Origin of the sequence: Streptomyces reniochalinae, assembly GCF_003323735.1 — a bacterium.
Lineage (GTDB): Bacteria > Actinomycetota > Actinomycetes > Streptomycetales > Streptomycetaceae > Streptomyces > Streptomyces reniochalinae.
In genome coordinates this window covers 111,481-167,863 of sequence record NZ_QOIM01000036.1, presented here as the reverse complement: position 1 = coordinate 167,863, position 56,383 = coordinate 111,481, and the positions used below count along the sequence as shown (strand labels likewise).

The window sequence follows — 56,383 nt, the reverse complement described above, 5'->3', positions numbered from 1 at the left end:
GCGTGCGCAGGAACGTGCCGGAGGCGCCGACGCCGGACGCGCCGAGCGCCAGTGCACGGGCGACGTCGAGAGGATGGCGCACACCCCCGGAGGCGAGCACGGGCAGCGGAGCGTCCTGCGCGTCCAGCAGGCAGGCGGCTGTGGACTGTCCCCAGCCGGTGAGGTAGGCGTAGTCGCCGAGCCGGCGCCGGCCGTTCTCGATCCGCGCGAAGTCGGTGCCGCCCCGGCCTCCGAGGTCGGCGATCCGCACGCCGAGGCCCTCCAGCAGGCGGACGGTCTCGCGGCTCAGCCCGAAGCCGACCTCCTTGACGATCACGGGGACGTCGACGCCGGCCGCGATCCTGCCGATCTGCGGAGCCCAGGACGAGAACGACCTGTCGCCTTCCGGCATCACCGTTTCCTGCACGGTGTTGATGTGGATCTGCAGGGCGTCCGCCTGGATGAGGTCGACGGCCCTGCGCGCCTTGTCGACGGAGGCCGTCGCGTTGACGTTGGCGATGACGAAGCCGTCCGGGTTCTCCTTGCGCAGCACGCTGAAGGTCTCGGCGCAGTCCGGGTCCTTGAAGTAGGCGCTCATGGACCCCGAAGCGAGGGCCACGCCGGTCTCGCGGGCGGCGATGGCCAGGTCCCGGTTGATGCGGCCGGTGCGCTCGCTGCCGCCGGTCATCGCGTTGATGTACAGCGGCGCCTGCCACGAGATGCCGGCGAAGGCGGTCGCCAGGCTGACGTCGGGCCGGTCGAGGCCGGCCAGCGCGTGGTGCACGAACGCGACTTCGTCGAACTGGTTGCGTCCGCTGTGCTGCTGCTGTTGCTCGACAGCCAGCCGGACGTGGTCGTCCTTGCGTTGAGCGATCATCCCTCGTTCCCTTCCGCGGCGGGACGGACCGGCAAGGGCACCACCCCGGCCGAAGCCCACCTCTCGCGCAATCGAGCCAACTGTCGCGGGGCACCGGCGTCCAGCAGGGCGATGCCGCAGTCCCCGCCGCCCGCCCCTGAGGGCTTTGCCGCGCCTCCGACGGCTTCGGCGGCCTCGCACAGCGCCGTCAGCCGGGGTGTGAAGACGCCCAGGGCGACCTCGTCGTCCAGTCGGGCCAGCTCCCTCCGGGCCCGCCTGACCTGTTCCAGCAACTCCTGGCTTGCGCCGGCCTCCAGTGCCGCGATCGCCGCGCGCACGCAGTCGGTGGTGGCGCTGATGAATCTTCTGTGCGCTGCGGTGCCGCGCCAGGCTCGCCGGTGCAGATCGGAGACCAGGGAGGTGGTGGAGGCCGGGTCGCCGGTCCAGCCAACCGCCAGCGCGAGACCCGCCGGAGCGGGCAGGCGACGCGCCGCGAACCCGGGCCAGGGTGTGCTCAGCGCCTCCGCGAGGCCGCGGCTGCGGGCGAGCTCCAGCGCGGCGGCCCGGTCCGGCGCCCGGTAGGCGAGCCAGCCGCCCCAGGTGCTGGCGGCGATATCGCCGCCTGAGCCCTTGGGGTCGATCTCGGCGGTGGCGAGCAGAGCCAGCCGGAACCGTTCCTCGTCGGTCGGTGTGAGACCGCGGTACGCGGCGACGGCTGCCACGGTCGCCACGGTCACGGCACCGCTCGACCCCAGTCCGTACTTGGTGCCGTCCTCGTGCAGGCCGCTGTCGACCGACACGCTGAGGGCCGGGGCAAGCGATCCGCGTCCGGCCGGCAGCGCGGCGACCGTCTCGATCGCGGAGATCACGTGCGCGAGGCCCGCGCGCGCACCCTGCGCGTCGCCGGTGCCGCGCGGGCTGAGGCGGCCGTCCCGCCACTGCCATCGCGTACCGCGCGGCCCCAGGTCGGAGGAGATCTCGACGCCCGCCTCGTCGCGGCCGGTCACGGTGACGGTGACGTAGCGGTCGACCGCGACGAGAATCGCCGGGTTGCCCGGCTCGACCACCGCGTACTCCCCCGCGACGAACAGCTTGCCGGGTGCGCGTCTCACGACGGTTCGCCGGCGGGTCATCAACCGCTCCCGGGCAGCAGGCGGGCGCCGGGGCCCGCCTTGGCGACCAGCACCGATCCTGAGGGCGCAGCGTCCCGCACGGCCTCGGCGACCCGTTCGGCGTCCGCACGGCGGCACAGCACCTTGACGTTGGGGCCGGCGTCCATGGTGGCGTAGGCCGGAACGCCGTCCTCCCGCAGCCGGAGCACGCGGTCGAGGACGGTGAGCGTGGCCGGCGACAGGTAGCGCACGGCCGGCCGCGCCGCGAGCATGGTCGCGTGCATGCCGAGCGCGTTGCGCTCGGTGATCTCCCCGACCGTCTCGAAGTCGCCCGCGAGCAGCGCGGCGCGCATCAGGCGCAGGTCGTCCCCGCTGGAGACGGCCCACGGTTCGTACAGCGGAGAGGTCTCGACGGTGCGTCGCATGGCCGCTCGGCTTGGGATGGTCTTCGGGCCCGCGTCGACCACGGCGATGACCAGGGCGGGGTCGATGTCGCTCACGGGAACGGGCTCGGCGTAGGAGCTGAGATCGGCCTGTAGAGCGGTGCCGGAGTCCGTGCCGGCGTGCCACACCGCGAACCCGCCGAAGAGGGAGCGTGCCGCCGACCCCGAGCCGCGCCGGGCCAGCCGTGACAGGGCGGTGGCGTCCAGGCCGAGCCCGTACGCGGCAGCGGCGGCGACGGCGAGGGCGGCGAATCCGCTCGCCGACGAGGCGAGGCCCGCCCCGGTGGGGACGGTGTTCTCACTGGCCACGACGGCCTTGGACGCGAGCCCTGCCCGCTTTCGCACCAGGTTCAAGAAGGCGACGACGCGGCGCAGCGCCTCGCCTTCGGCGGGCCGGCCGTTCAGTGTCACCTCGTCGTGACCGGCCTCGGGGTCGAGGTGCACGCGGGTGGTCGTCGGAAAGAGGTCCAGCGTCATCGACAGGCTGTCGGCACGAGGCAGGATCAGGTGCTCGTCCCGCTTGCCCCAGTACTTGATCAGCGCGATGTTCGGATGCGCGACGGCGGTGGCCCGCCCGCCACTGCCCCGCTCCGTCGCGTGGCCGAGGGTTGCCGGATAGTCAGCGCTCATTCTCGAAAGGACCCTCTCAGCGGCACGGCCCAGGTCCGCACGGCGCCCGCCGCTCGGAGCCGTTGTTCGACCTCGTCGGCCTGCTCGGGTGTGGTCAGTGCGATGACGCAGCCGCCCAGGCCGCCGCCGGTGATCTTGGCTCCGAGGCTGCCCGCGGTGAGCGCGGCGCCGACGAGGCCGTCGATGCCTTCGGTACTCAGCCCGGCCGCCCGGAGCACCTCGTGGTAGTCCGTCAGCCGCGTACCGAGCTGCTCCGCCCTGCCCTCCGCCAAGGCGTGCCTGGCCTCTTCGGTCAGCAGCGCGGCACGGCGGAGGAACTCCTCTTTCGCTCCGGGGTGCCGCTGGAACCCCTCACGCAGCTGCTCGACTGCGGCCTTGGTGCGGCCCACGACGCCGCTGTCCGCGACGACGAAGACGCCCCGGCAGCCGACGCTCAGCTCCCGGACCTCGCCCTCGCGGAACAGCAGCGGGGCCCACGCGCCGACGGCCCGCGCGTCCACGCCGCTGGAGCGACCGTGCGCCACGTTCTCGGCCGTCTGCACCAGGTCGAACGTCTCGTCCTCCGTGACCTGGCGGCCCTGAAGGTCCGCGAGCGCGAGGACGAGAGCGCGTGCGCAGGCCGCGCTGGAGCCGAGCCCCCGCCCGTGCGGGATGGCGCAGTCGAGGGTCACGTCGAGGTGCGCGCCGTCCTCCGTCCGCGGGGTCGGCGAGAACTGACGGACCAGCCGGCGGAGGCCGTCGGATGCCTGCGCCGCCACCGGCCGCGACAGTGGCCCCGTCACCGTGAAGGACACGTCACCGGGCCCTTCCGTCCTCCGGCTGGACCAGCGGGCACTCGCCGTGACCGTCAGCTGCGGAAGGGGCACCGCGAGCGCCTCGGCCCCGTACACGACGGCGTGCTCCCCGAGCAGAACGGCTTTGGCGTGGGCCCGGCCGACGCCGACGGAACGAGACCGGCGGCCCTGCGACACCCCGTCGGGCGAGATCGGCAGAGTCAAGGACACTCAGCTCCCTGTTCGTGTCTGCGGTGACACCGCGTCGTCCAGCGGTCCGGCGGCGCGGCTGCCGCGCGCGGTCGAGTGCGTGCGACTGCGGCAGCGCGCGAGGGGCCGCCGCTCACCGCGGCTGGGGGATCAGGAGAAGGCGCCGGGGATGCAGTGTGGTCTCCGGCGCGGTGCGCACCTGACGGCCGGGTTCGGTGCCCAGCTTCCACTCCTGCGTCACCACGTCGAGGATGATCTCGAGCTCCTGCCAGGCGAACAACTCCCCGATGCATCCCTTCGATCCGATACCGAAGGGGATGAAGGAGGCTTCGACGTTGCTGGGGTGGATCGAGAGCCACCGGTCGGGGTCGAACCGGTGCGGGTCCGGATAGCTCACGGGGTCCCGGTGCATCAGATAGGAGCTGAACACCACGTTCGTGCCCGCGGGCAGGTCGTGGTCGCCGAGCGTCACGTCGGACAGGGCCTTCCGGCACGAGATCCATACCGGTGGGTAGAGCCGCAGGACCTCCATCAGGAACCTCAGGGTGTAGGACGGCGCGCCATGGCCGCCGTCCGTACCGCCGCTGCGCCGCTGCACCAGGTCCTTGAGGAGTCTTTCCTCGGCCAACGGGTCCCTGGAGAGCACGTGCAGGGCCCACGACATGACGGATGCAGTGGTGACCGTGGCGGAGGTCAGCATCATGACCGCCTCGTCACACACCTCCTCCGCCGTGAGAAGGCGGTTGCCCTGCTCGTCGGAGTCCGCCAGGAGCGCCGAGAGGTAGCCGCCGGCGGGGTCGGGAGAGTCGGGGAGGCCGGCGACGCAGGCCGCGAGCAGCTCCCGGAACTCCTGGCGGGCGCGGGACAGCTGCCGGTTCGCACCCGGCCGCGCGGCCCGGGCCGCTGCCGCTTTCCCGTACAGCGGCTTCCTGATCATCTCCCAGGCCAGCCGGGTGAGACGCTCGCTCAGCGCCTTCGTCGTCTCGGGCGCCATTCCCGGGATGAGTGTGCCCACAGCGATCGCGCAGGCGACCCGGCACATCTCCGACTGGATGTCCACGGCGTCGCCGGCGCGCCAACAGGACGCGGCCTCACGCACGACGTCACGCATGTAAGGCAGATATCCGTCGACCGCACTCGACCGCAGGTAGGGGTTGGCCAGGCGCCGGTAGTGCCGGTGCATGGCCTCGTCCTGAGAGAGCATCCCCACTCTGCTGAGGTTTCTGGCCTTCCGGAAGAGTTCGCCCTTCCCGAATTTCTTGCTCTCGCTCACCAGTATTCGACGGACCAGGACCGGGTCCCTGACGAACACGGCGTCGACGCCGTCCACGGTCAGGCGGCGGAGCCGCCGTCCCCGCAGAAGGCTCTCCATGCGGCTGAACTGGAAATCGGGGCTGTCGTGTGCGCCCCGTCCTTCCCGGCTGTCGATCGTGCCCCGGTCTTCCGGGCGTAAGGTTGCCGTATGCGTCCGACTCGTCATTGCACACCTCTCGTACACAATTGCGCGCGCGTTCCGGAAAACTGGGCTTGAACCGGCTTGGGACCTGTTGCGCCGCTGCGGCAGAGGCCGCGCGCGGGCACGGCGCGGCCGCGGGACGACTCGGACTCCGAGCGCCTTGCGCTCGCCGCGTGGGCAGCACACGACAGGGGCCCCGCGGCGGGCGGGGCCCCTGTCAGCCGCGTGAAACCGCGGGTTGTGTTACGCGGATTCCTTGTCGCGAGCGGCGATGTACGCGGCGTTCAGCCGGCTGACGGAGCGCCAGCGGTAGTACGACTGGAGTTTGTAGTACTCCTCGCCCGTGGACGTGACGGCGGCATAGACCATCTTGGGGTCGTCGACACCGTAGGGGACGCTCTTCACGAAGTGCTCGATCTTGGTTCCCAGCCGGGCGAAGAACGCCATGGGGTCCTCCGTCTTCGCGCCGTAGGACATCCGCTGGATCTCCGAGGAGTCCCAGTTGTGGGTGGTGTACAGGCCGAACGACCTCTCGCAGAAGTTGAACATCTGCTCACTCGGGCTCGGCAGTCCCAGCTCCCGGTGCATCTCCAGCACGGTGTCCGCCTCGAAACACCGGGCGGGCGCCGCGAGGTAGGCGTTCATCGTCCGGCCGCGGTAGTCGATCCCGATCACGTCCACCTTCTCGGCCAGGCCGTAACGGGTGAAGAAATCGATGTTGTCTGCCAGGCTCCGCGGCATCGACGCGAGCGAGGTGAGCCGGGCCAACGTCTCCTGCTCGCCTTCGGGGAAGTACACCCAGATCTTCTTGAACCCGGTGGTGACCCCGAAGTCGATGCCGAAGCTGTCGATGGGGCAGAGCCGCTGGATGTCGGAGAGCAGCTCACCGATCGGGTGGTCCGTCTCCTCCAGCAGGCCCTTCGAGAGGGCCACAGCGTACGGATCGACCTCCTTGGGAAGGGTGAAGCGAGCGTCGAAATCCCCTTCGTGCTGCGCGTTGGTGGCCACCCTGAAGGCGATCACGGCATCGGCGAGTTCGTCCTCGAACGCGGTCAGAATGGGCCACACGACGTCGCGTGAAGCGGTCACGTCGATCAGCCCCGCTGACTCCTCGATGGCGGAGTAGACACTCGCCACATCGGCATCGGCTGTACCCGGCATCATGACTCCAAAGGTGCGTCGCTGTTCCTGTTTGCGTTGCTCACGTGGCCGCGCAGCTCACGCCTGGTCCATGGGCCTGTTCTTGAGCCGGTCGGCCAGCGAGCGACGCCGTACCTTGAGGGTGCCGGTGCGCGGCAGCTCGGCCTCGGGGATCTGCACCGGGTCGGCCAGCTGGGGGAAGTCGGCGACGGCCGCGCGCCAGCGGTCCAGGTCGAGCGGCTCGTCGCCGTGGGTGCACAGCACCGGGACGGCTTCGGAGTCCGGGCCGTGGACCACGACCAGTTCGCTCAGCTCCGTCAGCTTGTCGAGCACCACGTCCTCGACCTCCAGGGAGCTGGCGACCCCGGGGACCATGTCGACCTCGCGGTCGAGCATGTGCAGGCAGCCGAACCTGGTGAAGTAGCCGACGTCTCCGGTGGCCCACCAGTCGCCGTCGCGGTTGCTGTCGTAGCGCTCCTGCTCGCCGAAGTACGTCTTGGCCAGGGCGGGCCAGGAGACCTGGATGTGGCCGGGGCTCTCCTTCGTGGGCCGCTTTCCCCCGCGGTTGACGACGCGCACCTTCGCGGAGCCCACCGGCATCTGCCAGCCGACGCAGCGGCCGTTGGCCTTGTGCGCGGAGTGGCGGAAGTAGGCACGCCCCACAGCGGGTCCGACCTCGCTCTGCCCGTAGATCTGGAAGAAGAGGGCGCCACGGCGCTCGGACGAGGTGAGCAGCCGGCCCATCGTCCTGGGGTGGATCGCGTCGAAGGTGCTGCTGAAGTACTTCACCGACGCGAAGGGCTTGCGGGGGTCCTCGGTCAGCTCCTCCCACGCCATCAGCGAATTGGGCAGCGCCTCGACGAGCCCGGGCCGGTTCTCGAGGAACAGCTCGGCGACCGTGCCGGGGTCCGACTCGTTCATCAGCAGCACCGGCATCTCCTTCAGGAGGGCCAGCGCCATCGCCGCGACGTTCCGTGAGTGCACGAAGGGGATGTGGATCGCGACGTTCTCCCGTTTGCGCATGAGGGAGAGCAGCCGCCACTGCGGTTTGAGCCGGAGCCCCTGGGTGCGGGGCGTGTGCACGACCAGCTTGGGCACCCCGGTGGTGCCGGAGGTGTGGGTGATCACCGCGGCCTCATCGAGGGGGCGCACCACCGGCTTGACCCGCGGGGACCCGGCGAGCGTGGCCAGCGAGACGGTCTGCGGCCGTTCACCGGCCACGACGATCACCTGCCGGGTCAGCTGAGCCAGCGGCAGTTCCGCGAGCGCGTCCAGCTTGTGCCCGTCGGTGAGCAGGTCGGGCTTCTCGATTCTCTCGAGCAGAGCGCCCACGGTCGCCGCGTCCAGGTTGGGCGAGAGCAGCACGGGCACCGCGCCGATCCGGGACGCGGCGCAGGCCAGCATCCACACGTCGGCGTTGGCCTTCTTGTGGAGCACGAGGTGCGCGTCGGGCCGCACACCGGCGGCCCACAGGCGGGCCGCCAGGTCATCGACCAGCTCGGCGAGCCTGGAGGCCGTCAGACGCCTGCCCGCCTCGGGAAGAACGTCCAGGTCGTGGTCGAGGGTGAGCGGTGTCGTCCCGTTGACAGCCGCGGCCATGGCCGGCAGCAGGCCGATGTGAAGACCGCGCTTCTGTATCGATTGATAGGCCACAGAGCCGTTCATCGGACTGTCTCCCTTGCAGTGACGATGGACATGGGGGGCTGTCACCGGATCGCGGTGCGGTACCGGGCCGCCTGCGGTGCGCGTCATGGGCTGTGGTGCGCGTCACGGGCGGTTGTGGTGCGTCATGGCGCGGTCGCGGTGGGTGCCATGGCGCGGTCGCTGGTGGGCTCCCCGCTTACCGTGCGATGACGAGGGTGGCGGGCGGCGCCGCGTGGAACGAGACGTCCCTGAAGCCGGCCTTGAGGAGCCAGTCGCGGTAGTCGGACCGCCGCCAGGTGCCGCCACGGTTGCTCTTGACCAGCATTTCCGCGGCGAACATCAGCGGGAAAGCGGGACCGCTGCGGTCGTCGTCGACGACGTAGTCGCAGACCACCAGGGCGCCGCCGGGCTTGAGCGCGCCCCGAAGGCGCGCGAAGACCTCGACGTTGTCTTCCGGGCCCTCCTGGTGGGCGATGTGGGAGTACAGCGCGATGTCGTACTCACCGGTGCCGAAGTCGGTCGTGTGGAAGTCACCGGCGACAGTGGTGAACCGGTCGGCCACCCCGCGCTCCGCCAGCAGCCGGCGCGCGATCCCGTTGATCCGCTCCCAGTCGATCTGGGTGGAGCGGGCAGCCGGGTTGGCTTCCAGCAGGACGGACGAGTACACGCCCGACCCACCGCCCACGTCGAGGACGGAGAGCGGGCCGGCCGAGGCCACCTCCAGCACCTCGGCGGCCATCGTCGCGGTGGGGACCGACTGCGCGGCCAGAGCCGTGACGAGCTCCTCCCAGTGCGGGTTGTCGGCCACCTCGGTCACCGCGTCGTGCACCGGCCCCCCGGCACGGACCACCTCAGGCAGTGCGGTCAGGCCGCTCATGTGCTTCAGCTTCAGCTTGGCGAAGCCGCTCAGAGAGGTGGGTGTGCCGTCGACCAGATAGGCGGACGCCTCGGGCGTGTTCCGGTACCGGCCCCCGTGCACCTCGACCAGACCCACGCTGACGAGGCCGTCGAGGAGGGTCTGCGCGCCGCGCTCGGCGATCCCGGCACGGTCGGCCAGTTCCGTGGCCGTGCCCGCGCCGTTCTCCAGGTGGGTGAAGAGCGAGTGGCCGGCCGCGGCGCCGATCACGCCGGTGGCCCAGTAACCGTTGATCAGCCGCAGTACGCCGTCCGGTGCCGGCTGGTTGTCCGTCATGCTGTCCTCCCCGGAGTCCTGGTGGGCACCGCATGGGTGCGGACCGCGCCGCGCAGCGCCTCCACGACCCGTTCGACCTGGCTCGCGCCGAGTTCCGCGTGCATCGGTATGGCGAGGTGGCGCTCGAAGAGTTCCGCCGAGACCGGACACTTGTGCTTCGACTCGAAGACGGGCTGCACGTGGGTGGCGAAGGTGCCGTGCCCGCAGCCGATGCCCTTGGCGCGCAGCTCGGTCGCCACGGCCGCGCGGTCCACGGTGGGATCCAGCGTCACCATGTACGTCTGCCAGGCGTGGGTGCGGTCCTCCGGCACGTAGGGCACCGTCAGCAGCTCCTCGCCGGCCAGCAGTTCGGCGTACTGCGCGGCCACCGCGTCCCGGCGCGCGCGCAGTTCACCGACCCGGTCGAGCTGCACCTGGAGGATGGCCGCGGCGATGTCGGACAGCTTGTAGTTGTGGCCGATGCGGGTGAACTCCGGGATGGGCAGGCCGACGACCTCACCCATGTCGAAGATGCTGCCGATACCGAAGGACGCGCGCAGCCGCGCATCAGCCCCGATCTTCGGGTCGGCGGCCAGGAGCGCGCCGCCCTCGCCGCTGCTGGCGCCCTTGCGCCCGTGGAAGGACAGGACGCCCACTTCGGCGAGTGCGCCCGCCTCGCGTCCCTGATACGTCGCGCCGACGGCGCAGGCCGCGTCCTCGATGAGGAACAGGCCGTGGCGGTCGGCTATCGCCTGTAGTTCCACGTAGTCGGCGGGGATACCGACGGTGTCCACCGCGATCACGCCGACGGTCCGCGGGGTGATCAGGTCGGCCACCGCCCGCGGATCGATGGTCCCGGTGTCGGCGCGCACGTCGGCGCAGACGGGAACGGCGTCGAGGTAGCGGACGGCGTGGGCCGGTGCGGGAAAACCGTAGTCGGCGACGATCACCTCGTCACCCGGTTCGACCCCGAGGGCGAGCAGGGACACGTGCAGCGCGGCGCCGGCGTTGCACAGCGCGACGGCGTCACCGACCGCGTACCTGTCCACCAGCTGGGCCTCCAGGGCCTTGCCCCGCGGCCCCTGCCCGGCCGGCCAGCCGGAGGCGAAGACCTCGGCGACGGCCGCGAGTTCCCTCTCCCCCAGGCTCGCGTGGACCAGCTGAATCGGTTGCATCACGGTCACCTCCCGCTCCGCTCCGCGTCACTTCCGTCGCCGGTGTCACCGGCGGCCGAGGGAGGCTCGTAGCGCAGCGGCGTGATCTGCCTGACGTCGTACCGCTGACGCATCGCCTCCACCTCAGCGGGGTCCACCGCCGTACCGCGCGACCAGATCTCGGCGATCTCCTCGAAGTAGGTCTCGTGCTCCGGCGAGGGGAAGCTCTGGAAGAGCATCTTGGTCGGCTTGTCGGTGGCGTTGCGGAACGCGTGCGGGGTGCCGGAAGGCACGAACATGCAACTGCCCTCGCCGGCGCGGACGACGCGGTCGCCCTTCGGGGACTCCCAGTGGTGCCAGGTGTCCGCCGTGCGCTCGGTCGGCTCGAAGCACAGCAGGTCCAGTTCGCCCTCCAGGACGTAGAAGAACTCCTGCGCGTTCTCGTGGACGTGCGCCCCGACGTCGAAGCCGGGCGGGACGATCACCTCGAAGATCGACACGGAGGATCCCATCTCTCCGGTGGCCTTGAAGGTCACCTCCTGCGCCGGGGTGATGAGCTTGCGCCCGGCTCCGGCCGGGATGATGAGGTCGGTCATGTGCTCCGCTTCCTTGTATGCGCGCGTGCGGTCAGGCGAAGGTCTGCGGGACGCCGTCGGCCGCCCAGGTGCCGAGCGCCATCTCAGCGGTGATGCCGGGGCCGAAGCCCGCGATCAGTCCGGTCGCGCCGGCCGCCTGAGCGTCCTCCTCGAACAGCCTGCGGCCGGCCTCCAGTACGACGGCGCTGGCGATGTTGCCGTACTCGTTCAGGGTCGACCAGCTGTGCCGGAAGACCTCGCGGTCGACTTCGAGGAACTTCGCGAGGTCGTCGAGGATGCGCGGCCCACCGGCGTGGATGAGGTAGAAGTCGAGCTTGCCGACGTCCCAGCTGTGGTCCTTGGCCATCTCGCGCAGGACCGGGGCGAGCGGTTCCATCGTGCCGGGCACACGGCGGTCCAGCTGGAAGTGGAAGCCGGTGTCCTTGACCGCGTAGGAGATCCAGTCCTCGGTGCCCGGGATGAGGTAGGAGGCGTTGCGTTCCAGGTCGATACCGACGCCCCCCTCCCCCCGTACGACGGCGGCCGCGACGGCGTCGCCGAACAGGCCGTCCGAGAGCAGCGATCCGATGTCGTCCGCGTCCGGCTGGTAGCACAGCGAGCACAGTTCGCAGGAGACGACCAGGACGTTGCTGCCCGGGTGGGCGGCGCAGAAGTCGTGCGCGCGGTTGATCGCCGCGCCACCGGCCGCGCACCCCAGTTGGGCGATGGGTATCTGGCGGGTGTCGGACCGGAAGCCCAGGGTGTTGATCAGCCATGCGGTGAGCGACGGCATCATGAAGCCCGTGCACGACACATAGATGATCGCGTCGACGTCCCGGGCCCTCAGCTCGGCGTTGGCCAGGGCCTGTTCGATGACCCGGGGTGTGCGCTTCTTGGACTCGACCTCGTAGACGCGGTTGCGTTCCTCGAAGCCCGGGTGGCGGAGCGTCTTCTCGATGGGCTGGACGATGTGCCGTTTCCTGACTCCGGTGTTCCGGATCAGACGGAGCGCCAGTGCAAGCTGTGGCTTGCCCGCATGGGCTCTCTCGGCGAAGTCCAGCGTCTCTTCCACTGTGATCACGTGTTCAGGCGCGTTCATCGCCGGCTTGCATAACCTCGGCATATCCGGGATCCACTTCCTCAGGGTCTCTGGTGAAGGGCAGGGAGGCATTGCGCTGGTCGCAGAGCGTTTCGCCCGCCGTCTTGGGCACGTGGTGCTGAGGGACGGCCGCGTCGGAGGTCCTGACATGCCCGCCGTGTGGAGGCGGGCAGGCCGACAGCCTCCACGCAGGCAGACCTCCAGGTAGGCCCACCAGACCGACGGGCCGGCTTGGTGGGCCCTGGTCGGCCCGACAGCGGGAGGAAGCGTTCGTGGCAACGCCCGGCCCGACAGAGAACGTCGGCGGGGACTTGCGCCTGCCCTTCGGGGGAAGGGACTTCAACTGCTCGTACGGTGCAGCCGACTGCTGGGGATCACAGGCACTCGCTTCGCCGGCAAAGACCGGCGGCCGAGGGGCGATCCACTGCCTCGCGGCTGTTTTCGGGCAGGGAAGGCGTGCGGAAATCGTGACACGCCGGATGCGCCGACGACAAGAGCACCCTTGAGTGACTCAGGTCACATGACGGTTCGCCCCATGAAGCCGTGGGCGCGGGGTAGAGGCGCACCGCGCACGGCTGGACCTGCGCGGGCGGACATGACCTGGACATGAAACCGTTTCGTCGTTCAGCCCGTTTGCATGTCCGGTGTGGTGTCTCGGCCGAAGAGGCTTCGGGGGCGCACCGCCGCATACGAAGCACATGACGCACAGGAAAAGGATTGCCGAGATGAAGGCAGACAGTTACCGGAAGAGGCCCGTCGGTTGGATAGCCGGCGCCGCGCTGGCGGCGATGGTCCTGGGCGTCACCGGGTGTTCGAGCGACTCGGACTCCGGTGAGAAGAAGCCTGCTGCGGACAGTTCGTCAGCCGACCGGCCCACGGAGGGGAAGAAGGACGATTCGTCGACGCCGCCTCCCTCGAACACCCGTCAGTCCTCGGCGGAGGGGGCCGTCGCCGCGTGGGTCACAGCGATCGTCAAGGGGCAGCCGAAGAAGGCTTGCCTGGTGATGGCGGAGCCGGCCTCCGGCTCCTCACCCGCTCAGGTCGGCTCCCCGTCGAGGTGCGACAGCGACGACCCCAAGGTGCGCAAGATGCGGGAGAACCTCGGAAGGTTCCGCGCGTCGTTCTCGCCCAAGCCGCCGCCGAGCGACCCCCAGGTGGAGGTCGCCAAGACCCCGGCCACCGGTGGCAAGGCGGTGGTCCCCGCTGACAAGGTCACCATCGACGGAAAGCCTCTCGACAAGGTGATCCTGTCCAACTCGTCCGGCGTGAAAGCAGGGCAGCTGGACGTCAAGATGACGTCCTCCAAGATCGACGATGCCTGGTATGTGACCGACTTCGCTCTCGACCTGGGCTAACACCTCGATCTCGGCCGGCGCTGTGGCAGGCAACCGTGCCGATGGCCTCGGCCCCCGGCGCGCCTCCGCCCCCCCGGGGGTGTCGGGGCCTCGGCAAGGTCTGGCCGTCGGGAGCGGTGCCGTTGGCCCTCTTCGGGTGAACGGCTGGGCGCGCGGAACTCACGTGCTGTGCACGATCTGGACCAGGTTGCCGACGGTGTCGTCCAGGACCGCCGTGGTGACCCCGCCCCTCTCCAGCGGCTCCTGGGTGAAGCGCACGCCGAGCCCGCGCAGCCGCTCGCACTCCGCTCGTACGTCGTCCACGGCGAAGGACGCGGCGGGGATGCCGTCTTGGACCAGCGCCGACTTGTACGGCTGGACCGCGGGGTGGCCGGACGGTTCGAGCAGCAGCTCGGTCCCGTCGGGGTCCTCCGGCGAGACCACCGTCAGCTACCGGTCGGAACCCATCGGAACGTCGTGCTTCGTCACGAAACCCAGCACCTCGGTGTAGAAGCGCAGGGCCTGCTCCTGGCCATCGACGAAGACGCTGGTGAGGTGAATCTTCATGGGTGCTCTCCGGGTGCATCGGGCCTGAGCCATCGGGTGACGATGCACTCAAGGGGTTCGGTGTTCAGGTCGTGGAACTTGTAGCGGCCCTGCCGCCGCGGGTGGACCAGGCCCGCGGATTCCAGTACGGCCAGATGCTGGCTGATCGCCTGGCGGGACAGCCCGAGACCGTGTTTGGTCACCAACCGTGCGCAGATCTCGAACAGGGTCTGGCCGTCCCGCTCCGTCAGCTCGTCAAGGATGTGCCGACGGGTGGGGTCGGCCAGCGCCTTGAAGACATCATCCGCCATGCCCCACACGATAGGCAAGTTACGACTTGCCTATCAATCGACGGCGGAAGCGGCGGCCGGAGCGCTCGCCATGCGGACCACCGGGTGCGTGTGGGCGTCACCGGCTAAGGGGGTGACGCCCACGGTGCGCGGGCCCCGCGAGCCGCACGGAAGGTGGTTCTGGGTCCACCCCTGTGGGGGTGCTGGACCGCTGGTGGGCCGAACGGGCCGTCCATAGCGTTGTGTTCATGAGGGATGACACGAACGCGGAACAAGAAGGTGCCACCCGGCGGACGGCGCTGCGGGGGCTGGGACTCGCGGTGGGGGGCGCGGCGCTGGCCACCGGGCTCGGAACCTCGCCGGCCGCGGCGCACCCGCGTCGCGGGCCCGGAACTTACGTGCTGGTGCACGGTACCCACAGCGCCGGCGCGTTCTGGATGCCGATCGCGCGGGAGCTGGTGCTGCGCGGCCACCGCGTCGTCATGGTGGACCAGCCGCGGCACGGCGCGGAGGCTTTCGTGGCGGAGTCGTACCAGCGGCAGGACCTCACAGCGATGGCGGTCGAGCCTTCCCCGCTGAAGGGCCTCGGGCTGGACGACTACGAGGCGCGCGTCACGGGCATCGTGCGGCAGGCCGCACGGAACGGCCCGGTGGTGCTGGTCGGGCACAGCCTGGGTGGCGTGTCGGTCAGCCGTGTCGGCGACGCCGTCCCGCACCTGCTTCACCACATCTGCTACATGGCGGCCTTCTGTCCCAGCCGCGTCCTGCCCACGGCGGACGCCTGCACGGCGGCACCCGAGAACGCGGACGCCGTCAGCCCGGTGGAGCTGACGGTGGGTGATCCGGACCGGCTCGGGGTATTGCGGCTGAACTTCCGTACGGGCGTCAGCGGTGAGTTGGCCCTCCTGAAGGAGATGATCTGCGCGGACTACCCCGACGCCGGCTTCCGCCGGATACTGGCCGGCATGCAGACCGACGAGCCCGTCGCCGCCTATGCGGGCCGAGCGGTCGGCCGGGCGAGCCGCTGGGGACGTATTCCCCGCACGTACCTGCGCTTCGGCAGGGACCGTACGATCGCCACCGCGCTCCAGGACAGAATGATCGCGGAAGCCGACGCGTCCACCCCCGGCAACAGCTTCCACGTGCACGATTTCCCCGGCGCGTCACACGTCGGCCCTCTGGACCCCACCCCGGTTGCGGACGTCCTGAACACACTCGCAGGGTAGAGGGGCTACGTTCCGTCCGGCGGATTATGACCGGGGTTCCCTGGCGTGATCTGCCGGAACGCGTGCGTGCCTGCGGCGGAACCATGAGGTCAGGCCGGCGTCCACCTCGCGGGCCGACGGCAGCTGTGGTGCGGGCTCGATACCGGGTTCCTCGGCGAGCGGATGGGCCAGCCCGGGGGATCGGCAGGAGCTCGGCCCGCTCCCCTGTCGCCTCGGCAAGACGCAAGGCAGAGTACCGGGACCGCGGCGTCGGCGAGGACCCGCAGTGCGACGGCCCCGCCCAACGAGCCGCCGCGGTGTCCTGCTCGACGCGCACACCGGACAATCAGGTCCCTACCGGCCGCGGGGCGGCGGCCTTCAGGTGGAAGGCGCTGACTCTGCCGTACACGCCGGCGGGAACCGGAAGGGGACGTGAGGTCGGCGGCGACCGGAAACGTGCCCGGCGCGTCGGCTATCTCCGTGTCAGCGCTGTGGCCAGTTCTTCCAGTCCGTTGAAGTGTCGGTCGAAGGCGTCGGAAGGCTTCGGTGGGTCGCCGGAAGGCCGGTGAACGTAGGCGGTTCGCATTCCGCTCTTCTGGGCGGCTCGCAGATCCCACGCGTGCGCCGCCACCATGAGGACGCGCTCCGGTGGGCAGCCGGCGGTGTCGACGGCGAGTTGGTAGACCTGGGGTGACGGCTTGTAGGCCGGGACGGCTTCGGCGGACAGGGCCTGGTGCCAGCGCAGCCCGGCGTGTGCGTTGAGGCGTAGCAGAGCGGTGTGGCCGGCGTTGGAGAGTCCGAGGACGGGGAGCCGCTGCGCGAGCCGCGCGAGTCCGGCGACGGAGTCGTCCCAGGGAGGCAGGCGCTGGCCAGCCGTGGCCAGCCGGGCGATCGCCGCCGGGTCGGTGATTCCGGCTCGGTCGGCCACCTGTTGAGCGGCTTCCGCGTCGATGACGCCGGTGTTGGCGTACGCGCGGTCGCCTTGGCCGATGCGCTGCTCCTCGCGTTCGCGATGCCGCTGCCACAAGATGAGCAGCTCGTCGGCCGACGCGTCGTCGGCCGCGGGCACCGCCTCGCGAAGGGCCGCTCGGAGCCCGCCGGGTTCGTCGACGAGTGTTCCGAGGACGTCGAAGACGACGACCTCGATGCCGGACAACTCGGCCACTGCTTCCCCCCGCGTGTAACGGCGTCACCGGTTCAACCGGTGACGAGCTTGCCGTCAGGTTCGTCACCGGTCAAGATGGTGACGTGTATTTCGCGTTCGTGAGCGGCAACCCGGCCCTGGACCTCGCCGGCACCGTGGTGTCTCGTCGCAGCGATCCCATCGACGCGCTGGCCACGCCCGCGGACCTCGAACGGTGGGTGGCCCGGTGCGACGAGCTACCCGACCTTGTCGCCGTCGACTCCGCGGCCTTCGAGTCCGCGCTGGCACTGCGAGAGGCCCTCTACCGCCTGGCGCTCGACCGGGTACGGGGGCGGCCCTTCGGCCGGGGAGACCTCGAGATCGTCAACGCCGCGGCCGCCGGGCCGCTTCCCACGGTCGAGCTCAGCGACGCGGGGCTGCGCATCTCGGGAGACCTCGTCGCGGCGCTCTCGCACATAGCCAGAAGCGGTATCGCCCTGCTCGCCGATCCCCACGCCCGCGTCAAGGAGTGTGGTCGCGCGGACTGCACCCGTATCTATCTCGACCGCTCCCGGGGTGCCCGGCGCACGTGGTGCGGGATGGACGAGTGCGGCAACCGCGTCAAGGCCGCGGCGTACCGGACTCGCAGACGGACCGCCGCCGTCGAAGAGCTGCGGTGATGAGGCGGCTCCGGCTGAGGTGTCAGCGCTCCTGGTAGACGAGCCAGACCTGCCCGGGGTCGAAGGGCATGCGCTTGCCGTTCGAGAGCGTGTAGGTGGTGTCTCCCGTCGCGCTCTTGCGCTGCCACTTGGTCTCGAACGCCTTGCCGTCGCGCAGGACGGTCGCCTCACCACTTCCCACGGTCTCAATGTACGGCGTCTCGCCGCTGGAGTCCGGGGGCATGTCCGTCTTCTGGATGATCACGGTCTTGCCGCCGAGCAGCTTCCCTGACGTGCCCTTGGCCGGTTCACCGTCGAAGGAGGCCAGCCAGCGGTCCTCCTCGGACGACCAGTCGAAGGAGACGCTGGACGAGCCGTAGTCGACCGTCCGCCCATCGGTGGGCGTACCGCCGCCGGGTTCCGCACCGAAGCGGAAGCCGATGTCGTCGGCCTCGCTCGCTCCCTGCGCCTTGGCGAGGAGCTTGTCGGGGTGACCGTAGAGGTTGTGTGGAGGCTCGTGGTCCCCGCCGCGCTCGTAGGCGTCGGGGTGGTCGTCGTGCGAGACGCCGTACAGAGGCGACTCCTTGATCTTGTCCACGACCCCTGCACGCGCGCCCGAGTAGGCGAGCGCGGGCCGCTGGAACATGCGCATCTGCTCGACGTTGTACTCACGCGCGCTGCGCACCGGGCCCAGGGACTCGGGGTAGTGGCTGGAGTAGATGGCGAACAGCCGTCCCAGCCCGCCCTCGACCTTCTCCACGCCGACGATGTCGGCGTCCTCCAGCGCCGTCTGCGGACGCGCGTCCTTGTGATTGTCGATCTTCACCGCGAGCACGGGGTTCTTCTCGGCGGGAAGCCCCGTGAAGGGCGAGGTGAAGGCGGCTTCCTGCCGCTTCGGAGAGGTAGGGGCGCCGTCGTCGGCGGCGAACGAGGCGGACGAGGTGACCGTCCCTGTCAGCCCTCCGACAACGGTGAGCGCGGCGACCACGCGGAGCCGTCGGCCGCGGGCTCGCGACGCCCTCTTCGTGATCCGGGACCTTTCCGGGCCGGGCGCGGGGTCCTGTGCGGTGAAGCTGTCGGCCATGAACCGACCTCCTGTGGGGGCACGTTGTGGGGAGGCCCAACCTCATCCAGAGCGTGTCGCGCCGTCAATACCTCGTGGGTGGGACCCGGGTGCCTGGAGGTCGCCCCCCAGGTGTACGGCTCACGGCCGGCCGCGCGGGCGACCCGGCCCGAATTCCTTGAACGGTTGATCATCGGTTACTGTGACAACTGGTTGATCAGCGAATCGAGAAGATCCTCGACGCTCACCAACGTCGGCGTAGCCGAACAGTCTCAGTGCTGCCCCACGTGCGGGAGGGGTCACGGGGCCGGGTTTTCCCGTCTCTCACTCGGCACGCTCACGAGGTCGACACGATGGCATGGGAGACCCCCGATGCCCACAGAGTCCGGCCCGCGCAGGTCCTACGGGGCTCGCCGAACCCGACCCTGGGCACGCAAAAAATTTACCGCGTCACCGTGAACTTTTCCGTGGGACCGGTCATCAACGCGGATGTCCGACACGAGCATCACGGGGGCACCTGTGCCCCACGGGTCGGGCGTCGCGAGCCCGGACCCGAGACACAGGGTGCCCGGGCTCGCGTCCAATTGACCACAGTTCCACCACACGTCCGACGGAGTATTTCTCCATGGCAAGACTCCTGACCAAACGCAAGACGGTCGCCGCAGTCGCCGGCGGCGCAGTTCTCGCGGCCACCCCGCTCGTCGCCTGGGGCACCATATCGAGCGCCTCCGACACGCCACCGCCCAAGCTCACGGCCAAGGGCGCGTCCCTGATCGACGACAAGGGCGAGTCGCTCTACGGCAAGAACGTGAACGACGACCGCGCCATGGCCAGCACGGTGAAGATCATGGTCGCAACCATGATCCTCGACAACAAGAACATCGATCTGGACCGCAAGGTTCCCGTTGCGCAGGCCTACCGCGACTACGTCGCCGAGCAGCACGCCAGCACGGCGGATCTCCAGACCGGTGACAAGCTCACCGTCCGTCAGCTCCTGTACGCAGCCCTGCTGCCGTCGGGCGCCGACGCCGCCTACGCCCTCGCTGACACCTTCGGGCAGGGCGCCACCAGGGCGCAGCGCGTGCAGTCGTTCGTCGTCGACATGAACGCGAAGGGCCACAAGCTCAACCTCGGCAAGACGAAGTTCGACACCTTCGACGGCACGGGCGGCGACTCCAGCACTCCGAAGGATCTGGCGAAGCTCGCCCAGCACGCCATGCAGAACGACACGTTCCGCGAGATCGTCAAGACCAAGGAGTACAAGGGCGAGGCGCCGGCAGCCAACGGGCGCACCCGCTACTACACCTGGACCAACACCAACCAACTCCTCGGCTCGTACAAGGGCGTTGTCGGCATCAAGACCGGCACGACCAGCGCGGCGGGCGAGTGCCTGGTCTTCGCGGGCAAGCGGGACGGCAAGACTCTCGTCGGCACCGTGCTGAACAGCAAGGACCGGTACGAGGACGCCGCCAAGCTGCTGGACTACGGCTTCGGCACCGAGGACGCGAAGGACATGAAGATCCGCAAGCTGCCGTCGGACGCCCAGAGCGACTGACACGCGGTCAGCCGCAGTACGACGGGCCCGGTCGCCGAGCGACCGGGCCCGTTGCCGTGCCGGATAACCGGCCCGGCCGGCCGCGCCCCTCCCGACATACAGACGCAGAGCCCCCTCGTCGCCTCCCGCCCCACCACCTCTTGACTTGGTACAGACCAATGCGGTTGAGTTCCGTGCGCCCCCTACAAGCGAGGAGTGCGCCCGTGTCGAAGCGACGCATCATGGCGCTGCTGACCGCTCTGGCGGTCGGATGCGCCCTATGGTTTGTCATGCCCACAACTTCCCAGGCAGCCCCGGCGCAGTCACGAAAGGCCACCGCCGCGGAGTTCGTGGTGAGTGAGGCCCAGTTCGACCAGATGTTCCCGGGCCGGAACTCGTTCTACACCTACAGCGGCCTCACGGCAGCGCTGGACGCCTACCCGGCGTTCGCCAACACCGGCAGCGACACCGTCAAGAAGCAGGAAGCCGCCGCGTTCCTGGCCAACGTCGGCCACGAGACAGGCGGCCTGGTCCACGTCGTGGAGCAGGACCAGAGCAATTACCCGCACTACTGCGACGCCGACCAGCCGTACGGCTGCCCCGCAGGACAGGACGCCTACTACGGCCGCGGCCCCATCCAGCTCAGCTGGAACTTCAACTACAAGGCCGCCGGTGACGCCCTCGGCATCGACCTGCTCAACGACCCGTACCTGGTAGAGCGGGACGCCGCGGTCTCCTGGAAGACCGCCCTGTGGTACTGGAACACCCAGACCGGCCCCGGCACCATGACCGCGCACGACGCCATGGTCAACGGGGCGGGCTTCGGCGAGACGATCCGCTCGATCAACGGCACCATCGAGTGCGACGGCGGGAACCCCGGCCAGGTCCAGAGCCGGATCGACAAGTACAAGGAGTTCACCCAGGTACTGGGAGTGGCCCCGGGTGACAACCTGAGCTGCTGAACACCCACCCCCGCGGCGAGCTCCGCGGGGGTTTCGGACCTGACGTCCGCACGTGACCCAGGCCGGGACCGCCCGGCCTGGGTCCCACGTGTCCCCGAGCCCGGCGTCAACACGTCGCACCGTGGCACCGATGATGCCGTGGGTTCGCGCGGCCTGGAATGTCGTGGACGGATCCCGGCAGCGCGGGCGAGGCCCACAGTAACCGTCCCGCCGGGTCGGCGATCACCTGCACGTTCATGCGGTCTTCTTGTGTTCCCCGGAGGAGAAGGGTCGGTCGGCGGCGATCCGGTCGATCGACAGCAGCGTGCCGTCCAGGATCACGAACGCCTTGCCGGAGGCTGTCCTCACCGCTTCGGTGAGGGGGGTTGGAGCCAGAGCGGCCAGGACCGTCGACGGCCTCGGCGATGTACCGGTAGGCGGTGGTAGTGCCCACGCCGAATCCGGCGGCGAGTTGGGCGTGGGTATGGCCGCATCGTAGATGAGCCAGCACGAGCGGCGCCTGCCGTCCTGCGGCCGGCCGGCGCCAGCGTGTCCCTTGCGCAAGACGACGTGCGGTCAGCTCACGGGCGAGGAATCGCAAGGACGCGGCGGCGACGGCCCTGCTGGGCGACGGGTCCAGCATGGCGATGGCGGGCGCGTACGCCCTCGCAGAAGAGCTCGCCGCCCATCCCGGTGATCACGCCCGCGCGTTCGCCGCCTACGAGTCGCGGCTCCGCCGCGAGGTGGGCCGGCCCGCGGCAGCGACGCGTCGGTCTGCTCTCCAGGCTCATGGTGCCCCGCACTCGGCCGGGCCTCGCGGTGCGCAACGCGGTGGGCCGCGCGGTCGGTCGCACGAACCGGATCGCCTCTCGCGAAGCCGCGAACCGGTAGACCGGGTCCGCCCCGACCGGTCACCGGTCGGTGCGCCTCGTCGTTCACCTCAGGCCAACCGGGCTGCACCTCAGGCCAACCGCACTTCACCTCGAATCCACCGGATCGCCGATCGCGGGTTCGGGGGGTGCCGTCCGGCCCCAACTCGCCCATGTCACCCACGCGTTGAGCCCTCGCACCCCGCCGCGTTCCGGCACATCACCAACACCTCTGACCACGACAATCGGCCCTCTCCCGAAACAGCACCCACAGCACACAGGTCACACCAACCGCGTCGAGAAAGGCACACGGGCACCCCCGCCTCGGACTTGTTCCAGAATTCAATTTCTGGACCGAACCAAGATATGCAGTGTGACGAGGATCACACTCACCCTCTTCTCTTGTCATGCCGCGGAGGGGCCGGCACTTGCCGGGCGACGCCGACCAGGGAATGTGCGCGTCCGTGCATACTCTTCCGCCCGGACGTATGGCGCGATGCTCGGGGCGTGCCCGGGGGCGCACTTGTCAGGGGGTGCCACGGCTCTTATGGTCAATTCATGGTCGAGCTCTGACCGTGCTCGAACGCGCAATTGACCTCCCCGCATCAGTTGTTGAGTGGCCGCCCCGTGAAACCGGCCACTGGCCGTCAGCTGTCTGTTGGCGCAGTGCCTCCGTGCAATGCTCCGTGCATTGCCGAAATCGGCCTGCCCAGCTCCGCCATGCGGGAGAACACGGGCCGCGAACGCGGGTCCGCAATTCCCGAAATCCTGCCCGGGGCATTCCTGTGCCCTGGCAGGCCCTGGAACAGGAGGTACAGAAATAGTGATCACCGTTGTCGAAACCTGGTTCCTGAAAGCGGGACTGGAGACTCAGGCGCTGAAGATCATGCAGGAAATGGACGAGATCGTCGGTCCTGGCGGACACAGTGATCCCGGCTGGATAGCGCATGGCCGGTTCTTGCAGAGCGAGGAGGACCCCGCCCGAGTGGTCATGATGTACCCGTGGGAAAGCAGGGAGTCCCACGAGCGCATCACCGAAGCCGAAGAACCCCTTCTCCGTCAGTTCTGCGTCGACTACTGCGCTCAGCCCCGTGTGATCGAATACTTCACGGAACTCCCGGTCGAGGTCGAGCACGACCACTGAGAAACCCGACGGCAAGTGCGAAACCCGCACGGAAACGGACGGAAGGATCCCGTCGTCTCCGCTCGGGCACCTACCGCGGACCCGAGTTTGTTTCTCACCTGGAGGAAACCCGTGTCTGATCCCGTGGGTTCGTACGGGGACTGGGACCCCCACGACCTCGAAGAAAACGGTCGGGCGCTGCTGGCTCGCATAAGGAACCACCTGGAGAACATCCGGGACATCCCCGTCGCGCCCGACATCGACGCGCGACAGTTACAGGACCTCATCGACGAACCGCTTCCGGACTCCCCCACCGGGTTCGACGACATCCTGGAGGACACCTGGCAGCGTGTCGTCCCGTACCTGACCCTGTGGCACCACCCCTCCTTCCACGCCTACTTCTCCACCAGTACGAGCGGCCCGGCGATCCTGGCCGACGCCCTCATCTCGACCTTCAACGTCAACGCCCACGTCTGGAAGTCGGCGCCGGCCGCGGCGGCCGTGGAGCGCACCGTGCTCTGCTGGATGGCGCAGATGGTGGGCTACCCCCAGGACGCCGACGCAGTGCTGGTCAACGGCGCCTCACTGGCCACCCTGTACGCCCTGACCGCCGCCCGGGACAGCAGCCTCGGCGATCTCCGGATCCGGGAGCGCGGCCTGGCCGGGCAGGACGCGCCCACGCTGCGGATCTACGCCTCGGACCAGGCGCACAACTCCGTCGACAAAGCGGCTATCGCGCTCGGTGTCGGTACGGACAACGTGGTGCGGCTCCCCTCGGACGAACACCAAAGGCTTCAGCCCTCCGTACTGGACGCCGCGATACACGACGACCTGCGGCACGGTCGTCGTCCTGTAGCCGTCGTCGCCACCGTGGGGACGACGTCCACCGGAGCGGTCGACCCGGTGGAGGAGATCGCCGAGGTGTGCCGGGGGCACGGACTGTGGCTGCACGTCGATGCCGCCTACGGAGGATTCTGGCGACTCGTCGAGGATATCCGGCCGCATATCGCGTCGCTGGAGTCGGCCGACTCCGTCGTGGTGAACCCGCACAAGGTGCTGTTCTCCTCCTTGGAAGTCACGGCTCTGTACTGCAAACGGAAGGACGCGCTCGCCAACACGTTCCGGCTCGTTCCGGAATACCTGCGGACCGACCCGGAGGAGTCGGCCGTGGATTACATGAACCACAGCCTCCAGCTCGGTCGGCAGTTCCGTGCGCTCAAACTCTGGTGGATCATTCGCTCGTTCGGCCGGAGTGGCCTGGCGGCGCGGCTGACCCGCTCCGTTCGCATGGCGGAGACTCTGCGAGCCCGGGCGAGAGAACATCCGGACTGGACAGTTGCCGCCTCTTCGGTGCTCCCCCTGGTGTGTCTGCGGTACGAGCCGGCGTCCGGATTTCCGCAAGGCGAAGGGACGGACAGTCGGCGGCAGTTCCACGACCGGCTCAACGCGTCGATCCGGGACGCCGTCTCCCGCTCCGGAGAGACCTACCTCTCCCACGCGGTCATTCCGGCCGGCTATGTGCTGCGCATCTCCATCGGAAACATCCAGACCCGCCCCGAGGACGTCGAGAGACTCTGGGAGCTCTTGAAGAAGACCGCGGAGGCGTGTCACAGAAATCTCCTGGAGTCGGAACGCCTCCTGCCATAGGCAGCGTTTCTGTCCCTGTGACGTCTCCGGGCCGGCACGCGGCATCGCCGTTCCGTGCGTGCTTCTCACGGAATTCCGGTTCTTGAACGGAGCGGCAACTCCGCCATACCGCAGATCCGCCCCGCCCCCAGTTTCACCCTGCGCTCACCGAGTGCGTCACTCCGAACCCCCAGCGAAAGGAGTCGAGTCATGCCGGAGGAAGTATCCGGGCAGTCCGGCGCGCGCAACACAACGTCCGAGCAGCCGGCCGGGCAGGAATTCTACGCACAGCTGGCGAAGCTCAGCGCCGAGGCCCGGTGGACAGTGGAACCCGGGCCCTGGTCGCCGAAGCCCGCCTCCGTCCCGATGCACTGGAAGTACGCCGAACTGAGGCCGTTCGCCCTGGAGTCGGCCTCGTTCGTGAAGAGCGACGACGCGGCGTTGCGTGTCGTCTCGCTGATCAATCCCGGGCATCCCGAACGCGGCGCCGCCGTGGGGCACCTCTACACGGGGTTGCAGATGCTCAACGGGGGCGAGGCCATGACCGCGCACCGGCACGCCGCGTCGGCGATGCGTTTCGTCATCGAGGGTGACGGCGCCTGGACCACCATCGCGGGTGACCGGCTGGAGGTCGGCGCGCGTGATCTCGTCGTCACACCGAGCCGCCTGTGGCACGAGCACGGCAGCGGCACGGAGCCGGACGCCGACCCCGTGATCTGGCAGGACGCCACCAACGACCCGCTCGTCGACACGCTGGGAGCCAACTTCTTCGAGCTGCTTCCGGAGCGCCGCCAGGCGGCCCGGCCGGTCACCAACTCCACCCTCTACGAGCACGGTCACGGCATGTTGAAACCCGACGGCCGTCGCGCGAGCCGGTACTCGCCGCTGCTGATGTTCCCCTGGGAGAAGACCTACGAGGCGTTGCACGCTCTGGCGAAGGTCAGCGACGGGTCACCGTACGACGGCATCTTCATGGAGTACGTCAACCCGTCCACCGGCGGCCCCGTCCTGCCCACCATGAGCGCCCACATGCAGCTGCTGCGCCCTGGTGAGGCCACCCTGGCGCACCGGCACACGGGCTCTGTCGTGTACCAGGTGGCCAAGGGGCGCGGCCATTCCGTGGTGGCCGGCCGCCGTTTCGACTGGCAGCAGAACGACATCTTCTGCGTACCCTCCTGGGCGTGGCATGAGCACGCGAACGATGACGGCTCGGACGACGCCTGTCTCTTCTCCTTCGACGACTTCCCGACGCTGAACAGCCTGGGCCTGTACGTCGAGGAACCGCTGACGGAGAACGGAGGCCGCCAGTGAGCACCACTTCGGTCCTGTTCGTGGTCACCGCGGCAGAGCACTGGACCCTCGCCGACGGCACCCTGCACCGCTGCGGATACTGGCCCGAGGAACTCGCCGTCCCTCACCGCACGTTCCGCGAGGCGGGTTTCCGTACCGCTGTCGCGACTCCGGGAGGCGTGCCGCCCACTCCGGACCCGGCCGGTCTCGTCGAGCCGTGGTCCGGCTACCTGGACGGGCTCGCCGCCGAGCTGGCCTCCCCGCTGGTACTTGAGGAGATCGCGCCGGACGCGTTCGACTGCGCGTTCGTCCCCGGGGGCCACGGCCCGATGGAGGACCTGGCGCACTCGGCCGCGTTCGGCGTGCTGGCCCGCGGTATGTTCGAGGCGGGGAGGCCTCTCGCGGCCGTCTGCCACGGCCCGGCCGCGCTCCTGCCCGCCCGGGCCGACGACGGGCGCTGGCTGTTCGAGGGGTTCGCCGTCACGGCTTTCAGCAACGTCGAGGAAGCCGAGTTCGGTCTGGCCGGGAGCGCGCCCTGGCTGACCGAGGACCGGCTCAAGGAGAACGGGGCGTCCTTCTCGGTGGCCGACAAGCCCTGGGACGAGCACATCGTCGTCGACCGTGCCGTCTACACCGGCCAGAACCCGGCCTCCGCCGGCCCGCTCGCCCGGCGGATGGTCGAGGACCTGACGGCTCACGGTCACTGATCCGCCCACGGCAGCCGGCGCCGGTCGCCGCATGCCTTCCCCCACTCGCCTCCCCCTTCCGGAAGTGCTGATGAAACTGCATGACCCCGATGCCGTTCCGATCACCCTCCCGACCGCCGGCTCCTGGGAGTTCGGCGACCACGTCTACGGTCTCGAGCCGCTGGCTCTGCCCTCAGACCCGCCCCCGGCCTCCGAGATGAAGGCCACGGCCCACCATGAGGACACCTCCGCTCAGGTGCGGGCGTGGGTCCAACGATGGCGTGCCGACCCGGGGACCGCGGCGGCGATGGTGCCGACCGACGAGCCGGAGATCGACCGGGTGTTCTGGTTCCGGTGGATCACCGGCCACCAGACCACGTTCTGCCTGTGGCAGTTGCTGGCCGCCGTGCTGGAGGAAGCCTCGGCGCCGGCCGACTCGGCGGAGGCCGACAGGCTCGCCCGCCAGGCCCGGTGCATGGTCCGCTGCTTCTCACTGATCCTGCTGTACACCAGCGCGCCGCCCCGGGACATCTACGAGCGCGTCATCCGGCTGCCCATGGGGCGCCAGCACGCCAACCTCAGCGGTGCCTGGGCGAAGGACTACGGCCCGGTGCGGCCTTTGATCCGCGGGCGGATCCGGGTCGGCGAGGGCGCCGCCGCGGCCGCGCTGGCGGACGAGTGCGTACTCAACGACCGGGTCCACGAAGGTATCGCCGCCAAGGTCATGGAGACCGGGGTCTCCCTGCTGCTGACCACGCACGACCGCCCGTCCGTCACGCCCCTGGCCCGCGACACCCGCCGTTGGCTGTACGACGGGATCTTCCTGACCACCCGGTCGCCCGTCTCCTACGAGCTGATCGTGCGCCAGCTGCTGCGCAGAGTGCACGCGATCCTCCTCGACATCACCGCGAACGGCCTCTACCCGTCCTACGCGCCCAGCGCGCACGACGAGCCCGCCGAGCTGCGGACACCGGAGATCACCGAGCTGAAGGAATCCTTCGCCGACACCTTCCGCCACCTGGTGACCCTCGTCGGAGCCCCTGGAGCCGCAGCGGCGGAACTCGGCGGCCCGGCGCCGGACAGCAGCGCGTCCTGACGCCGGCCGGCACCTCCTCGCACCTCCCGGCACACTCTCCTCCGCGAACACGAAGGGCTTTGATGATCATGGCCACAACCGAACTGGACGAGGCACGGTACTGCGCCGACACCTTCAACGGCGCCATCGCCTCGGCCGCGATCAGCGCGGCCTGGGAGCTCGGTCTCCTGGACGAGCTGGAGCAGCAAGGCGTGGTGGACATCGCGGACTACGCCCGGCGCCACGACATGCACCCGGAGGCGCTGCTCACCATCGTCGTGGCGCTCTCCAGCCGGCACGTCGTCGATCTCGACGCCGACCGGACCACGGCGAAGCCCGGCGCCGGCTTCCGCAGCGCCTACCTCACCAAGGGCTTCTTCCACTGGCTCACCCGGGGCTGCGGCGAGCTGTTCACCACCCTGCCGACCAAGATCAAGAACGCGGACCGGGTGGGCAGCTACGTGCGCAGGGACGCGCGCGCGATCAGCGTGGCGTGCCGCAACATCGCCAGGACGTTCTTCGACCCGCCGTTCCGGGAGCTCATCGACGATCTCGACATCGCGACCGTGGCCGACCTGGGCTGCGGCTCGGCTGACCGGCTCGTGTGGCTGGCCGGGCTCCGCCCCCGGATCGACGCGATCGGCATCGACGTGGCCGAAGGCGCCATCGCCGTGTCGCAGGAGGCCGTCGCCCAGGCGGGTCTCGAAAAGCGGGTCTCCCTCGTGCAGGACGACGTACTCAACCTCGCTCCCCGCGAGGAGTACGCCGACGTGGACCTGGTGACCTGCTTCCTGATGGGGCACGACTTCTGGCCGCGGGAGAACTGCGTGCGCACGCTGCGCCGGCTGCGCTCGGTCTTCCCCAACGTCAAGAACCTGATACTGGGTGACACCTGCCGCTCCACCGGTCTCGCCGGGCCCGACTACCCCATGTTCTCCCTGGGGTTCGAGACCGTGCACGGAGTGATGGACCAGTTCCTGCCCAGCCTGGACGAGTGGACCTCGGTGCTGGAGGAGAGCGGGTGGCGGTGCGCGGACCGCCGGATGATCGACCTCCCGGCCTTCAGCTTCGTCTACCGGCTCACGCCCGCCTGACCGGCGGTGTGCCTTCGCCCACGGACTACCTGTCCTCAGCTCCCCCGACCAGGGAAGTGAATATGAGCACCGAATCGAGCACGTCAACCCTCTCGGACAGCCCGCTCGTCCTCCAGGACCTGCCCGTCTTCCAGCAGGTGCCCGGCCACTACGCGCAAACGCCCTTCCTCCTCACCCGCGGGCTGCTCGACGGTCTGGAGTTCGAGATCGCCGGCGGTGAGATCAGCGACAAGGTCGACAAACCGGTGGCGGCCCCGCACACCCACGAGGTTCCGGAGATCTACCTGCTACTGGCGCCCGAGCCCGGTGCGGCCGTGATCGACGTCGTGACGGACGGCACGACGCACCAACTCAGCGCGCCCGCCGCGATGCTCATTCCGGCCGGTACCGTGCACCACTTCGTGACCAGGAAGGCCGTCCCGGGCAGCTTCTGCCTGGGGATCCTGCTGACCGGGCCGCGCGGCGACGACGAGGCGGCCCGGTGAGCGCTCCGGTGGTCTTCGCGAAGCAGACGGCGCCCGACCGTCTGCCCTCGCATCGGCGTGCCGCGCTGCTGCGCGACCCGGCCTTCGGCACCGTCTTCACCGAGCACATGTCCACCGTCCGCTACCGGGAAGGCAAGGGGTGGCACGACGCACGCGTCGAACCGTTCGGCCCACTGCCGCTGTCGCCGGCCAGTTCGGTTCTGCACTACGGACAGGAGGTCTTCGAAGGGCTGAAGGTCTACCGCACCGACGGCGGCCGGGCGCAGCTGTTCCGTCCTGACGCCAACGCCCGCCGGCTCCGCCGGTCCGCCCGGAGGCTGTCGATGCCCGAGGTGCCGGACGGGGTGTTCCTCGGTGCCGTGGAGGCGCTGTTCGCCGCCGACCGCGACTGGCTGCCGCAGGAGCCCGGATCCACGCTCTATCTGCGGCCGTTCCTCATCGCCACCGAGGTCTGCATCGGTGCCAGGCCCGCCGAGGAGTACCTGTTCTGTGTCATCGCCACCCCGCCCGGGACACACTTCGCCGCCGGGACGCCCGCGATGACGGTGTGGATCTGCGACGGGTACACTCGGGCCGCGCCCGGCGGTACGGGGGCGGCCAAGTGCGGCGGGAACTACGCCGCGGCGATGGCAGGCCAGGCGGAGGCAGCCGAGGCGGGCTGCGACCAGGTCGTCTTCCTCGACGCCGCGGAACGGGCCTGGGTCGAGGAGCTTGGCGGGATGAACATCTTCTTCGTCTTCGACGACGGGACCCTGCTCACTCCGCCCCTGACCGGTTCCGTCCTGCCGGGCATCACCCGTGACTCGGTCCTCTCTCTCGCGAGAGCACGCGGCTACCGGGTGGCCGAGGAACCGTACAGACGTGACCAGTGGCGGGCGGACGCCGCGGCGGGCCGCGTCCGCGAGGTGTTCGCCTGCGGAACGGCCGCGGTGGTCACCGGGATCGGCACGGTTCGCTCCCCTGCCGGGGAGTTCACCGTCCCGGGGCCGGCCCCGGGGCCGGTCACCGTGGAGTTGCGCACCGCCGTGGAGGACATCCAGTTCGGCCGCGTCGAGCCGCCGGAGAACTGGACGCACCCTCTGCGGTGAGAACCGGGCGGCCGCGCCCTGACGCCCCGCGACCGGGGCACCGGGGGCGGCCGCTCACGCTCTCACGCGGCAGCCGACGCCTTGGCCGGGCGGCTGTTGTACCAGACGGCCGCGACCACCAAGGCGCAGCCTCCGGCCTGCGTGAGGGTGGGACGTTCGCCGATCAGCAGACCGAGGCCGAAGGCCATGACGGGCTGGAGCAGCAGCAGCGCGGCGGCGACGTTGGGCGCCAGCTTCGGCAGCGCGGCGGTGATGAACAGCCACGCCACCACCTGTCCGATGAACGCGAGCATGATCAGCCAGCCCCAGGCGGGCCAGCCGGGGTTGAGGTCGATGCCCGTCCACAGACCTCCCATGATGCCGGCGGCCGCCGCGGCGGCGGCCGTGGAGACACACACAGGAGAGACGGAGTGCTGCCTTCCGCCGCCGAGCCGCATGAGGAACAGGTACCCGGCGTAGGCCAGTCCGGCCGCTGTCCCGTAGGCGACACCGGCCACGGGGTTGCTGCCCGACTCGGCGTGCCCGATCGCGCCGCTGGCGAGGGCGACGCCGAGCAGCATCACCGGCGCGAGCAGCAGGAACCGGGGCGACAGCGGCGCCTTGGAGATGACCCGCGCGAGCAGCGGGTAGAACACCACCTGGATGTTGAGCAGCACCGTGGAGACGGAGGCGCCGACGTTCAGCACGCTCGCCGCCCAGAAGACCATGTCGACGCCTAGAAGGACACCGGCGCCGATGTCCATCAACTGGTAGCGCAGCGGGCGCCTTCCCACCCTGCGCACCTCGCGCCACGCGAGCGGGACGAGGAGGACGAGGGCGAGGGCGCAGCGCAGGAAGGCGGCCGTACCCGCGTTGGTGTCGGACAGCTTCATGAACACGGCGGAGGCCGAGATGCAGGCCGACCCGGCGACGGCCATGAGCACGGGGTTGGCCCGGCTTCCTGTGTCCGGGACCTCGAGGGTGCCCACTCCGGGCTCAGCGGCCGAACCGCTCTTCAACGACATGCCCAGTACTGTGCCCTTACCGAGCAAGAAGGAAAAGCAACAGGTTTTGACCATGATTCGGTAGCATCGGTGAAGTGTTCAGCATCGACAGGCTGCGCGCCCTCTCCACGGTCGCCACCCACGGTTCGATCGCCCGCGCCGCCGAAACCCTCCACATCACGCCCTCCGGGCTCTCGCAGAAGCTCGCCAAGCTGGAGCGGGAGGCGGGCCACCGGTTGCTGGAACCGCACGGCCGCAGCATCCGCCTCACCCACGCGGGGCGCGTACTCGCCGGGCACGCCGAACGCCTCCTGAGCGCGCTCACCTCGGCGGAGGCCGACCTCGCCGACCTCCACGACGAGGTGCTGGGCCCCCTGCGGATCGGCGGAGTGGGCAGCGCCGTGCGGACCCTGTTGCCCCGCGCCCTGGACGCGCTCGCCGAGGAACACCCCCGGCTGCGGCCCACCGTGACAGATGGTGAGGCCGTCGAGCTGATGCCCTTTCTGCTGAGCGGCGAGATCGACCTCCTGCTCATCGAGAGCTGGGCCAACCGTCCCACCTTCCTCCCGGAGGGGCTGACCCTGCGCACCCTCGTCAGCGAGGACGTGTGCGTGGCGCTGTCCGCCCGCCACCCCCTCAGCAGCCGCGAAAGCCTCGACCTCGCCGAACTGGGCGACATCCCCTGGGCCAGCTGCCCGCCGGGCACCGAACCGTACGAGTCCCTCGTGCAGGCGCTGCGCGCCCGCGGAGTCGAACCGGAGGTGCGGTACACGCTGACCGAACACATCACCCAGCTCTCGATGGTCGAACGCAACCTCGCCGCGGCCCTCGTCCCGACGATGTCCCGCAGCCCCGCCCCGTCCGGCGTGCGCTTCGCCCGCCTGCGTCCCGGTCTGCGCCGTGACATCCAGGCCGCCTGGCTCGCCAGCACCGAGAACCCGCCCGTCCGGGCCTGCATCACGGCCATCGAAAAGGCCGGCCCGGCCCGGCCTCAGTACGACGGCTGACGAGAACGAGGCCGCTGTGCCGGACCGGAAGGCCCCCCGGTCGCCCCGACGCGAGCCGGCGAGCCGGACCAGGTCGGGACAGCTCATCGGGGCGCCTCGGTGCTACGACCGGACGCGAGCACGCCGCGGAGGGGGAAGGCCACCAGCAGCGCGAGCGCGACGAGCACTCCGCTCACCCACAGCGGCCCGAGCTCCGAGAGGGCGGTGTCCAGGGATGTCGCGGCGAGGAGCGGTCCCGCAGCGGCGCCGATGTTGAACGCCGCGGTCGCGTACGAGCCGGCCATGGTGGGGGCTCCTGTCGCCTCGTAGAGAACGCGCGTAATCAGGGTGCTGCCCAGCGCGAACGACAGCGCGCCTTGCCAGAACACGAGGACGAGCAGGGCGGCCGGCCGGTCGGCCAGCGCCGCCAGGGCCGGCCAGCCGGGGAGAAGCAGCGGACCGCCGAGCGTGAGGACCAGGCCGGGGCGGTGGTCTGACACGCGTCCCGCGACGGTGATACCGACGAAGGAACCGAGACCGAAGAGGACCAGAACGACCGAGATCCACAGATCGCCCAGGCCCGCGGTCTCGGTCACGACGGGAGCGAGAAAGGTGAAGCTCGCGAAGGTTGCCGCGTTCACCAGGGCACCGAGCAGCATCACGAGGGCCAGGCGCGGGCTCTTCAGCTGGAGGAGTTCCGCTCGCAGCGCCGGCCTGTGCGAGGCGTCCGCCCGCACGCGAGGGGCCGGAACGCCCTTGAGGATGCCGAGGGCCGCGGGCAGGCAGCAGGCGGCGACGGCCCAGAATGTGGCGCGCCAGCCGAGCATGGTGCCCAGTACGGAGCCCGCGGGGACCCCGGCGATCGTGGCCGCCGTCGTGCCGGACAGCAGCACCGCGAGCGCGCGTCCCTTCCTGTCCGCTGCCACCAGCTCGGCGGCGGTGGTCAGCGCGACGGCGAGGAAGCCCGCGTTCGCCAGCGCGGCGATCACCCGGGTGGCGAACAGGACCGGAAAGTCCGTTGTGGTGGCGGCCAGCACGTGCGCCGCGGCGAACACGACGACGAACCCGAGGAGAGTGGATCGTGCCGGCCAGTTGCGGGCGAGCCCGGCCATGAGCGGAGCGCCGACGACCATGCCGATCGCGAAGGCCGACGTGAGCGCTCCCGCTGTCCCGACCGTCACGTCGAGGTCGGCAGCGATGCCGGGCAAGAGACCGGCGAGCATGAATTCGGAGGTGCCCATGGCGAACACGGCCATGGCCAGCAGGTAGAGCGCGAGAGGCATCGAGGGGCTCCGAGGCGATGAGAAACAGGAGTGGAGGCGTTCTCGTCACCGCGGTCAGCACCCAGGGGCACAGACGTCCGGCCGCGGAAGGCGGCGGGACGGCAGAGCTACGGACTCAGTGGCGCAGGGGGCTGACGGCGTGACCGAAAGCCCCCGTCCTGGACGCTTCGGGGCTCGACATGGCGCGCACGCTACATGAGGGCCGCTGGAGGGCACACACCGGTTTTTCGCGCGTGGCCCGGTGTTCCGCCCGCCCAGGCGAAGTGATGCAATGAGGTGAAGATCCCCAGGAGGTCATGTGGCCGGCTCAAGTGCCCCGCAACCGCAGCGCTCACAGCCGCGGAAACCGCGCAGCCTGCGGCCCCTCGCTTTCGGAGCCGATCCGGCAGGGGCGCGCATGGAGCGGATTCGTCGCTCTCCCCATTTCGCCGACGGTGTGTTCCGTAATCCCGAAGGACCGCCGCCCGCCACTCCGGAAGGGCCGCGACCCGCCCCGGGCGGCTCCAGGACCGAGTTGGCGAAGACCTTCTTCACCAAGGAGGCGCGCGAGCGGCGCCGTCCGGCCTCCTCCGTGCCGCTGCACCCCACCACGGCCGAGGACCTGGCCAGACCCCCGGCCACCGGGCTGCGGGTCACCTGGATGGGACACTCCAGCGTGCTCGCCGAGATCGACGGTGGCCGGGTGCTGTTCGATCCGGTGTGGGGGCGGCGGTGCTCCCCGTTCACGTTCGCCGGACCCAAGCGGCTCCACCGCGTGCCGCTGCCGATGGCCTCCCTCGGCCACGTGGACGTCGTCGTCATCTCCCACGACCACTACGACCACCTCGACCTCCCCACGGTCCGCGCACTGGCCTCGACGGACACGCTCTTCGCGGTACCGCTCGGCGTGGGAGCGCACCTGGAGCGCTGGGGCGTACCCGAAAGCCGGATACGGGAGCTGGACTGGAGCGAGTCGACGCGGGTGGGCGATCTGCGGCTGACCGCGACCCCGGCCCGGCACTTCTGCGGGCGTGGGCTGCGCAACCGGCAGCACACGCTGTGGGCGTCGTGGGTCGCCGAGGGGCCGTCGGGGCACCGGGTCTTCCACAGCGGTGACACCGGGTACTTCCCCGGTTTCCAGGAGATCGGCGCCGAGCACGGTCCGTTCGACGCGACGATGATTCAGGTCGGCGCGTACAGCGAGCACTGGCCCGACATCCACATGACACCGGCCGAGGGCATGCGGGCGCATCTGGATCTGCAAAGCACCCCGTCCGCCGGGGTGATGCTCCCGATCCACTGGGCCACGTTCAGCCTGGCGCCGCACCCGTGGGACGAGCCGGGGGAAGGCACTGTCGAGGCGGCCGCGCGGCTGGGCGCACGGGCTGCTCTGCCGCGTCCTGGGGAGCCTTTCGAGCCGACTTCGGGTGAGATCCCGGCCACTTTGTGGTGGCGCGCCGCCGCCGGAAGGACGGGCGAGGGCCGCCCCGGCGGCTCACCGGCCGCCGCGGACCCGCGGGAAGCCGGCACCTCCACGTCGGGGCCGGACGCCGCGGAGGCGGCCCCTACCTCGCCGTAGCGGCAGAAGCGGCGGACCTCGTGGTGGCGGCATTGGCATGGACCTGTTCTTGATCCCTCGCTAATCTGCGCACCGGCATACCCCGGGATGTCCCCGGGCCTTGCTGTTCCACCCCCATGACGTTGGAACAACGAAGGGCCGATCCATGAGACGTACCAGAACTCCGCGCGCCGTCCTCTCCGCGCTGCTGGTCAGCGGCGCCCTCGTGGCGGCGGGGACCCTGCCGTCCGCCGCGGCGGGGACCGACGTGCCCGCGGCGCGCGAACCCGCCTCCGACGGCGTACTGAGCGCGATGCAGCGGGACTTCGGGCTCAGCCGGCAGCAGGCCGAGGCGCGGCTGTCCGCCGAGAAGCACGCCGCCGGCACCGAGAAGAAGGCACGGCGAGCGGCCGGGCCCGCCTACGCGGGCTCCTGGTTCGACGCCGGCAAGAAGAAGCTGACCGTCGCCGTGGCCGACGGGGAGAAGGCAGCGGCGGTGCGGGCCACCGGCGCGACCGTCGAACTCGTCGAGCGCAGCGCGAAGGAGCTCGACGCCGTCAAGAAGCGCGTCGACGCGCTCGACGCGCCCACGGGCGTGAGCAGTTGGCGCGCCGACTGGAGGACCAACCAGGTGATCGTCGAGGTCCGCGAGGACCGCCGGCGCGACAACGATGTGGAGAACTTCCTCACCCGGGCCCGTCGCGCCGGTCCCCTGGCGGTGCGCACGACCGGGCACTCCCCCACGACCTTCGCCGCGGGCACGGTCGGCGGAGATCCCTACTACACGGGCAACGTCCGATGCTCCATCGGCTTCTCGGTGCAGGGCGGGTTCGTCACTGCCGGCCACTGCGGGGGCGCCGGACAGTCGGTGAACGGCTGGGACGGCAGCTACATCGGCACCTTCCAGGGCTCGTCCTTCCCCGACAACGACTACGCGTGGGTCGACGTGGGCAGCGGATGGTGGACCGTCCCGGTCGTCCTGGGCTGGGGAACGGTCTCCGACCAGCTCGTGCGCGGCTCCGCTGAGGCCCCGGTCGGCGCGTCCATCTGCCGCTCGGGATCCACGTCCCACTGGCACTGCGGCACCGTGCTCGCGAAGAACGAGACCGTCAACTACAGCCAGGGCGCCGTCCACCAGATGACCAAGACGAGTGCTTGCGCCGAGGGCGGCGACTCGGGCGGCTCCTTCATCAGCGGTGACCAGGCACAGGGCGTCACCTCAGGCGGCTGGGGCGACTGCTCCGGCGGCGGCGAGACGTGGTACCAGCCCGTCAACGAGATCCTCGGCCGCTACGGCCTGACCCTGCACACGGCCTGACCCGCATCCCCTCACACACCCCACGCACTCCGGCGCCCTCGCACCAGGAAAGCCGCAGATCCGGCGCGTCCGGGCGCGTGGGGTGACTCGGCCGCACCGGCACAGCGCCGGGTCCTGGCAGGTGACCCGGCCCGGCGCTGTGCCGCCTGGGTGTGCCGGCGCGAGAGGACGCGGGCAGTGCCGTTCAGCCGCGATGCCACAGCTCATCTAGCCTGGCTGCAAGGTGCGCGCCGCCCGCACGGCACCGGGAGGGCACGCCGCTCCCGTACCGCGCACCGCCGGCCGGCACGAACGACACGAGCGCGGGAGAACCGTTGTCCCGGAACACGGAGGAAGACTCCACCGCCAAGGCAGGCGAGGACGAGCACGCCCTCGCGCCCGGTTCGTCTCCCGCCCCGGGCCCGCGCGGACAGTGGCGGCACGCCCGCTGGGTCGTCGCGGCCCGGGCCCTGACAGCGGTGCTGGCGGTGCTGTGTGTGACGGTTCTGGCAACGGTCAGCACCCTCCGTACCACCCTCCTGGACCGCGGCTACTACCAGCAGGTGCTGGACGACGAACGGGCCTACGGCAGGCTCTACGACGAGGTGCTCGTCGATCCGGAGGCCCAGCCGGTCACCCGCAGCCTGCTGGCGCGTCTGCCGGTGCCCGAGTCCGTGGTGACCGCCAACCTCAAGACGGTGCTGCCGCCCGCGACGGTGCGGGAGCTGACGGACGAGCAGATCGCGGCTGTCACCGCCTACCTGCGCGGTGAGACGGACACCCTGGCCGTCTCGGTCGATCTCACGCCGGTGCTGGCGAATCTGGACAAGCTCGCGGAGCTGTACCTCAGCGGCCTGGTGTCCCAGGCACAGGGCAAGGAGAAGGCCGACTTCCCGGCAGCCGTCAAGAGCGTCGAGGCGGCGCTGGAGGACGTGGCCGCCGGGCGGCGCCCCGCGGATCTGCCCACCGTCGATCTGAGCGACCGGGCCGTGAAGAACGTCAGCGAACTTCTGCTCTCCGGTGTGCCCAAGGGCGAGCGGGCGGCGCTCCGGCCGCAGATCGAGGCGGCGCTGGGGGTGGGTGACGTCGCCACGGCGCTGGCCGCGGCGGGGCCGCATCTGGTCGGCGGGCGTGCCGGGAACGGCGCGCAGGAGGGCGAACGGGAGCTGCTGCGCCTCACCGAGGGCGGCCGGTGGAACGTCGTGGACGACCTGGAGGGCACCGGCATGCACCTGGGCGCTCTCCAGTCCGCCCAGGACGTCACCCGCCTCGCGCTGGGACGGGTCTACACGCTCGCCGTCGTCCTCGGTCTCCTGTCCGTCGCCTTCCTGTGGGTCACCGGGCCTCGCCGGCGGCTGCGCAGGCTGCGCACCATCGGCTGGAGTCTCGCGGCGGGTGGTGTGCTGACAGCGGGCCTCTTCCAGGCCGTCCGGTGGAAGGCGGACGGCCTGTGGGGGCAGGCGCCCGGGTCGTGGCCGCCGTCGCTCGCGGCTCTGGTCGAGGATCTGGAGAGCACGGCGCTTGAGACCCTGACCCTCGCGGGCTTCTCCGCCGCGCTCGTCCCGCTCGTGGCGGGGTTGTCGATGGCCGCTGTGTCCTCGGTGCGACGGCGTCCCCGGGCCGCGCGATCGCTGACCGCCCGTGCCCGTACCAAGCTGCTGGCGGGGATGTCCGCGGTGACGAGCACCGCGGTGGTCCTGGGCGTCACGTTCGTACCGGCTGCCGCGAGCGGCTCCGAGGAGATGTACTGCAACGGCTCCCGCCAGTCGTGCCGGCTGCGCTACGACCAGGCGGCCTACGTGGCCACCCACAACGCGATGTCGACGACCGCCGACCGCTTCATCAGCCCGCTCCAGGACGGCGACATCACCGCGCAGCTCGACAACGGCGCCCGTGCGCTGCTCGTCGACACCCACACCTGGGAGCGGCCCGACCAGATCGCCGAGCGGCTGAAGCTGTCCGAGTTCGCGCCCGACATGCGTGAGGAGATCACCGGTCTCCTCGACAGGTCGCACCCCTCCAGGCCGGGGCTGTGGCTGTGCCACGCCGTCTGCCGGGGCGGCGCGATCCCGCTGGTGGACACCCTGCGCGACATCGGGTCCTGGCTCGACGAGCACCCGGGGGAGGTCGTCACGCTGATCGTCCAGGACGGCATCAGCGGCGAGCAGACGGCGTCCGCGTTCCACGAGGCCGGTCTGGACCGGTCGCTGTTCACCCCCGACGACGATCCGCAGGCGGCCTGGCCGACGTTGGGGCGGATGGTCGAGGACGACAAACGCCTCGTCGTCTTCGCCGAGCACGCCGACGGTCCGGCCGACTGGTACCGCAACTTCTACCGGTACGGCATGGAAACGCCCTACGCGTTCGCCAGACCTGAGGACATGACCTGCGCACCGAACCGCGGCGGGGAGGGCAAGCGGCTCTTCCTCATGAACCACTTCGTCACCAGCGGCGGCGGCAGCAGGATCGACGCGCGGCAGGTGAACGCCGAGGACTTCGTCCTGGACCGCGCCCGGCGCTGCGAGGCCGAGCGCGGTCACCCGGTGAACTTCGTCGCCGTCGACTTCGCCAACCTCGGTGACGCCGCGGCCGCCGTCCACACCCTCAACGCCCGACGCAACCCCTGAGGCGGCCCGGGCCGGCGCCCGCCCCGTCTCCCGCCGCCTGGGTGGGGAGTCCCCTCCCCTGGCTCGTTAGAGTTGCTCCTTGTGGTGGCCATTGAGCGGCCGGCGCGACGGCTGACCAGCGCTTTGCCGCAACGACGAGGGCCGGGGCGCGGGCGGGATCTCCCCGTCGGTCCGATACGCGGAGTTTCGATACGCGGAATTCCGTCGCGAACTTTTCCGCCGGACCGGGCATCGGACTCCGTGTACGGCACGGGAGCCGTCCGAGTCAGGGGGCGGCGGCTGTCCGGGGGCAGGCTCGCGACGAGATGACCAGGAAGGGACGGCAGTGAGGGAACAACAGGAGCACACCGCGCGGGCGCCCGGGCGGGCCGACGAGGCGGGGGCCGCCGGACGGCGGGTCGCGAGGGGCTCGCGCCTCGCGTCGGTCGCCGCCGTGGGAGTGGCCGCGGCCCTTCTGACCGGATGCGGCGGGGAGGGGGCGGACGCGTCCGCTCCGAAGAAGGTCAACGGGGAAGCGGCGCCCGCGCCGGGTGACTCCCCCGGGGACAAGTCCGGCAAGAAGTCCGCCGCCCCCTCCGAGTCGTCGCGCTCCCAGGACGGGAAGGCCGAGAAGGGCAAGGCGTCACCGGACGCGCCGGGGAACGGCGACTCGGGCTCCACCGGGGAGGAAGGGGGGTCGGGGCCGGGAGAGGGGACGCCCGGCACCGCGCCGTGCAAGACCGCGGGGCTGGCCTTCAGCAGCTCGCCCGGCATGGGCGAGGGCACGCTGCTGGTAAACATGCGCAACACCGGCTCGGTCCCGTGCACGCTCCACGGCTTCCCCGGAGTCGATCTGCAGACGCGGGAGGGCTCGTTGAGTGCCAACCGCAACAACGCCCCGGCCCCCTCGGTCAGCGTCAAACCGGGCGAGGAGACCCGCTTCACCCTGCGCTACCCGCCGAACAACACCGGTGGCAGCGGCGTGACCGTCAACAGCCTGACGGTCACCCCGCCCAACGAGACCGCCTCGAAGTCCGTACCGGCCACCATCAACCTTCCCGTCACCGACGAGACCGGGCCCGGAGTCACGGTCGGCCCCATCGGCGCCGGCAAGTGACCACACCGGCCGACGCCGGGCCCGGCCCGGTGCGCGGCCCCTCGGCCCCGCGCGGGAGCGGCCGGCACCGTGCCGGGCCGGCCGCCGTGCGCCTGACGGCGCCTGCAGCGGCACCCCGCCGCATCACAGGCGCCGGGAGACCTCCTGGGCGGCCTGGCAGACGGCGGGGGCGAAGCCCGGCAGCTGCTCACGGGTGACGAGGAAGACCAGGGACGAGACGGAGACCGCGCCCACGGGGTAGCCCTCGGGGTCGAGGACCGGGGCGGCGAGTGAGCACACGGCCTCGTCCGCTTCCTCGTATTCGGTGGCGTAGCCCCTCTTGCGTACGCGGTCGAGCTCCGCGCGCAGTCCGGCCCGGTCCGTGAGGGTGTGCGGAGTGCGGGCGGGAAGTCCCGCCCGGTCCATGAGCTTCTCGCTCTCGGCCTCCGGCAGGTGCGCGAGCAGTACTTTTCCCGCCGCGCTGGCGTGCAGCGGCAGCGGCGTTCCGACTTCGGTGGCGATGCGGTAGGCGTGCCCGGGGTCGACCTTGTGGGTGTAAGTGGCGTGGTCGCCGCTGAGGACGGCGAGGTGCACGGCCTGCCCGAGCCGCTGCTGCAGAGCGCGCAGTACGGCGTCGATGCCGACCGAGTCGTCGGAGAAGACCTGCGCGGCCAGCGCGCGGAGCTGGAAGCCGACGCCGTAGCGTCCTTCGCCGTCGGCGACGACGTATCCCTCCTCCGTCAGGGTCGCGAGGATGCGGTGGGTGCTGGCCTTGGAGACGCCCGCGCACTCGGCGATGTCCTTGAGGCGGTGCGGGAGTTCGGGCCGTGCGACCGCTTGGAGCACGCGGAGTGCCTTGGCGACGGCGTTCCCCGCGGACACCGACTTCTCACGATCCATTGACCCTCCGTACGCCATCTGATTAGTTAGCAAACGATCCGCTGAACGGAACGCCAATCCATCCTACGGAACGCTTGGCGTACTCCGACCACCGCATCGTGCCCTTTTCACCACGCCCGCGAAAGGCGGCCGTGCATGTACGAACTACTCGTTTCCGGCGGCCTGTTGGCCGATCCGGAGCGCGGCACCATCCAGCGAGGGGACCTCGCCGTCCACCACGGCAGGATCGCCCGCCTCGGCGCCCCGGGATCGCTCGAAGCCCAGGAGACCGTGGACGCCGCCGGGCTGCTCGTCTCCCCCGGCCTCATCGACCTGCACACGCACGTCTACCCCGGGCGCACCGCGCTCGGCGTACCGGCCGACTCGGCGGGGGTCGAACGAGGCGTCACCACAGTCGTCGACGCCGGCAGCTGCGGCAGCGACGACTGGCCGCACTTCCGCGACCACGTGGTCGCCCCCGCCCGCACCCGGGTACGCGCCTGGCTCAACGTCTCCCGCCACGGGCTCGTCAAAGGCCACGCCGAACTGTCCGGCGGCCGCCGCGACCTGGACCTGGAGGCCGGCGACGCCCTGCTGCGCGCCGAGCCGGAGACCGTGTGCGGGCTCAAGATCCGGATGAGCCGTTCCGTCCTCGGTGACAGCGGCCTCGCGCCGCTGCGCGCCGCCAAGGAACTGGCCGGTGCGCACGGCCTGCCCGTCATGGTGCACGTCGGCAACGAGCCCCCCTCCTTGGGCGAGGTACTGGAGCTGCTCGGTGACGGCGACGTGGTCACCCACGCCTTCCACGGCAAGCCCGGCGGCCTCTTCGGCACGGGGCCCGAGCCGCTCCCCCAGGTGTGGGCGGCGCTGGAGCGCGGCGTACGGCTGGACGTCGGGCACGGCAGCTCCAGCTTCGCGTTCCGCACGGCCAGGCGGGCCCTGGCCGCCGGAATCAGGCCCTGGACGGCCGGCACCGACCTGCACAACCGCAACACGCACGGCCCCGTGCACTCGCTCACCGAGACGCTGAGCAAACTGCTGGCGCTGGGGATGCCGCTCACCGAGGTGCTGGCCTGCGCGACCTCGCGAGCGGCCCGGGTGCTCGGAGCCGGGGGCGACCTGGGCACCCTGCGTCCCGGCGCGCTCGCGGACCTGAGCCTGCTGGAGCTGCGTGACGGTCCGCTGGCGCTCACCGACGCGGACGGCGAGCAGTACGAGGGGGACCGCGTCCTCCTGCCGCGCGGCTCCGTCGTCGCGGGCCGGCCCCACCCGGTCAGCCACCGGGAGGAGACGGTATGACCCCCGCCCCCCGGCGCGCCGCCGAGGTACTGGAGCGGCTGGCGGCCAACGTCGCCGACACCACACCCGTCGGCGCCCAGGACCGCGCCGAACTCGACGAGCTGCTCCCGCTGATCCTCTCGCACGCCCGGCAGGAGGAGGTGCGCCTGGACGACGAGAGGCTGCTGGCCCTCGCCGTGCACTCGCTGGCCTTCGTCAGACGGGTCCGCGACCGCGAGAGCCTGCCGGAACTCGACGGCCTCCTCTACGAGGAAGTGCCCAGCGCACGGCTGACCGCGGCCAGGCGGCTCGTCGACGCCTACTGCGCGCCCCGCTCCTTCACCCCGCCCGACAGCGAGGTCCTGCTGTTCGCGCTGCACTTCGAGGTGGCGCACGCGTCCGCTTCCGAGACCCACTGAAGAGACCAGGAGACACACATGAGCGTCAAAATCGTGATCGGGCACCGGCTGGGCAAAGGACAGGCCGTCGCCGACGGGGTGAGGGCCGCGGGCGCCGAACCCGTGCTGATCCCGGGACCCGGCGCCGACATGAAGGTCGGGGACGTCATGGCCGCGGAAGGCGCCGCACTCGGCATCTCCTTCTGCGGCAGCGGCGGGGCCGGCGCGGTGACGGCGAAGGCCAAGTACGGCCACGACATCGAGTTCGGGATGCGCACGGCCCAGGCGGGCGTCACGGCGGTCGAGCAGGGCCGCACCGTCCTCGGCTTCGGGTTCCTGGACAGCGAGGAGCTGGGCTACGCGGTCACCGAGGCGCTGCTGCGGAAGCTGGGGGAGTCGGCATGAAGCACACCCGGCACATCCTGCGGCTCACCGGCACGGGCCCGACGCGCGACAAGGCGTTCGCCGACGCCATGGCCCGGGTGCGGCAGGCCGCGGGCGAGCGCACCACCGGCGTGTGCTTCCGCGTGGAGCCGGTGGATCTGGAAGTCGTCGAGGCCGTCGAGCACCGCTGGCGGGAGCGCTTCCTCGGCCTGCTGTTCGCCCGCACCAGGTCCCGCTTCTCGCTGACGCTCCGGATGGAGGTGCGGGTCGCGGCACTGGACCTGGACGCGGTCGACTTCACCGTGCGCGAGGAGCGGCTGACCCCGCTCCAGCACGCGCTGCGCATGAGGTGAGACGGCCGTGAACGAGACCCTCACCATCCTGCTGGAGTCCATGGTCATCGGCGCGCTCATCGGCTTCGGCGCCTCCGCCGGGGTGGCCCGCATGTTCCACGCGCCCAAGGTGCAGGGCATGGGCGCGTTCCGGACACTGGGCGAGCTGAACGCCTGCGAGAACGACCCGGTGGCGCACTTCTCCTTCGGCTTCGGGTTCTTCTTCAACGCCTGGGCCAGCGCGGTCGGCACCGGCGCGCTGACCTCCGACGTGGACCACCGCATCGTGCCGCACTGGGCGGCCGCGCTGTCCATGACCCGCAACCGCAACCTCGCCGAGACGCTCCACAACCCCCGGCGCATGGCGTTCTTCGGCGCGGGCGTGGGCCTCGTCCTGGTCTCGGTGCTCAACACCACGGCGGCCTCGATCCCGCACTCGTTGCAGAAGGTCGCGGCCGAGGTGCTGGGGCCCGCGTCCGAGTGGCTGATCAACCCCGTGATGCCCATCGTGTTCTGGATGGCGGCCGTGGACGCGGGGCGGCGCACCGGTGGCTGGGGCAGCGCCCTGGGCGGCCTGGCGCATGTCGTGATGGGCAACGCCGTCCCCGGGATCGTGCTCGGCATCGTCGTCGGCAAGGCCCTGGACGACCTGGGGCGCACCCGGGTGACGCGGGTGCTGGTGGGCGCCGTCGTGGCCCTCTTCGCGGTGAGCGCCCTGCTGCGCGGGGTGGACATCCAACTGCTCCAGCAGATGAAGGTCGACGTACCGCACTGGCTGAGCCGATTCCACGACGCGACCGGCACCACCCCGACGGACTGAGAGGCAGGAGCACAGGCATGGCGCACGCGGAATCCGGCGCGACTCCCGGCGCGGCGACCGCCGCCTCCGGCGCGCAGCGCACCCCCGCCACCACGCCGGACGGCGCCAAGGCGCCCGGCGAGGGCAGCTTCTGGCTCTCGGAGTGGGCCTTCCCGCTCTTCGTGGCCACCCTCGCGGCGGGTATCTTCACCGGCACACACCTCTACTACGTCTACCGCACCGGCACCTTCAGCGACGTCGCGGTCACCGCCCTCCTCAAAGGCGGTATGGAGAACGGGAGTTACGGTGCCGCGGCCGCCTTCGGCGCGGGATTCCTCTTCGCCCGCGTCATCGAGGGCCCGATGGTGGGCATCCTCGACATCGGCGGTTCCCTGCAGACCGGGGTGGGCATCGGAATCCCCGCCATGCTGCTGGCGGGCGGCGTCACCGCACCCCTGGAGCACTTCTGGCTGGCGCTGCCCACCGGCGCGGCGGTCGGTTTCGCGATCGGCTGCGTGATTCTGCTGATCCGCCGCGCGACCGTCAACTCGTCCCAGAACACCTCCACCTTCGGCGCCGACGTGATGATGGGCGCGGGCAACTCGGCGGGCCGGTATCTGGGCCCCCTGGTCATCATCGCCGCCGCGACCGCCTCCATCCCCGTGGGGCTCGGCTCCACCCTGGGCGCGCTGCTCTTCTACTGGTGGAAGAAGCCGCTGACCGGCGGCGCCATTCTCGGCGCGATGCTCTTCGGCCTGTTCTTCCCCCTCACCGGCAAGTGAACTCCCCCGTCACGACAGCGGAGAAAGGCACCATGACCGACTCCCTCTCCCCCACCCCCGCTCCCCCGTCCTCCCTGTACGAGGAACTGGGCCTGGCCCCCGCCCTCAACGGCAACGGCAAGATGACCGCGCTCGGCGGCAGCAGACTCAGCGACGGGGTGATCGCGGCGATGGCCGAGGCCGCACGCAGCCACGTGGTCATGGACGAGCTGCTCGTGGCCGCGGGCCGCGACCTGGCGGCGGCGACGGGCAGCGAGGACGTCTGTGCGACCACGGGCGCCGCTTCCGGTATCGCACTGGCCGTCGCCGCGCTGATCGCGGGCGAGGACCTGGCCAGGATCGAGGCGCTGCCCGATCCGGGCGGCCGGCCCCACGAGGTCGTCCTGCCCAAGGGGCACGCGGTGCACTTCGGGGCCCCTGTCCGGCAGATGATCGCCCTCGGCGGCGGCAGGCCCGTCGAGGTCGGCTCGGCCAACAAGGTGCGCGCCGCGCACCTCGCCGCGGCGGTCGGGGAGCGCACGGCGGCGCTGATGTACGTCCAGTCGCACCACGCGGTGCACAAGGGCATGCCGTCCCTCGCCGAGGTGGTCGCGGTGGGCCGGGAGCACGGGGTACCCGTGATCGTCGACGCCGCGGCGGAGGAGGACCCGCGGGCCTGGACCTCCACCGGCGCCGACCTGGTCGTCTTCAGCGGTGGCAAGGCTCTCGGCGGCCCGACGTCGGGTCTCGTCTGCGGATCCGCGGCACTGGTCGCCGCCTGCCGGGCCCAGTACGCCGGCATCGGCCGGCCGATGAAGGTCGGCAAGGAGACGGTGCTCGGGCTGGTGCGAGCGGTGCGGGAGCACGCCGCGCCCTCCGACGGCGGTCAGGTCGGCCGGAGCGGCCAGGGCGGCCACCACGACCGGATGGCACGGCTGGCCGTCCGGCTGGACGCGCTGCCCGGCATCACGGCCCGCGTCGTGCCCGACGAGGCGGGCCGCGACATCCACCGTGCACAACTGCTGGTCGATCCGGTAGGCGCGGGCCGGGACGCGACCGGGCTGGCGGCCGAACTCGCCGCCGGCAGCCCCCCGGTATTCCTCCGCGACCACCACGCGGGCTCGGGCCGCCTGGCCGTGGACCCGCGGTGTCTGACACCGGAGGAAGAGGAGGCGGTGGTGCGCCGGCTGAGGGAGCTGCTCGGTGCCGCACCGCCGAACTGACCCCCGCTGACCCGCACTGCCCCCGCCGACCCCGGCTCTCCCGCGCCGGCTTCCACCGAACCGCGCCTGCTCACCGTGCTCGGCCGCCTCAGCGGCCACCCCCGCGCACGCACTGCCCCGCCGCACAAGACACCTACGCACGCAAGGAGATCATCCCGTGATGACGGTCGAACGACGCCTCAAGGTCACCGAAGCGGCAGGCCTGCACGCCCGCCCCGCGGCGGCCTTCGCCCAGGCGGCCGCCCAGGCGGCGGCCGAGGTGACCGTCGCCCGCGCGGACGCCGGGCCACAGGCGGCCGGCGTCCCGGCGCACAGCGTGCTGTCGCTCATGACGCTGAACATCCGCTGCGGCGACGAGATCGTGCTGCGGGCCAGCGGAGACGACGCGGACAGCGCGCTGGAGACCCTCGTCCGTATCGCGGCCCCCGCATGAGCGCCGCCCGTCGGCCGGCGGCGCCCGGCACCCAGGGCGAGCCCGTCGTGGACCTCGGCTCCACCGCCCATCTGTCCCCCGCCCTGCGGTCGGTCATCGACCGGCTGGAGACGGCGCGGATCGTACCGACCGTGCGGGCCCACGACGCGGAGAGCGCCGACCGGCTGGCGGGGACGTTGTGGGAGGCGGGCGTGCGTGCCTTCGAGTTCACCGCGACCACACCCGGCTGGCAGGGACTGGTCACCCGGTGGACGCGGCAGGAGTCCGCGGTTCTGCTGGGGCTGGGTACCGTCACCTCGGCGGCCGTCGCCGAGTCGGCGCTGGAGGCCGGTGCCCACTTCCTGGTCAGCCCCTTCCAGGTCCCCGAGGTGCGGCCTGTGGCGGACGCGGCCGACCGGCTGTTCGTCGAGGGCGGGCACAGCCCGACGGAGCTGCGGGCGGCCGCTCTGCGCGGCGTCGCCAAGCTCTTCCCCGCGCATGTGGGCGGCACCGCGTATCTGCGCTCCCTGCGCTCGGTACTGCCGGGCGCCCGGATCATGGCGACCGGCGGGGTGCGGATGGAGACCGCCGCCGACTGGCTGGCCGCCGGTGCCTTCACCGTGAGCATCGGCAGGGAGCTGGCCGAGGCCGACGACGTGCCCGCGGCGCTGGAGCGTCTGCGGGAGCAGCTGGCAGCCGGGACCAGCGCCTGAGCGGGACAACACGCTCTCAGGCGGCCGGGCTCGGGCCCGGCGACGAGCCGGGCTCCGCACCGACCGGGGCGGCGTTCGCGGGCGCCGCCCCCCAGGCGGGTCCGGGCGCCGCCCGCGCGGTCACCACCGCACGTCGCCGCACAGATGCACCTCGACCCCCAGCTCGGCGAAGAGCGCCGCCTTGGCGCGCAGCGCCCTGTCGGCGGTGTCCGCGTCCGCTCCGTAGGCCACGTTGAGGTGGTTGGCGCGGTGCCGGGCCATGAACTGGTCGCGGCTGACGCCGTGCAGCACGGCGTGCATGATCGGCCACTGCGGATTGGTGGCGTCCAGCCGCCGCCGGGTCTCCTCCGGCGGCAGCTCGACCGACGTGCCGCGGCCGAGGTCGACGTGGAGGCGGCCGTCCATCACGAAGACCCGGGACCAGACGATCTCGCCCGGCTTGGAGACGCCGCTGAGGGTGCCGCCGCCGAGCGGGAAGAACATCGGGGGCTGCCGCATGCTGTACGACTTGTCGTAGCCGCCGTTGTGGGAGGCGGGCACCGAGCCGGAGATCTCGAAGACCCACACGAACCGGCCCTCGTACTCCTCGCCCCACCTGATGTCGTGCAGCGTGGTGGCCGGGTCGAGGCCCATCGCCGTCCAGAGGCGGTTGGTGACCAGCGAGTCGACGGCGACGCCCTCGTCCACCTCGTTGAAGTGCGGCAGGGGCACGCCCGGGTACAGCTCGCGGGAGCCGTCCCTGCTGCGTACGGCCGGGCGCTCGACGTTGTTGAGCAGCCCCTCCGCAAGATCGCTGGCCGGCACGGTGTCCTTGAGCCCCTGCTGGTACTGGATGCCGACCGCGTCGAGCCCGAAGTCGTCGGCGATCCGCAGCGCGGCTATGTACATCCTGAACTGGCTGAGCAGCTGCGCGTCGGTCAGCTCGGTGGCCTCGTCCGTGCCGGTGTGGAACGTCATGCCGGCGCGGTCGAGCCAGTCGCGTACCTGCTGGGCCTCCTCGTCTGACACCTTCCGCATCTCGGCGACCAGGGCGCTCTGGGACAGGCGTTCCTTGTAGACGCCGAGCGGGTTGAGGAGTTCGTCGTCGATGATGGCGTTGTACATGCCCATGCAGCCCTCGTCGAAGACGCCGATGATCGCCTTCTCCTGGCGCAGCTGCCGGGCGAGCGCCGCGCCCAGTTCCGTCTCCGGGTCCTGCGGGAGCGGGGGCAGCGGGCGCACGTGGCCGGTGTCGTGGCGGAGCGTGCCGGTCTCCAGCCAGGTGCGCAGCCCCTGCCGGGCCCAGTCGTCGGTGAAGTCGGCGCTCCACAGCACCGCGTAGTCGCGCCCCGCCTTGGTGAGGCTCCCCGCCAGGTTCAGCAGGCCGACCAGCCCGGGGAACTCGCCGCTCCAGTTGGCGACGATCAGGACGGGTCCCCGATGGCTGCGCAGTCCGGCCAGCACGTGGTGGCTGTACTGCCAGACGCCCTCGACGACGATCAGCGGCGCCTCGGGCGGCAGGTGCTTGAAGACCTCGATCCCCGCCCGCTGGCTGTCGATGAACCCGTGGCCCTTGTCCGGGTCCACATTGTGGCCCCGGCGCACGTTCCAGCCGAGGCCCGTGACTGCCGCGGCGAGGTCGCTCTCCAGTTTCTCCTGGGTGGGCCAGCAGGTGGCGTTGGCGGCGGGGCGCAGGTCTCCGCTGGCCACGGTGTAGACGGTGTGCGGCTCGGCGGCGGGCGGTCGGCTGGGCTCGGGGAGGGCGTAGGTGGTCATGCGGTCTCCGTTGGTCGTACTTCCGGCCCCGGGCGGGTCGGCAGATCGGAACAGGCGGCAGTCGGCCCCGACATGACCTGGGACAGTGGCAGAAATCGATTTCAGGGTCAAGGGCGTGCACGGCAATGACCTTTGACCCGGTCAAAGGCCCACGCACTCGCCCGTATCCGCGTCCTCAACGGCCTGGGAAGCCCACCCCTTGACACCCTCGGAGGCCCTCTCTAGGTTTCGGTGAAATGGATTTCACGAGTCCGCGCCGCTGACCGGTGCCGCCTCGCTTCTCCCGCGTCCCACGGTGCCTGTCCCAGACCGCGGCGCGCGCCACGTACCCCACCACGAGGGCAAGAGACGATGACGACCTTTGGACTCGACGGCCTCACCCGCAGGACGCGCGCCGTGAGCCGTTCCATCAGCGCCGAGAACTTCACCGGCGCCAAGTCCGGCGGCGGCCGTGCCACGGAAGGCACCGGCGCGGTGGCGGCAGGGCGGCTGGGCCCTGGCTGGAAGATCTCCCCCAGCATCGACATCGCGCCGGGCGGCAGCGCGGAGCTCGCCGACATCGAGGGCCCCGGCACCATCCGCCACCTGTGGTGCACCACCGACCCGCACGCGGCCTGGCGCGGCACCCTGCTGCGGATGTACTGGGAGGGCGAGGAGGAACCGGCCGTCGAGGTGCCGCTCGGTGACTTCTTCTGCAACGGCTGGAACACCTTCAGCCAGGTCTCGTCCGTTCCCGTCGCCGCCAACCCCAACGGCGGCTTCAACGCGTACTGGCCGATGCCCTTCCGGCGCCGGGCGCGTCTGACCCTGGAGAACCTCGGCGCCGAGAAGGTCACCCTCTACTACCAGGTGGACTACGAGTCGGGCGACGTCGAGAAGGACGCCTCCTGGTTCCACGCCCAGTGGCGGCGCAGCCATCCGGTGCCCTACGGCGACGTGCACACGCTGCTGGACGGTGTGACGGGCGCGGGCTGCTATGTCGGCACCTATCTCGCTTGGGGCGTCAACAGCCCGGGGTGGTGGGGCGAGGGCGAGCTGAAGTTCTACCTCGACGGCGACGCGTACCCCTCGATCTGCGGCACCGGGACCGAGGACTACTTCGGCGGTGCCTGGAACTTCGACGTCCCCGGCCAGGGCTACACCTCCTACACCACCCCGTATCTCGGGCTGAACCAGATCCTGCGCCCCGACGGGCTCTACCGCAGCCAGCAGCGGTTCGGGATGTACCGCTGGCACGTCCCGGACCCCATCAGGTTCGGCGCGGACCTGCGGGTGACCGTGCAGAGCCTCGGCATCGGCCCAGGACAGGGCAACGGCCTGCCGCACCGCTACCGGCACACCAGCGACGACATCGCCAGCACCTCGCTGTTCTATCTCGACGCCCCCGTCCTCGCCCCCGGGTCCCGCCCCGCCACACCGGACCTGACGGCACTCGAAGTCGACTGACCCCCACCCCGTCCCACTCCTCGACAGGAGCGCACGCATGCTCCACCACCGCGCCGCCGCCAAGCGTGCGGCCGCACCCCCCGGGGCCACCCGCCGCCGATTCCTCACCGCGACGGCCGGCGCCGGTGCGGCCGCGGCGTCCCCGGCGCTGCTCACCGGCTGCGGTACGGCCCGCGCCGGCACGGGTCGCCTGCGGTTCTGGAACTTCTACGGACCGCAGCGCTCGCCCGACCCGGCGGTCAACGCACAGTCGAAGTGGTTCGTCGACACCGTGGACCGGTGGAACGCCACCCACGAGACACAGATCGACCTCGTCTACCTGCCGCGGAACACCTACATCAACAGCTTCAAGCTGCCGTCCGCCTTCGCCACCGGCGAGGGGCCCGACATCTTCCTCCTCTCCCCCGGCGACTTCCTGCGCTACTACAACGGCGGCGTGCTGGCCGACCTGACGCCGCACATGGCGAAGGAGGCCGTCGACGACTTCGGCTCCGCGCTCGACAGCCGCAAGGTCGACGGCAGGGTCTACGCCCTCCCCATGGAGGTCGAGCCGCTGGCCATGTTCTACGCCCAGGACGTGTGGGAGAAGGCCGGCCTGTCCGAGGGGGACATCCCCACCAGCTGGGACCGGATGCTCGACGTCGGCGACAAGCTGCGCGCCAAGACCCGGGCCGGACTCGTCTTCGAGACCAACCCCGGCTATTTGCAGAACTTCACCTGGTACCCGTGGATGTGGCAGGGCGGCGGTGAGGTCCTGGACGAGAGCGGCGAGGTCGCCTTCGACTCCAAGGCCACCCGCCAGGCCCTTCAGCTGTGGCAGGACGCGGTACGGCACGGCATCGCACCGCGTACCCCTCCCGCCGCCGGCGATGTCGTGGGCGGATTCAAGGGCGGCAACGTCGCCATGTGGCAGCAGGGCATCTGGAACGTGGCGAGCTTCAAGGCGTACGCACCCGCGTTCAAGTACGGGGTCTTCAAGCTGCCGGTACCCCCCGGCGGCAGGTACCTCACCGCACTGGGCGGCTGGTCCTTCGCCGCCAACGCCCGCAGCGGCGACGCCGAGGCCGCGGCCGAGTTCTGTGTCTGGGCACTGGGATCCATGAAGGACGACTCCGTGGACCGGATGGTGGACTGGTGTGTCGGCGCCAAGTCCGATGTCGCACCGCGCGAGAGCGCGCTGGAGCGCGGCGCGGCCAAAGGCGGCTACGACTCGGCCGTCATGCGGCGGTTCAAGGACGAGATCTTCCCCGGCGGCCGTGGTGAGCCGCGCTATCCCCCGGTCGTCTACAAGGCGATCTCCGACGCCATCCAGGGCACCATGCTCGCCGACCGCGGGGTGGCAGGCGAGACGGAGAGAGCCGCCGGGGCCATCGCCGCCTACACCGAGAGCTACAAGGGGGCGAGCCTGATATGAGTGGCGTCGTCGTACCGGAACGCCGCGAGACCGCCGCACCGGCCGGGGCCCCCAGCGCGTCGGAGGGCCCGCGACCGCGCCTGCGCCGCGAACGCCGCGAGTGGCTGGCCGCCGGGCTCTTCCTGGCGCCCGACGTGCTCGGGCTGCTGGTCTTCGTCGCGATCCCCATGGTGCTCTCCTTCGCGCTGAGCTTCTTCCAGGTCAGCGGCTTCGGCTCCTACGAGTGGATCGGGCTCGGCAACTACCGGCGGATGATGGGCGATCCGCTGTTCTGGGACTCCATGAAGATCACCGGCCTGTACGTGGTGATCCTCGTGCCCGTGCTGTTCTGCGTGAGTCTCGGTCTCGGACTGCTGGTCAAGCAGAGGTTGCCGGGGGTCGGCGCCTTTCGCACCGCGCTGTTCATGCCGTACGTCATCAGCCTCGTCGTCGTCGGCGTGCTGTGGAAGTTCCTCCTCGACGAGCAGACCGGCGTGGTCAACCGGGCCATGCGCGCCGCCGGGTTCGACGGCCCGTCCTGGCTGGGCAGTCCCGGCCTGGCTCTCGGCTGCGTCATCGCCGTCACGGTGTGGGTGATGATGGGCTACTACATGATCATTTTCCTGGCGGGGCTGCAAGAGATTCCCCGGGAGTACTACGAGGCCGCGCGGCTCGACGGCGCGGGCCCGTGGACCACCTTCCGCACCATCACCTGGCCGCTGCTGCGCCCCACCAGTTTCTTCGTGCTGTTGATGTCGACGGTCGCCGCCCTCACCGGCGGTCTCGACCTGATCTTCGTGCTGACGAACGGCGGCCCCGCGAACGGCACGTCCCTGGCCATCTTCTACATCTACCAACAGGCCTTCGGTTTCGGGGAGTACGGCTACGCGTCGGCCATGGGCTCGTTCCTGGTGCTGATCATGGTCATCGTCTCGGCGGTGCTCTTCACGGTCACGAGAGGCGGGAGGTTCGACGATGGCGAGTGACACCGTGGCGACCCGGTCGGGCGGCACACCGGGCGGCAGGCGAAGGCCGGTGTCCTCCCGCACCGGGCTGACGGTACTGGCCGTCGTCGTCTCGCTGATCAGCCTCTTCCCGGTGCTGTGGATGGTCACCTCGTCCTTCAAGACCAGGACGACCGTCACCGACGGCAATCTGATCCCCCGCGACTTCACGTTCGACAACTTCGTCTACGTCTTCACCGAGGTACCGTTCGCGCGCTACCTGTGGAACAGCTTCTTCACCTCGGCGGTGATCACCGTGGTGGCGCTGTTCTTCCACTCGATGGCCGCCTACGCGCTGGCGCGGCTGCGCTTCCCGGGGCGCGACAAGCTCTTCGGAGCGATCTTCGCGACGCTGCTGGTCACTCCGCCTGTCGTCCTGATCCCGCTGTTCATGGTGGCCCGCCAACTGCACCTGCTCGACAGTTACGCCGGGCTGATCGTCCCGGCCGTCTTCAACGCCTTCGGCATCTTCCTGCTGCGCCAGTTCTACCTCCAACTGCCCAGGGAGCTGGAAGAGGCGGCGGTCGTGGACGGCTGCGGCCACTGGCGGGTGTACTGGAACATCGTCTTGCCGATGTCCCGGCCGATCCTCTCCGCCCTGGCCATCTTCTTCTTCCTCGCCAACTGGAACGCCTTCGTCTGGCCGCTGGTCGCCACCAGCGACCAGGACCTGACGGTCGTGCAGTTGGGCATCGCCTCGTTCCAGACGCAGTACGGATCCAACTGGAACTACATCCTGGCGGCCGCGACGGTGGCAGCGCTGCCCATGCTGCTCCTCTTCTTCGCCTTCCAGCGGCAGATCGTGGAGTCCGTCAAGACGTCCGGGCTCAAGTGACGGCACCGCGCCGGCATGGGGACGGCACAGCGGCGGAGCGGAGCTTGGAGCGGAGGCCGGCATCACCGTGGGACGGCCGCGCGGAGGCGGGGCGGCTCAGTGGTGGAAGCCGGTCGCCTTCCGCTCGTCCTGCTCCAGCGGGCCCGGCTGGCGGCGCAGTTCGGGCGTCAGCCGGTCCAGGGAGTCGAGCAGCAGACCGGCCAGGTCGGCGGTGAAGCCGTTGCGGCAGACGATGCGCAGCACGGCAAGGTCCTGCCGGTGCGGCGGGAAGGTGTAGGCGGGGACGAGCCAGCCGTCCTCGCGCAGGCGCCGTGAGACGTCGAAGACGGTGTAGGCCGAGACGCCCGGTGCGGTGGTGAAGGCCAGTACCGGCAGGTCGTCCCCGCGTGTGAGCACGCGGAAGTCGTCCAGCCGTGCGATGCCCTCGGCGAGGGTGTGCGCCACGTCCCGTGCGGCCTGCTGGACCGCCCGGAAGCCCGCCCGGCCCAGCCGCAGGAAGGTGTAGTACTGGGCCGCCACCTGTGCGCCGGGGCGGGAGAAGTTCAGCGCGTAGGTGGGCATGTCGCCGCCGAGGTAGTTGACGCGGAAGACCAGTTCCGCCGGGAGGCTCTCGGCGTCCCGCCACAGCACCCAGCCCACCCCCGGATACACGAGTCCGTACTTGTGCCCCGAGGTGTTGATGGAGGCGACGCGCTCCAGGCGGAAGTCCCACACCAGGTCGGGATCCAGGAACGGCGCGACCATCGCGCCTGAGGCACCGTCCACATGCACCGGGATGTCCAGTCCCGTGCGCTCGTGCAGGGCGTCGAGCGCGGCACACAGGCCGGCGATCGGTTCGTAGGAGCCGTCGAAGGTGGACCCGAGGATTCCCACGACACCGATCGTGTTCTGGTCACACAGCTCGGCCGCGGCCTGCGGGTCCAGGTGGAAGCGCTCCCCCTCCATGGGCACCAGCCGGGGCTCGACCTCCCAGAAGTTGCAGAACTTCTCCCAGCACACCTGTACGTTCACGCCCATGACGAGGTTGGGCCTGTCGCCGGCAGAGGTCTTGTCCCTGCCCGTGGCGCGGCGTGACCAGCGCCGTTTGAGAGCCATCCCGGCGAGCATGCACGCCTCGCTCGACCCGGTCGTGGAGCAGCCCACGGCCTGCCGAGGGTCAGGGGCGTGCCACAGGTCGGCGAGCATCGCCACACAGCGGCGCTCCAGTTCCGCCGTCCGGGGATACTCGTCCTTGTCGATCATGTTCTTGGCGCTGCACTCGGCCATCAGCGCGTCGGCCTGCGGCTCCATCCACGTGGTCACGAAGGTGGCCAGGTTCAGCCGGGCGTTGCCGTCGAGCATCAACTCGTCGCGCACGAGGCCGTACGTGGTCTCGGGCGCCATCGCCTCGTCGGGCATCCGGTCCACGGGGGGCGTGGCCCGCATGCCGGCGGGGCCGGCCGCCACGTGGAACGGGTTGACCGACAGTGTCCCGTGCCGGGCGTCCGTGTCCCGGCGGGGCGCACCATGATGAACGGCCACGGGTTCCCCTCTCGACCGGTCAGCTGTGACGGCAGGCGACAGATCGAGCGTATGCGCGACCGGCACTTCCGGCACGGCGAGCGGGGCCGCGCCGTCCCGGCGCGATGGCCGGACCGCTCACGCGCACCCGGTCACGGCCGCCGGGGCCGGCGGGCTCGCTCGCCGTGCCGGGCCACGGCGCCCGTGGTCTCCACCGGATACCGGGACAGGTCACGACAGGGGCCGCCGGGCTGGGAGAACGTACTCTTCGGTGGCTGGGGAACCGGATGATGACCCAGCAGGTCAGCGCGTATGCGGACGCGTACGCGTCCGGGGCGGCGCGACCGGCCGAAGGTCGCGCACCACATCGCTCACCATGCGGAGCGAGGCCGCGTCGAGGACGTTGCCGAACTCGATCACACGTACGCGCCCGGCGAACCGCGCGCTGAGGTCGGGCATCTCGCTGGGGACGACCACAAGGTCGATGCCCCGCAGATGCTCGTCGGTGGTGCCGGTCAGCACCTCGATGTTGGTGACGCCGGCCTGCGTGAGGGAGTCGCGGATGCTCGCGGCCTGGTCGTCGGTCGCGTACCACAGGCCCACCGTGCGGCTTCTGGGCACCTTGGCGATCTCGAGCAGCGTGCGGATGTGCGGAGCGACCACGATCGCGATGACATCCGTGGTCGGACGGCGCAGCAGGCCGCGTGCCTCAGCGAGGTGGAAGAACGTCGTCAGCACCAGGTCGTGGTGCTGGTCGGCGGCCTCGAACTCGCCGAGCACGAGCGGCTCGACAGGGATGCCCAGGTGCTTCTCCAGCTCGCCGCTGAAGTAGCCGGCGCGGTCGGCGTTGCACTCGACGAAGGACACCCGGGGTACGGCGCCCGCCGCCCGCCCCGCGAAGTCCGCCACGAGTTCCTGGATGTCGGAGGTGGACAGCCCCAGCTCGACGCACTCGCGCGCTGCCGCCTCCAGGACGGCTCGGGCCCGCTCCCGGGCCGCGGAGGCCGAGCGCGCCTGCTGTCCGCCGACGACGACCATGCCGTTGCGCCCGCGGGCCTGGAGGAGGCCCCGCGACCGCAACTCGCTGTAGGCGTGTGCCACGGTGTTGCGGTTGATGCCCAGGTTGCCGGCGAGCAGACGGGATCCGGGCAGACGCTCGCCGTCGTGCAGCTGCCCCATCTCGATCATGTACGTCAGCTGCGTGACGATC

Annotated in this window: 51 protein-coding genes and 2 pseudogenes (2 of these 53 running past the window's edge); 31 read left to right on the top strand and 22 right to left on the bottom strand. The window is 70.7% G+C overall.

Annotated elements, in window-relative coordinates; translation table 11 throughout:
• From fni to DQ392_RS16885, 11 genes are all read right to left on the bottom strand, one after another.
• On the bottom strand, window positions 1-856 hold the 5' portion of the coding sequence (gene fni / locus DQ392_RS16935) for a type 2 isopentenyl-diphosphate Delta-isomerase (protein WP_114016454.1). Its footprint begins 236 nt before the window's first position; the window shows 856 of its 1,092 coding nt (coding positions 1-856); the start codon lies at window positions 854-856; its stop codon lies off the left edge, out of view.
• The gene (locus DQ392_RS16930) at window positions 853-1,968 is read right to left on the bottom strand and encodes a phosphomevalonate kinase (RefSeq protein WP_114016453.1); all 1,116 of its coding nucleotides are present in this window, start codon (window positions 1,966-1,968) and stop codon (window positions 853-855) included. The genes fni and DQ392_RS16930 overlap by 4 nt, the downstream gene beginning before the upstream one ends.
• Window positions 1,968-3,020 (bottom strand): diphosphomevalonate decarboxylase, encoded by a 1,053-nt coding sequence (mvaD, locus tag DQ392_RS16925; RefSeq protein WP_114016452.1) that lies wholly within the window; start codon window positions 3,018-3,020, stop codon window positions 1,968-1,970. The genes DQ392_RS16930 and mvaD overlap by 1 nt, the downstream gene beginning before the upstream one ends.
• Window positions 3,017-4,018, bottom strand: coding sequence for a mevalonate kinase (gene mvk, locus DQ392_RS16920; protein ID WP_245981572.1), 1,002 nt, complete (start codon window positions 4,016-4,018; stop codon window positions 3,017-3,019). The genes mvaD and mvk overlap by 4 nt, the downstream gene beginning before the upstream one ends.
• A 118-nt stretch (window positions 4,019-4,136) precedes the next feature.
• Entirely contained in the window at window positions 4,137-5,375 is a 1,239-nt protein-coding gene (locus tag DQ392_RS16915) for a cytochrome P450 (protein ID WP_181856459.1), read from the bottom strand.
• 327 nt (window positions 5,376-5,702) lie between these two features.
• Window positions 5,703-6,623 carry an aromatic prenyltransferase gene (locus DQ392_RS16910; protein WP_245981570.1) on the bottom strand — a complete coding sequence of 307 codons (921 nt, stop codon included), beginning with the start codon at window positions 6,621-6,623 and terminating at the stop codon, window positions 5,703-5,705.
• Between the two features lie 54 nt (window positions 6,624-6,677).
• Window positions 6,678-8,264, bottom strand: coding sequence for a class I adenylate-forming enzyme family protein (locus DQ392_RS16905; RefSeq protein ID WP_114016450.1), 1,587 nt, complete (start codon window positions 8,262-8,264; stop codon window positions 6,678-6,680).
• Window positions 8,265-8,439: 175 nt separating this feature from the next.
• Window positions 8,440-9,435 (bottom strand): class I SAM-dependent methyltransferase, encoded by a 996-nt coding sequence (locus tag DQ392_RS16900; RefSeq protein ID WP_114016449.1) that lies wholly within the window; start codon window positions 9,433-9,435, stop codon window positions 8,440-8,442.
• A complete protein-coding gene (locus DQ392_RS16895; RefSeq protein ID WP_114016599.1) occupies window positions 9,432-10,589 on the bottom strand; it encodes a DegT/DnrJ/EryC1/StrS family aminotransferase in 1,158 nt (385 codons plus the stop codon). Before DQ392_RS16895 ends, DQ392_RS16900 begins: the two co-directional genes overlap by 4 nt.
• A gap of 5 nt (window positions 10,590-10,594) precedes the next feature.
• Entirely contained in the window at window positions 10,595-11,164 is a 570-nt protein-coding gene (locus DQ392_RS16890) for a cupin domain-containing protein (RefSeq protein ID WP_114016448.1), read from the bottom strand.
• A gap of 31 nt (window positions 11,165-11,195) precedes the next feature.
• Window positions 11,196-12,266 carry a type III polyketide synthase gene (locus tag DQ392_RS16885; RefSeq protein WP_181856458.1) on the bottom strand — a complete coding sequence of 357 codons (1,071 nt, stop codon included), beginning with the start codon at window positions 12,264-12,266 and terminating at the stop codon, window positions 11,196-11,198.
• 701 nt (window positions 12,267-12,967) lie between these two features.
• Here DQ392_RS16885 and DQ392_RS16880 point away from each other — a divergent pair.
• A complete protein-coding gene (locus DQ392_RS16880; protein WP_114016447.1) occupies window positions 12,968-13,597 on the top strand; it encodes a hypothetical protein in 630 nt (209 codons plus the stop codon).
• 159 nt (window positions 13,598-13,756) lie between these two features.
• Here the strand turns inward: DQ392_RS16880 and DQ392_RS16875 are convergent.
• Window positions 13,757-14,143: pseudogene (locus DQ392_RS16875) on the bottom strand (VOC family protein).
• Entirely contained in the window at window positions 14,140-14,433 is a 294-nt protein-coding gene (locus DQ392_RS16870) for an ArsR/SmtB family transcription factor (protein ID WP_114016446.1), read from the bottom strand. Before DQ392_RS16870 ends, DQ392_RS16875 begins: the two are co-directional and overlap by 4 nt.
• Before the next feature lie 221 nt (window positions 14,434-14,654).
• Here DQ392_RS16870 and DQ392_RS16865 point away from each other — a divergent pair, with 221 nt between their 5' ends.
• A complete protein-coding gene (locus DQ392_RS16865) occupies window positions 14,655-15,638 on the top strand; it encodes an alpha/beta hydrolase (protein ID WP_114016597.1) in 984 nt (327 codons plus the stop codon).
• Between the two features lie 451 nt (window positions 15,639-16,089).
• Here DQ392_RS16865 and DQ392_RS16855 read toward each other — a convergent pair whose 3' ends face one another.
• Window positions 16,090-16,782, bottom strand: a complete 693-nt coding sequence (locus DQ392_RS16855; protein WP_114016445.1) for a haloacid dehalogenase type II — start codon at window positions 16,780-16,782, stop codon at window positions 16,090-16,092.
• Window positions 16,783-16,865: 83 nt separating this feature from the next.
• Between DQ392_RS16855 and DQ392_RS16850 the strand changes: the two genes are divergently transcribed.
• The gene (locus tag DQ392_RS16850; RefSeq protein WP_114016444.1) at window positions 16,866-17,420 is read left to right on the top strand and encodes a CGNR zinc finger domain-containing protein; all 555 of its coding nucleotides are present in this window, start codon (window positions 16,866-16,868) and stop codon (window positions 17,418-17,420) included.
• 22 nt (window positions 17,421-17,442) lie between these two features.
• Here the strand turns inward: DQ392_RS16850 and DQ392_RS16845 are convergent, their stop codons facing one another.
• Window positions 17,443-18,483, bottom strand: a complete 1,041-nt coding sequence (locus tag DQ392_RS16845) for a DUF3048 domain-containing protein (RefSeq protein WP_114016443.1) — start codon at window positions 18,481-18,483, stop codon at window positions 17,443-17,445.
• Window positions 18,484-19,087: 604 nt separating this feature from the next.
• Here DQ392_RS16845 and DQ392_RS16840 point away from each other — a divergent pair.
• Both DQ392_RS16840 and DQ392_RS16835 read left to right on the top strand, forming a co-directional pair.
• Window positions 19,088-20,017 (top strand): D-alanyl-D-alanine carboxypeptidase family protein, encoded by a 930-nt coding sequence (locus tag DQ392_RS16840; RefSeq protein ID WP_114016442.1) that lies wholly within the window; start codon window positions 19,088-19,090, stop codon window positions 20,015-20,017.
• Window positions 20,018-20,286: 269 nt separating this feature from the next.
• Complete coding sequence (locus DQ392_RS16835; protein ID WP_245981567.1) at window positions 20,287-20,958, top strand: chitinase; 672 nt, start codon at window positions 20,287-20,289, stop codon at window positions 20,956-20,958.
• A 119-nt stretch (window positions 20,959-21,077) separates the two neighbouring features.
• Here DQ392_RS16835 and DQ392_RS16830 read toward each other — a convergent pair.
• A pseudogene (locus tag DQ392_RS16830) lies at window positions 21,078-21,580 on the bottom strand (transposase family protein); the annotation flags it as partial.
• Between the two features lie 1,049 nt (window positions 21,581-22,629).
• On the opposite strand from DQ392_RS16830, the gene DQ392_RS16820 reads away from it, so the two are divergent.
• The 8 genes from DQ392_RS16820 (at window position 22,630) to DQ392_RS16785 (ending at window position 30,273) form a co-directional block, all read left to right on the top strand.
• Window positions 22,630-22,950, top strand: coding sequence for an antibiotic biosynthesis monooxygenase family protein (locus DQ392_RS16820; protein ID WP_114016441.1), 321 nt, complete (start codon window positions 22,630-22,632; stop codon window positions 22,948-22,950).
• A gap of 111 nt (window positions 22,951-23,061) precedes the next feature.
• Window positions 23,062-24,576 (top strand): pyridoxal phosphate-dependent decarboxylase family protein, encoded by a 1,515-nt coding sequence (locus DQ392_RS16815; RefSeq protein ID WP_181856457.1) that lies wholly within the window; start codon window positions 23,062-23,064, stop codon window positions 24,574-24,576.
• A gap of 189 nt (window positions 24,577-24,765) precedes the next feature.
• On the top strand, window positions 24,766-25,866 hold the full coding sequence (locus DQ392_RS16810) for a cupin domain-containing protein (protein WP_114016439.1): 1,101 nt from the start codon (window positions 24,766-24,768) through the stop codon (window positions 25,864-25,866).
• Window positions 25,863-26,552, top strand: coding sequence for a type 1 glutamine amidotransferase domain-containing protein (locus DQ392_RS16805; protein ID WP_114016438.1), 690 nt, complete (start codon window positions 25,863-25,865; stop codon window positions 26,550-26,552). The genes DQ392_RS16810 and DQ392_RS16805 overlap by 4 nt, the downstream gene beginning before the upstream one ends.
• A 70-nt stretch (window positions 26,553-26,622) precedes the next feature.
• Complete coding sequence (locus DQ392_RS16800) at window positions 26,623-27,627, top strand: L-tyrosine 3-hydroxylase (RefSeq protein ID WP_114016437.1); 1,005 nt, start codon at window positions 26,623-26,625, stop codon at window positions 27,625-27,627.
• 62 nt (window positions 27,628-27,689) lie between these two features.
• Window positions 27,690-28,700 (top strand): class I SAM-dependent methyltransferase, encoded by a 1,011-nt coding sequence (locus DQ392_RS16795; RefSeq protein WP_245981566.1) that lies wholly within the window; start codon window positions 27,690-27,692, stop codon window positions 28,698-28,700.
• Between the two features lie 62 nt (window positions 28,701-28,762).
• The gene (locus DQ392_RS16790) at window positions 28,763-29,185 is read left to right on the top strand and encodes a cupin domain-containing protein (protein ID WP_114016436.1); all 423 of its coding nucleotides are present in this window, start codon (window positions 28,763-28,765) and stop codon (window positions 29,183-29,185) included.
• Window positions 29,182-30,273, top strand: a complete 1,092-nt coding sequence (locus tag DQ392_RS16785; protein WP_114016435.1) for a branched-chain amino acid aminotransferase — start codon at window positions 29,182-29,184, stop codon at window positions 30,271-30,273. Before DQ392_RS16790 ends, DQ392_RS16785 begins: the two co-directional genes overlap by 4 nt.
• Window positions 30,274-30,335: 62 nt before the next feature.
• Here DQ392_RS16785 and DQ392_RS16780 read toward each other — a convergent pair whose 3' ends face one another.
• The gene (locus DQ392_RS16780; RefSeq protein ID WP_245981564.1) at window positions 30,336-31,277 is read right to left on the bottom strand and encodes a DMT family transporter; all 942 of its coding nucleotides are present in this window, start codon (window positions 31,275-31,277) and stop codon (window positions 30,336-30,338) included.
• 74 nt (window positions 31,278-31,351) lie between these two features.
• Between DQ392_RS16780 and DQ392_RS16775 the strand changes: the two genes are divergently transcribed.
• A complete protein-coding gene (locus DQ392_RS16775) occupies window positions 31,352-32,263 on the top strand; it encodes a LysR family transcriptional regulator (RefSeq protein ID WP_114016433.1) in 912 nt (303 codons plus the stop codon).
• Between the two features lie 83 nt (window positions 32,264-32,346).
• Here DQ392_RS16775 and DQ392_RS16770 read toward each other — a convergent pair whose 3' ends face one another.
• The gene (locus DQ392_RS16770; RefSeq protein WP_114016432.1) at window positions 32,347-33,525 is read right to left on the bottom strand and encodes a Cmx/CmrA family chloramphenicol efflux MFS transporter; all 1,179 of its coding nucleotides are present in this window, start codon (window positions 33,523-33,525) and stop codon (window positions 32,347-32,349) included.
• 397 nt (window positions 33,526-33,922) lie between these two features.
• Here DQ392_RS16770 and DQ392_RS16765 point away from each other — a divergent pair, with 397 nt between their 5' ends.
• The 4 genes from DQ392_RS16765 to DQ392_RS16750 all read left to right on the top strand — a co-directional run bounded on the left by DQ392_RS16765 (window position 33,923) and on the right by DQ392_RS16750 (window position 40,082).
• A complete protein-coding gene (locus tag DQ392_RS16765; protein ID WP_114016431.1) occupies window positions 33,923-35,083 on the top strand; it encodes an MBL fold metallo-hydrolase in 1,161 nt (386 codons plus the stop codon).
• Between the two features lie 145 nt (window positions 35,084-35,228).
• Window positions 35,229-36,380: a S1 family peptidase gene (locus DQ392_RS16760; protein WP_114016430.1), complete on the top strand. Its 1,152-nt coding sequence runs from the start codon at window positions 35,229-35,231 to the stop codon at window positions 36,378-36,380.
• Window positions 36,381-36,694: 314 nt separating this feature from the next.
• On the top strand, window positions 36,695-38,986 hold the full coding sequence (locus DQ392_RS16755) for a phosphoinositide-specific phospholipase C-related protein (RefSeq protein WP_245981562.1): 2,292 nt from the start codon (window positions 36,695-36,697) through the stop codon (window positions 38,984-38,986).
• 325 nt (window positions 38,987-39,311) lie between these two features.
• A complete protein-coding gene (locus tag DQ392_RS16750; RefSeq protein WP_114016429.1) occupies window positions 39,312-40,082 on the top strand; it encodes a DUF4232 domain-containing protein in 771 nt (256 codons plus the stop codon).
• 123 nt (window positions 40,083-40,205) lie between these two features.
• Here the strand turns inward: DQ392_RS16750 and DQ392_RS16745 are convergent, their stop codons facing one another.
• Complete coding sequence (locus DQ392_RS16745) at window positions 40,206-40,961, bottom strand: IclR family transcriptional regulator (RefSeq protein ID WP_181856456.1); 756 nt, start codon at window positions 40,959-40,961, stop codon at window positions 40,206-40,208.
• 135 nt (window positions 40,962-41,096) lie between these two features.
• Here DQ392_RS16745 and DQ392_RS16740 point away from each other — a divergent pair, with 135 nt between their 5' ends.
• The 9 genes from DQ392_RS16740 (at window position 41,097) to DQ392_RS16700 (ending at window position 47,240) form a co-directional block, all read left to right on the top strand.
• Entirely contained in the window at window positions 41,097-42,239 is a 1,143-nt protein-coding gene (locus tag DQ392_RS16740) for an amidohydrolase/deacetylase family metallohydrolase (RefSeq protein ID WP_114016427.1), read from the top strand.
• Window positions 42,236-42,637, top strand: a complete 402-nt coding sequence (locus DQ392_RS16735; protein WP_114016426.1) for a hypothetical protein — start codon at window positions 42,236-42,238, stop codon at window positions 42,635-42,637. The genes DQ392_RS16740 and DQ392_RS16735 overlap by 4 nt, the downstream gene beginning before the upstream one ends.
• An 18-nt stretch (window positions 42,638-42,655) precedes the next feature.
• Complete coding sequence (locus DQ392_RS16730) at window positions 42,656-43,021, top strand: SFCGS family glycine-rich protein (protein ID WP_114016425.1); 366 nt, start codon at window positions 42,656-42,658, stop codon at window positions 43,019-43,021.
• Complete coding sequence (locus DQ392_RS16725) at window positions 43,018-43,353, top strand: DUF4312 family protein (protein WP_114016424.1); 336 nt, start codon at window positions 43,018-43,020, stop codon at window positions 43,351-43,353. The genes DQ392_RS16730 and DQ392_RS16725 overlap by 4 nt, the downstream gene beginning before the upstream one ends.
• A 7-nt stretch (window positions 43,354-43,360) precedes the next feature.
• On the top strand, window positions 43,361-44,152 hold the full coding sequence (locus DQ392_RS16720; RefSeq protein ID WP_114016423.1) for a DUF4311 domain-containing protein: 792 nt from the start codon (window positions 43,361-43,363) through the stop codon (window positions 44,150-44,152).
• A gap of 17 nt (window positions 44,153-44,169) precedes the next feature.
• A complete protein-coding gene (locus DQ392_RS16715) occupies window positions 44,170-44,913 on the top strand; it encodes a DUF4310 family protein (protein WP_114016422.1) in 744 nt (247 codons plus the stop codon).
• 32 nt (window positions 44,914-44,945) lie between these two features.
• Window positions 44,946-46,115 (top strand): DgaE family pyridoxal phosphate-dependent ammonia lyase, encoded by a 1,170-nt coding sequence (locus DQ392_RS16710; RefSeq protein WP_114016421.1) that lies wholly within the window; start codon window positions 44,946-44,948, stop codon window positions 46,113-46,115.
• 160 nt (window positions 46,116-46,275) lie between these two features.
• Entirely contained in the window at window positions 46,276-46,548 is a 273-nt protein-coding gene (locus DQ392_RS16705; RefSeq protein WP_114016420.1) for an HPr family phosphocarrier protein, read from the top strand.
• The gene (locus DQ392_RS16700; protein WP_114016419.1) at window positions 46,545-47,240 is read left to right on the top strand and encodes a bifunctional 4-hydroxy-2-oxoglutarate aldolase/2-dehydro-3-deoxy-phosphogluconate aldolase; all 696 of its coding nucleotides are present in this window, start codon (window positions 46,545-46,547) and stop codon (window positions 47,238-47,240) included. Before DQ392_RS16705 ends, DQ392_RS16700 begins: the two co-directional genes overlap by 4 nt.
• Window positions 47,241-47,360: 120 nt before the next feature.
• Here the strand turns inward: DQ392_RS16700 and DQ392_RS16695 are convergent, their stop codons facing one another.
• A complete protein-coding gene (locus tag DQ392_RS16695) occupies window positions 47,361-48,995 on the bottom strand; it encodes a fucose isomerase (protein ID WP_114016418.1) in 1,635 nt (544 codons plus the stop codon).
• 396 nt (window positions 48,996-49,391) lie between these two features.
• Between DQ392_RS16695 and DQ392_RS16690 the strand changes: the two genes are divergently transcribed.
• From DQ392_RS16690 to DQ392_RS16675, 4 genes are read left to right on the top strand one after another with little or no spacing between them, the layout of a single operon-like run.
• The gene (locus DQ392_RS16690) at window positions 49,392-50,441 is read left to right on the top strand and encodes a glycoside hydrolase family 172 protein (RefSeq protein WP_245981560.1); all 1,050 of its coding nucleotides are present in this window, start codon (window positions 49,392-49,394) and stop codon (window positions 50,439-50,441) included.
• Between the two features lie 37 nt (window positions 50,442-50,478).
• Window positions 50,479-51,855 carry an ABC transporter substrate-binding protein gene (locus DQ392_RS16685; RefSeq protein ID WP_114016416.1) on the top strand — a complete coding sequence of 459 codons (1,377 nt, stop codon included), beginning with the start codon at window positions 50,479-50,481 and terminating at the stop codon, window positions 51,853-51,855.
• The gene (locus DQ392_RS16680; RefSeq protein ID WP_114016415.1) at window positions 51,852-52,820 is read left to right on the top strand and encodes a carbohydrate ABC transporter permease; all 969 of its coding nucleotides are present in this window, start codon (window positions 51,852-51,854) and stop codon (window positions 52,818-52,820) included. Before DQ392_RS16685 ends, DQ392_RS16680 begins: the two co-directional genes overlap by 4 nt.
• Complete coding sequence (locus tag DQ392_RS16675; protein WP_114016414.1) at window positions 52,810-53,673, top strand: carbohydrate ABC transporter permease; 864 nt, start codon at window positions 52,810-52,812, stop codon at window positions 53,671-53,673. The genes DQ392_RS16680 and DQ392_RS16675 overlap by 11 nt, the downstream gene beginning before the upstream one ends.
• 96 nt (window positions 53,674-53,769) lie before the next feature.
• Here DQ392_RS16675 and gad read toward each other — a convergent pair whose 3' ends face one another.
• Together gad and DQ392_RS16665 are read right to left on the bottom strand one after the other, a co-directional pair.
• Complete coding sequence (gene gad / locus DQ392_RS16670; RefSeq protein ID WP_114016413.1) at window positions 53,770-55,194, bottom strand: glutamate decarboxylase; 1,425 nt, start codon at window positions 55,192-55,194, stop codon at window positions 53,770-53,772.
• A gap of 282 nt (window positions 55,195-55,476) precedes the next feature.
• Window positions 55,477-56,383: the 3' portion of a GntR family transcriptional regulator gene (locus DQ392_RS16665; RefSeq protein WP_114016412.1), read on the bottom strand. The gene runs 53 nt beyond the window's last position; 907 of the gene's 960 nt are visible here — the last part of the coding sequence; the start codon falls outside the window, past its right edge; it ends in the stop codon at window positions 55,477-55,479.

What these genes read in the sequence shown, in the direction of transcription:
- DQ392_RS16930 (WP_114016453.1), bottom strand. Translation starts at nt 1,968, where the DNA reads ATGACCCGCCGGCGAACCGTCGTGAGACGCGCACCCGGCAAGCTGTTC.
- mvaD (WP_114016452.1), bottom strand. Translation starts at nt 3,020, where the DNA reads ATGAGCGCTGACTATCCGGCAACCCTCGGCCACGCGACGGAGCGGGGC.
- DQ392_RS16915 (WP_181856459.1), bottom strand. Translation starts at nt 5,375, where the DNA reads ATGGAGAGCCTTCTGCGGGGACGGCGGCTCCGCCGCCTGACCGTGGAC.
- DQ392_RS16910 (WP_245981570.1), bottom strand. Translation starts at nt 6,623, where the DNA reads ATGATGCCGGGTACAGCCGATGCCGATGTGGCGAGTGTCTACTCCGCC.
- DQ392_RS16905 (WP_114016450.1), bottom strand. Translation starts at nt 8,264, where the DNA reads ATGAACGGCTCTGTGGCCTATCAATCGATACAGAAGCGCGGTCTTCAC.
- DQ392_RS16900 (WP_114016449.1), bottom strand. Translation starts at nt 9,435, where the DNA reads ATGACGGACAACCAGCCGGCACCGGACGGCGTACTGCGGCTGATCAAC.
- DQ392_RS16895 (WP_114016599.1), bottom strand. Translation starts at nt 10,589, where the DNA reads ATGCAACCGATTCAGCTGGTCCACGCGAGCCTGGGGGAGAGGGAACTC.
- DQ392_RS16890 (WP_114016448.1), bottom strand. Translation starts at nt 11,164, where the DNA reads ATGACCGACCTCATCATCCCGGCCGGAGCCGGGCGCAAGCTCATCACC.
- DQ392_RS16885 (WP_181856458.1), bottom strand. Translation starts at nt 12,266, where the DNA reads ATGCCGAGGTTATGCAAGCCGGCGATGAACGCGCCTGAACACGTGATC.
- DQ392_RS16880 (WP_114016447.1), top strand. Translation starts at nt 12,968, where the DNA reads ATGAAGGCAGACAGTTACCGGAAGAGGCCCGTCGGTTGGATAGCCGGC.
- DQ392_RS16870 (WP_114016446.1), bottom strand. Translation starts at nt 14,433, where the DNA reads ATGGCGGATGATGTCTTCAAGGCGCTGGCCGACCCCACCCGTCGGCAC.
- DQ392_RS16845 (WP_114016443.1), bottom strand. Translation starts at nt 18,483, where the DNA reads ATGGCCGACAGCTTCACCGCACAGGACCCCGCGCCCGGCCCGGAAAGG.
- DQ392_RS16840 (WP_114016442.1), top strand. Translation starts at nt 19,088, where the DNA reads ATGGCAAGACTCCTGACCAAACGCAAGACGGTCGCCGCAGTCGCCGGC.
- DQ392_RS16835 (WP_245981567.1), top strand. Translation starts at nt 20,287, where the DNA reads ATGCCCACAACTTCCCAGGCAGCCCCGGCGCAGTCACGAAAGGCCACC.
- DQ392_RS16810 (WP_114016439.1), top strand. Translation starts at nt 24,766, where the DNA reads ATGCCGGAGGAAGTATCCGGGCAGTCCGGCGCGCGCAACACAACGTCC.
- DQ392_RS16800 (WP_114016437.1), top strand. Translation starts at nt 26,623, where the DNA reads ATGAAACTGCATGACCCCGATGCCGTTCCGATCACCCTCCCGACCGCC.
- DQ392_RS16795 (WP_245981566.1), top strand. Translation starts at nt 27,690, where the DNA reads ATGATCATGGCCACAACCGAACTGGACGAGGCACGGTACTGCGCCGAC.
- DQ392_RS16790 (WP_114016436.1), top strand. Translation starts at nt 28,763, where the DNA reads ATGAGCACCGAATCGAGCACGTCAACCCTCTCGGACAGCCCGCTCGTC.
- DQ392_RS16780 (WP_245981564.1), bottom strand. Translation starts at nt 31,277, where the DNA reads ATGTCGTTGAAGAGCGGTTCGGCCGCTGAGCCCGGAGTGGGCACCCTC.
- DQ392_RS16770 (WP_114016432.1), bottom strand. Translation starts at nt 33,525, where the DNA reads ATGCCTCTCGCGCTCTACCTGCTGGCCATGGCCGTGTTCGCCATGGGC.
- DQ392_RS16765 (WP_114016431.1), top strand. Translation starts at nt 33,923, where the DNA reads ATGGAGCGGATTCGTCGCTCTCCCCATTTCGCCGACGGTGTGTTCCGT.
- DQ392_RS16760 (WP_114016430.1), top strand. Translation starts at nt 35,229, where the DNA reads ATGAGACGTACCAGAACTCCGCGCGCCGTCCTCTCCGCGCTGCTGGTC.
- DQ392_RS16745 (WP_181856456.1), bottom strand. Translation starts at nt 40,961, where the DNA reads ATGGATCGTGAGAAGTCGGTGTCCGCGGGGAACGCCGTCGCCAAGGCA.
- DQ392_RS16740 (WP_114016427.1), top strand. Translation starts at nt 41,097, where the DNA reads ATGTACGAACTACTCGTTTCCGGCGGCCTGTTGGCCGATCCGGAGCGC.
- DQ392_RS16735 (WP_114016426.1), top strand. Translation starts at nt 42,236, where the DNA reads ATGACCCCCGCCCCCCGGCGCGCCGCCGAGGTACTGGAGCGGCTGGCG.
- DQ392_RS16730 (WP_114016425.1), top strand. Translation starts at nt 42,656, where the DNA reads ATGAGCGTCAAAATCGTGATCGGGCACCGGCTGGGCAAAGGACAGGCC.
- DQ392_RS16725 (WP_114016424.1), top strand. Translation starts at nt 43,018, where the DNA reads ATGAAGCACACCCGGCACATCCTGCGGCTCACCGGCACGGGCCCGACG.
- DQ392_RS16715 (WP_114016422.1), top strand. Translation starts at nt 44,170, where the DNA reads ATGGCGCACGCGGAATCCGGCGCGACTCCCGGCGCGGCGACCGCCGCC.
- DQ392_RS16710 (WP_114016421.1), top strand. Translation starts at nt 44,946, where the DNA reads ATGACCGACTCCCTCTCCCCCACCCCCGCTCCCCCGTCCTCCCTGTAC.
- DQ392_RS16705 (WP_114016420.1), top strand. Translation starts at nt 46,276, where the DNA reads ATGACGGTCGAACGACGCCTCAAGGTCACCGAAGCGGCAGGCCTGCAC.
- DQ392_RS16700 (WP_114016419.1), top strand. Translation starts at nt 46,545, where the DNA reads ATGAGCGCCGCCCGTCGGCCGGCGGCGCCCGGCACCCAGGGCGAGCCC.
- DQ392_RS16695 (WP_114016418.1), bottom strand. Translation starts at nt 48,995, where the DNA reads ATGACCACCTACGCCCTCCCCGAGCCCAGCCGACCGCCCGCCGCCGAG.
- DQ392_RS16685 (WP_114016416.1), top strand. Translation starts at nt 50,479, where the DNA reads ATGCTCCACCACCGCGCCGCCGCCAAGCGTGCGGCCGCACCCCCCGGG.
- DQ392_RS16680 (WP_114016415.1), top strand. Translation starts at nt 51,852, where the DNA reads ATGAGTGGCGTCGTCGTACCGGAACGCCGCGAGACCGCCGCACCGGCC.
- DQ392_RS16675 (WP_114016414.1), top strand. Translation starts at nt 52,810, where the DNA reads ATGGCGAGTGACACCGTGGCGACCCGGTCGGGCGGCACACCGGGCGGC.